The organism is Streptomyces sp. NPDC053673 (genome assembly GCF_055585225.1).
The window spans coordinates 55,583-112,815 of the sequence record NZ_JBVJKN010000013.1 but is presented as its reverse complement, the minus strand read 5'-3'; the positions used below and the strand labels follow the sequence as shown (position 1 = coordinate 112,815).

General features: G+C 71.3%; 47 protein-coding genes and 3 pseudogenes (1 of these 50 cut by a window edge). 24 read left to right on the top strand and 26 right to left on the bottom strand.

Going from position 1 to position 57,233, the window contains the following annotated elements:
* The 3 genes and pseudogenes from ACZ6ZQ_RS20100 to ACZ6ZQ_RS20090 form a co-directional block, all read right to left on the bottom strand.
* Positions 1–1,250, bottom strand: a pseudogene (locus ACZ6ZQ_RS20100) (SpoIIE family protein phosphatase) (its annotated part extends 1,237 nt beyond the left edge of the window); the annotation flags it as partial.
* Positions 1,251–1,445: 195 nt separating this feature from the next.
* On the bottom strand, positions 1,446–3,524 hold the full coding sequence (locus tag ACZ6ZQ_RS20095; RefSeq protein ID WP_469769855.1) for a SpoIIE family protein phosphatase: 2,079 nt from the start codon (positions 3,522–3,524) through the stop codon (positions 1,446–1,448).
* A 108-nt stretch (positions 3,525–3,632) separates the two neighbouring features.
* Positions 3,633–3,842: an MbtH family protein gene (locus ACZ6ZQ_RS20090; RefSeq protein ID WP_469769854.1), complete on the bottom strand. Its 210-nt coding sequence runs from the start codon at positions 3,840–3,842 to the stop codon at positions 3,633–3,635.
* Positions 3,843–4,126: 284 nt separating this feature from the next.
* On the opposite strand from ACZ6ZQ_RS20090, the gene ACZ6ZQ_RS20085 reads away from it, so the two are divergent.
* The gene (locus tag ACZ6ZQ_RS20085) at positions 4,127–5,467 is read left to right on the top strand and encodes a hypothetical protein (RefSeq protein WP_469769853.1); all 1,341 of its coding nucleotides are present in this window, start codon (positions 4,127–4,129) and stop codon (positions 5,465–5,467) included.
* A 51-nt stretch (positions 5,468–5,518) separates the two neighbouring features.
* Positions 5,519–7,240, top strand: coding sequence for a DNA polymerase/3'-5' exonuclease PolX (gene polX / locus ACZ6ZQ_RS20080; RefSeq protein WP_469769852.1), 1,722 nt, complete (start codon positions 5,519–5,521; stop codon positions 7,238–7,240).
* Positions 7,241–7,264: 24 nt separating this feature from the next.
* On the opposite strand, the gene ACZ6ZQ_RS20075 is transcribed toward polX, so the two are convergent.
* The 8 genes and pseudogenes from ACZ6ZQ_RS20075 to ACZ6ZQ_RS20040 all read right to left on the bottom strand — a co-directional run.
* Positions 7,265–8,086, bottom strand: coding sequence for an endo alpha-1,4 polygalactosaminidase (locus tag ACZ6ZQ_RS20075; RefSeq protein ID WP_469769851.1), 822 nt, complete (start codon positions 8,084–8,086; stop codon positions 7,265–7,267).
* The gene (locus tag ACZ6ZQ_RS20070) at positions 8,083–8,745 is read right to left on the bottom strand and encodes a spherulation-specific family 4 protein (protein WP_469769850.1); all 663 of its coding nucleotides are present in this window, start codon (positions 8,743–8,745) and stop codon (positions 8,083–8,085) included. Before ACZ6ZQ_RS20070 ends, ACZ6ZQ_RS20075 begins: the two co-directional genes overlap by 4 nt.
* Positions 8,742–9,656 carry an NAD-dependent epimerase/dehydratase family protein gene (locus tag ACZ6ZQ_RS20065; RefSeq protein WP_469769849.1) on the bottom strand — a complete coding sequence of 305 codons (915 nt, stop codon included), beginning with the start codon at positions 9,654–9,656 and terminating at the stop codon, positions 8,742–8,744. Before ACZ6ZQ_RS20065 ends, ACZ6ZQ_RS20070 begins: the two co-directional genes overlap by 4 nt.
* A gap of 7 nt (positions 9,657–9,663) precedes the next feature.
* The gene (locus ACZ6ZQ_RS20060; protein WP_469769848.1) at positions 9,664–10,377 is read right to left on the bottom strand and encodes a nucleotidyltransferase family protein; all 714 of its coding nucleotides are present in this window, start codon (positions 10,375–10,377) and stop codon (positions 9,664–9,666) included.
* Between the two features lie 88 nt (positions 10,378–10,465).
* Complete coding sequence (locus tag ACZ6ZQ_RS20055; RefSeq protein ID WP_469769847.1) at positions 10,466–11,467, bottom strand: SDR family NAD(P)-dependent oxidoreductase; 1,002 nt, start codon at positions 11,465–11,467, stop codon at positions 10,466–10,468.
* 50 nt (positions 11,468–11,517) lie between these two features.
* Complete coding sequence (locus ACZ6ZQ_RS20050) at positions 11,518–12,900, bottom strand: hypothetical protein (protein WP_469769846.1); 1,383 nt, start codon at positions 12,898–12,900, stop codon at positions 11,518–11,520.
* Entirely contained in the window at positions 12,897–14,411 is a 1,515-nt protein-coding gene (gene pelF, locus ACZ6ZQ_RS20045) for a GT4 family glycosyltransferase PelF (RefSeq protein ID WP_469769845.1), read from the bottom strand. Before pelF ends, ACZ6ZQ_RS20050 begins: the two co-directional genes overlap by 4 nt.
* Positions 14,412–14,777: 366 nt before the next feature.
* Positions 14,778–15,407: pseudogene (locus tag ACZ6ZQ_RS20040) on the bottom strand (hypothetical protein); the annotation flags it as partial.
* Positions 15,408–15,783: 376 nt separating this feature from the next.
* Here ACZ6ZQ_RS20040 and ACZ6ZQ_RS20035 point away from each other — a divergent pair.
* The 3 genes from ACZ6ZQ_RS20035 (at position 15,784) to ACZ6ZQ_RS20025 (ending at position 19,179) form a co-directional block, all read left to right on the top strand.
* Complete coding sequence (locus tag ACZ6ZQ_RS20035) at positions 15,784–16,566, top strand: amino acid ABC transporter ATP-binding protein (protein ID WP_469769844.1); 783 nt, start codon at positions 15,784–15,786, stop codon at positions 16,564–16,566.
* Positions 16,567–16,680: 114 nt separating this feature from the next.
* Positions 16,681–17,523: a glutamate ABC transporter substrate-binding protein gene (locus ACZ6ZQ_RS20030; RefSeq protein WP_469769843.1), complete on the top strand. Its 843-nt coding sequence runs from the start codon at positions 16,681–16,683 to the stop codon at positions 17,521–17,523.
* Positions 17,524–17,664: 141 nt separating this feature from the next.
* Positions 17,665–19,179: a DUF6056 family protein gene (locus ACZ6ZQ_RS20025; protein WP_469769842.1), complete on the top strand. Its 1,515-nt coding sequence runs from the start codon at positions 17,665–17,667 to the stop codon at positions 19,177–19,179.
* On the opposite strand, the gene ACZ6ZQ_RS20020 is transcribed toward ACZ6ZQ_RS20025, so the two are convergent.
* The 7 genes from ACZ6ZQ_RS20020 to ACZ6ZQ_RS19990 all read right to left on the bottom strand — a co-directional run bounded on the left by ACZ6ZQ_RS20020 (position 19,154) and on the right by ACZ6ZQ_RS19990 (position 27,527).
* Positions 19,154–19,564: a GtrA family protein gene (locus ACZ6ZQ_RS20020; protein WP_469769841.1), complete on the bottom strand. Its 411-nt coding sequence runs from the start codon at positions 19,562–19,564 to the stop codon at positions 19,154–19,156. The two genes, ACZ6ZQ_RS20025 and ACZ6ZQ_RS20020, sit on opposite strands and share 26 nt — an antisense overlap.
* Positions 19,561–20,550, bottom strand: a complete 990-nt coding sequence (locus ACZ6ZQ_RS20015; protein ID WP_469769840.1) for a glycosyltransferase family 2 protein — start codon at positions 20,548–20,550, stop codon at positions 19,561–19,563. The genes ACZ6ZQ_RS20020 and ACZ6ZQ_RS20015 overlap by 4 nt, the downstream gene beginning before the upstream one ends.
* 139 nt (positions 20,551–20,689) lie before the next feature.
* On the bottom strand, positions 20,690–21,604 hold the full coding sequence (locus ACZ6ZQ_RS20010) for a carbohydrate ABC transporter permease (protein ID WP_469769839.1): 915 nt from the start codon (positions 21,602–21,604) through the stop codon (positions 20,690–20,692).
* On the bottom strand, positions 21,601–22,968 hold the full coding sequence (locus ACZ6ZQ_RS20005) for an ABC transporter permease subunit (protein WP_469769838.1): 1,368 nt from the start codon (positions 22,966–22,968) through the stop codon (positions 21,601–21,603). The genes ACZ6ZQ_RS20010 and ACZ6ZQ_RS20005 overlap by 4 nt, the downstream gene beginning before the upstream one ends.
* 4 nt (positions 22,969–22,972) lie before the next feature.
* A complete protein-coding gene (locus ACZ6ZQ_RS20000) occupies positions 22,973–24,280 on the bottom strand; it encodes an ABC transporter substrate-binding protein (protein WP_469769931.1) in 1,308 nt (435 codons plus the stop codon).
* Positions 24,281–24,351: 71 nt separating this feature from the next.
* Positions 24,352–26,022: a glycoside hydrolase family 13 protein gene (locus ACZ6ZQ_RS19995; RefSeq protein ID WP_469769837.1), complete on the bottom strand. Its 1,671-nt coding sequence runs from the start codon at positions 26,020–26,022 to the stop codon at positions 24,352–24,354.
* A gap of 221 nt (positions 26,023–26,243) precedes the next feature.
* Positions 26,244–27,527, bottom strand: a complete 1,284-nt coding sequence (locus ACZ6ZQ_RS19990) for an ABC transporter substrate-binding protein (protein WP_469769836.1) — start codon at positions 27,525–27,527, stop codon at positions 26,244–26,246.
* A 181-nt stretch (positions 27,528–27,708) separates the two neighbouring features.
* On the opposite strand from ACZ6ZQ_RS19990, the gene ACZ6ZQ_RS19985 reads away from it, so the two are divergent.
* The 3 genes from ACZ6ZQ_RS19985 to ACZ6ZQ_RS19975 are packed head-to-tail and all read left to right on the top strand — an operon-like array spanning position 27,709 to position 31,289.
* Complete coding sequence (locus ACZ6ZQ_RS19985) at positions 27,709–28,224, top strand: PadR family transcriptional regulator (RefSeq protein ID WP_469769835.1); 516 nt, start codon at positions 27,709–27,711, stop codon at positions 28,222–28,224.
* Positions 28,221–28,991, top strand: a complete 771-nt coding sequence (locus ACZ6ZQ_RS19980) for an ABC transporter ATP-binding protein (RefSeq protein ID WP_469769834.1) — start codon at positions 28,221–28,223, stop codon at positions 28,989–28,991. The genes ACZ6ZQ_RS19985 and ACZ6ZQ_RS19980 overlap by 4 nt, the downstream gene beginning before the upstream one ends.
* A 3-nt stretch (positions 28,992–28,994) precedes the next feature.
* Complete coding sequence (locus ACZ6ZQ_RS19975) at positions 28,995–31,289, top strand: ABC transporter permease (protein ID WP_469769833.1); 2,295 nt, start codon at positions 28,995–28,997, stop codon at positions 31,287–31,289.
* A 21-nt stretch (positions 31,290–31,310) separates the two neighbouring features.
* Here the strand turns inward: ACZ6ZQ_RS19975 and clpX are convergent, their stop codons facing one another.
* From clpX to ACZ6ZQ_RS19935, 8 genes and pseudogenes are all read right to left on the bottom strand, one after another.
* Positions 31,311–32,591 (bottom strand): ATP-dependent Clp protease ATP-binding subunit ClpX, encoded by a 1,281-nt coding sequence (clpX, locus tag ACZ6ZQ_RS19970; protein ID WP_469769832.1) that lies wholly within the window; start codon positions 32,589–32,591, stop codon positions 31,311–31,313.
* 298 nt (positions 32,592–32,889) lie between these two features.
* A complete protein-coding gene (locus tag ACZ6ZQ_RS19965) occupies positions 32,890–35,601 on the bottom strand; it encodes a SpoIIE family protein phosphatase (RefSeq protein WP_469769831.1) in 2,712 nt (903 codons plus the stop codon).
* Between the two features lie 168 nt (positions 35,602–35,769).
* Positions 35,770–36,414, bottom strand: coding sequence for a hypothetical protein (locus ACZ6ZQ_RS19960; RefSeq protein WP_469769830.1), 645 nt, complete (start codon positions 36,412–36,414; stop codon positions 35,770–35,772).
* Complete coding sequence (locus ACZ6ZQ_RS19955) at positions 36,411–38,039, bottom strand: serine/threonine-protein kinase (protein WP_469769930.1); 1,629 nt, start codon at positions 38,037–38,039, stop codon at positions 36,411–36,413. The genes ACZ6ZQ_RS19960 and ACZ6ZQ_RS19955 overlap by 4 nt, the downstream gene beginning before the upstream one ends.
* A 186-nt stretch (positions 38,040–38,225) precedes the next feature.
* Positions 38,226–38,384: pseudogene (locus tag ACZ6ZQ_RS19950) on the bottom strand (hypothetical protein); the annotation flags it as partial.
* Complete coding sequence (locus ACZ6ZQ_RS19945) at positions 38,381–39,076, bottom strand: HisA/HisF-related TIM barrel protein (protein ID WP_469769829.1); 696 nt, start codon at positions 39,074–39,076, stop codon at positions 38,381–38,383. The pseudogene ACZ6ZQ_RS19950 and the gene ACZ6ZQ_RS19945, both read right to left, overlap by 4 nt.
* Positions 39,077–39,109: 33 nt before the next feature.
* On the bottom strand, positions 39,110–40,132 hold the full coding sequence (pdxA, locus tag ACZ6ZQ_RS19940) for a 4-hydroxythreonine-4-phosphate dehydrogenase PdxA (protein WP_469769828.1): 1,023 nt from the start codon (positions 40,130–40,132) through the stop codon (positions 39,110–39,112).
* A gap of 10 nt (positions 40,133–40,142) precedes the next feature.
* Positions 40,143–41,393, bottom strand: a complete 1,251-nt coding sequence (locus ACZ6ZQ_RS19935) for a four-carbon acid sugar kinase family protein (RefSeq protein WP_469769827.1) — start codon at positions 41,391–41,393, stop codon at positions 40,143–40,145.
* A 199-nt stretch (positions 41,394–41,592) separates the two neighbouring features.
* Between ACZ6ZQ_RS19935 and ACZ6ZQ_RS19930 the strand changes: the two genes are divergently transcribed.
* The 16 genes from ACZ6ZQ_RS19930 to hypD all read left to right on the top strand — a co-directional run bounded on the left by ACZ6ZQ_RS19930 (position 41,593) and on the right by hypD (position 57,177).
* Positions 41,593–42,495: a LysR substrate-binding domain-containing protein gene (locus ACZ6ZQ_RS19930; protein WP_469769826.1), complete on the top strand. Its 903-nt coding sequence runs from the start codon at positions 41,593–41,595 to the stop codon at positions 42,493–42,495.
* Between the two features lie 404 nt (positions 42,496–42,899).
* The gene (locus tag ACZ6ZQ_RS19925; RefSeq protein ID WP_453659384.1) at positions 42,900–43,190 is read left to right on the top strand and encodes a hypothetical protein; all 291 of its coding nucleotides are present in this window, start codon (positions 42,900–42,902) and stop codon (positions 43,188–43,190) included.
* Between the two features lie 145 nt (positions 43,191–43,335).
* Positions 43,336–45,081 (top strand): hydrogenase maturation protein, encoded by a 1,746-nt coding sequence (locus ACZ6ZQ_RS19920; RefSeq protein ID WP_469769825.1) that lies wholly within the window; start codon positions 43,336–43,338, stop codon positions 45,079–45,081.
* A gap of 59 nt (positions 45,082–45,140) precedes the next feature.
* On the top strand, positions 45,141–46,229 hold the full coding sequence (locus tag ACZ6ZQ_RS19915) for an NADH-quinone oxidoreductase subunit B family protein (protein ID WP_469769824.1): 1,089 nt from the start codon (positions 45,141–45,143) through the stop codon (positions 46,227–46,229).
* Positions 46,230–46,311: 82 nt separating this feature from the next.
* The gene (locus tag ACZ6ZQ_RS19910; protein ID WP_469769823.1) at positions 46,312–48,090 is read left to right on the top strand and encodes a nickel-dependent hydrogenase large subunit; all 1,779 of its coding nucleotides are present in this window, start codon (positions 46,312–46,314) and stop codon (positions 48,088–48,090) included.
* The gene (locus ACZ6ZQ_RS19905; RefSeq protein WP_469769822.1) at positions 48,087–48,653 is read left to right on the top strand and encodes a hypothetical protein; all 567 of its coding nucleotides are present in this window, start codon (positions 48,087–48,089) and stop codon (positions 48,651–48,653) included. Before ACZ6ZQ_RS19910 ends, ACZ6ZQ_RS19905 begins: the two co-directional genes overlap by 4 nt.
* Positions 48,650–49,303 carry a DUF5947 family protein gene (locus tag ACZ6ZQ_RS19900; protein ID WP_469769821.1) on the top strand — a complete coding sequence of 218 codons (654 nt, stop codon included), beginning with the start codon at positions 48,650–48,652 and terminating at the stop codon, positions 49,301–49,303. Before ACZ6ZQ_RS19905 ends, ACZ6ZQ_RS19900 begins: the two co-directional genes overlap by 4 nt.
* A gap of 41 nt (positions 49,304–49,344) precedes the next feature.
* On the top strand, positions 49,345–50,022 hold the full coding sequence (locus ACZ6ZQ_RS19895) for a DUF6084 family protein (RefSeq protein WP_469769929.1): 678 nt from the start codon (positions 49,345–49,347) through the stop codon (positions 50,020–50,022).
* On the top strand, positions 50,019–51,419 hold the full coding sequence (locus ACZ6ZQ_RS19890; RefSeq protein WP_469769820.1) for a nucleoside-diphosphate kinase: 1,401 nt from the start codon (positions 50,019–50,021) through the stop codon (positions 51,417–51,419). Before ACZ6ZQ_RS19895 ends, ACZ6ZQ_RS19890 begins: the two co-directional genes overlap by 4 nt.
* The gene (locus ACZ6ZQ_RS19885; RefSeq protein WP_469769819.1) at positions 51,416–51,925 is read left to right on the top strand and encodes a hydrogenase maturation protease; all 510 of its coding nucleotides are present in this window, start codon (positions 51,416–51,418) and stop codon (positions 51,923–51,925) included. The genes ACZ6ZQ_RS19890 and ACZ6ZQ_RS19885 overlap by 4 nt, the downstream gene beginning before the upstream one ends.
* Positions 51,926–51,933: 8 nt before the next feature.
* The gene (locus ACZ6ZQ_RS19880; RefSeq protein ID WP_469769818.1) at positions 51,934–52,056 is read left to right on the top strand and encodes a DUF6893 family small protein; all 123 of its coding nucleotides are present in this window, start codon (positions 51,934–51,936) and stop codon (positions 52,054–52,056) included.
* Positions 52,057–52,210: 154 nt separating this feature from the next.
* Positions 52,211–52,603: a hydrogenase maturation nickel metallochaperone HypA/HybF gene (locus ACZ6ZQ_RS19875; RefSeq protein WP_469769817.1), complete on the top strand. Its 393-nt coding sequence runs from the start codon at positions 52,211–52,213 to the stop codon at positions 52,601–52,603.
* A gap of 3 nt (positions 52,604–52,606) precedes the next feature.
* Positions 52,607–53,302 (top strand): hydrogenase nickel incorporation protein HypB, encoded by a 696-nt coding sequence (hypB, locus tag ACZ6ZQ_RS19870; protein ID WP_469769816.1) that lies wholly within the window; start codon positions 52,607–52,609, stop codon positions 53,300–53,302.
* Positions 53,299–55,770, top strand: a complete 2,472-nt coding sequence (gene hypF, locus ACZ6ZQ_RS19865; RefSeq protein ID WP_469769815.1) for a carbamoyltransferase HypF — start codon at positions 53,299–53,301, stop codon at positions 55,768–55,770. Before hypB ends, hypF begins: the two co-directional genes overlap by 4 nt.
* Positions 55,733–56,056, top strand: a complete 324-nt coding sequence (locus ACZ6ZQ_RS19860) for a HypC/HybG/HupF family hydrogenase formation chaperone (RefSeq protein ID WP_469769814.1) — start codon at positions 55,733–55,735, stop codon at positions 56,054–56,056. The genes hypF and ACZ6ZQ_RS19860 overlap by 38 nt, the downstream gene beginning before the upstream one ends.
* Positions 56,053–57,177, top strand: a complete 1,125-nt coding sequence (gene hypD / locus ACZ6ZQ_RS19855) for a hydrogenase formation protein HypD (RefSeq protein WP_469769813.1) — start codon at positions 56,053–56,055, stop codon at positions 57,175–57,177. The genes ACZ6ZQ_RS19860 and hypD overlap by 4 nt, the downstream gene beginning before the upstream one ends.
* Positions 57,178–57,233: the final 56 nt, after the last annotated feature.

Sequence of the window (57,233 nt, the reverse complement as noted above, 5' to 3'; positions counted from 1 at the left end):
ACCATCCGGCCGTCCGCCGGGAGCGGCAGGACCGCGAGGCCGCCGGGGCCGATGCCCAGGAGCCCGGGCTCCAGGTCCGCGCCCGGTGGCCACAGGCTCACATGGCCCTCGCGCAGCGCGCTCTGCAAGGTGGGCAGGTCGTGGGTCGACGCGTCCGGCCATTCGGACCGCCATGCGGCCCGCCACACGTCGGGCCAGGCATTGGGCTCCGGAGGGTCCAGGACGGTGACCACGAGCCGGTCGGCCTCCATCTCGGCGACCAGGACCCGGCTGGCGTCCAGCGGGTCGCGCAGGGCGGCGACCACCGTCTGGCTGACGTCCCGGATGGTCGCGGCACCGGCCAGCCTGGCCGACAGCCGCTGCACGACGGAGACCTCGTCGGCGCTCGGACGCAGATAGGAGGCGTCGGCGACCACACCCAGCACGCGCTCCGGCGTGCCGTCGGTGGCCACCAGCACGCGGCACCGCAGCCCCAGCCAGCGCAGCTCGCCGCCGGGCCGGCGGATACGGAAGGCCAGCTGCTGCGTGGCGGAGGACAGCTGGCCCGGCTCCACGATCGCCATCAGCGCGGGGATGTCCTCCGGGACGGCGCATGACAGGAGGGTCTCCACCCGTCCGTCGAAGTCCTCGGGAGCGATGCCCAGCAGCTCCAGCACGTGCGCGTGCGCCTCCATGTGCCCGGTGCTCAGCTCCAGGATGAACGCACCGCCGAGGAGCGGCACCAGGGTGTGGGCCAGCGGCGGCCGTGGCGCCGTCTGCCGCCCGGAGACGCGGGCGGCGACCGATTCGAGTCCGGCGGCCACCTGGTCGGCGTAGAGCTCCAGCAGATCGCGGCGGTCGGCACTGAAGCCGTCCGGGACCTCACCGGCGACGACCAGACAGCCCAGCTCCTTGGCGCCCCGCCCCAGCGGCAGTGCGCCCAGCGAGACCTTGGCCTGCGACATCCCGCCGCCGTTCCGGAGAACCCGGCCGGGAAAATGGTGGGGATCGCTTTCGACGTAGGCCGCGAGTTCCTTCGGACTCAGCCACAGGGGACGGCCCGAGCGGAAGGCTTCGGCCGCGGGGAAGTGACCGGAAACGGCAAGTACCGCCGGCAGTCCGTACACCATGCTGCGGTTCCCGGTCAGCTCGGCCAGATGGAGTTCTTCGCCCCCTTCGGCCAGCACATAGACAGCCGCCAGCTCAGCCCCGCAGAACGCAAAGCTTTGCCTGCTCACCGCCTCTACCGCCTCCCTGAGGGTGCAGCCGTCGCCGACGCTCTCACTCCATGCTGTCGCGCCCCGGACCGTGGGGGCGAGTCAGGAACGGAAGGTGACGAGCCCTGCGGGGGAAGTGGCCCGTCGGCGAAGACCCTACTGGCAGGGTTGTGGATTCGGCCATGGCCGTGCGTACGGCGCTCGTGACCGGTCGTGGTGCGCGGCGAGGTGCGCTCGGTACGGAGGCGCTCACGACAGCGCCCTGCCGTCCGGGAGCGCCTGCTCCGACCAGATGGTCTTGCCTTCCCCTGCGGTCCTGGTGCCCCAGCGGTCGCTGAGCTGCATGACGATGAACAGTCCGCGGCCCCCTTCGTCGGTCGGCGCCGCGTGGCGCATGTGGGGCGAGGTGCTGCTGGTGTCGGAGACCTCGCAGATGAGGTTGCGGTCGAGGATGAGCCGCAGTTCGATCGGTCCTTGGCCGTAGCGGATGGCGTTGGTCACCAGCTCGCTGACGATGAGCTCGGTGGTGAAGACGGCGTCGGCGAGATCCCACGCCGAGAGCTGGTGCTCGACCAGCCGGCGAGCCGTGGCGACGACCGATTCGCGCGCGGGGAGCGTCCACACGGTGACGCGGTCGGCGCGCAGTGCACGGGTACGGGCGAGGAGCAGTACGGCATCGTCCTCCGGCTTCGCCGGAACCAGCTCGTAGACGGCCGCGTCACACAGCTGCTCCAGCGCTGCGTCGGGCTGGGTGAGGATCCCGTGGAGCCTCGACCTGGCGGCGTCGGCGTCCCGGCCGCGGGCCATGACCAGACCGTTGGTGTACAGGGCGAGCAGGCTGGATTCCGCCAGGGTGGTAGTGGCGGAGGCGTATCCCGCGCCGCCGGCGCCGAGCGGGGGGCCGGTCGGCACGTCGAAGGGCGTCGTGGAGCCGTCGGGCCCCAGCACCAGGGGCGGCTGATGGCCCGCCCGCGCGGCGGTGCAGGAGCGGGACACGGGGTCGTACACCGCGCAGAGGCAGGTGGCGAGGAAATCCTGGGCCGCGTCGCCGCCGGGTCCCAGGGACGTGTGGGTGCGGGCGAGGAAGGTGGCGGTCTCGTCGAGCCGCGCGAGCATTTCGTCGGGTTCGAGGTCCTGCAGGGCGAGGGTGCGGAGCGCGGTGCGCAACTGTCCCATGGCCGCGGCGGCCTCGATGCCGTGTCCGGCGACATCGCCGACGGCCAGGGCGACCCGGGCGCCCGACAGCGGAATGACGTCGTACCAGTCGCCGCCCGCGCCCTCGGGCAGATAGGCGTACGCGGTGTCGACGGCCGACAGTATGGGCGGCCGGTCGGGCATGAGACTGCGTTGCAGCGTGGTCGCGATATCGCGTTCGCGGACGTAGTTGCGCGCGTTGTCGATGTGCACGGCGGCTTTCGCGACCACTTCCGTCGCCAGCGCGTAGTCGTCGTCGTCGAAGGGATCACGGCGTACGAAACGGTAGAGCGAGGCCAGGCCCAGCAGGGTCTCCCGCAGCTTCAGCGGCACCACGATGAGGGAATGGACCCCCGCGGACACGAGCGGCTCCCAGCGGTCCGGGTCCGCGCCGATCCAGGCGTCGCCCGCATCGACACGGGCGACGAGCCGTGGCTGCATGTCGTTGAGGGCCTGGGTGAACGGTGTGGGGAAGGGGAAAGTGCTCAGCTCGCCCTTCGACAGTGGGCCTTCACCGCCGCGCACGGACCGGAACGCCGCCCGGCGCAGCGGTGTGTCCGCGGCGAGCGGGCCGCGCCTGGGGGCCAGCCCGCGCAGTGCCTCGTCGACGAGGTCCACCGCCGCCGCGTCGGCGAGGCGCGGTACGAGAACGTCCACGAGCTCCTCCGCCGTACGGAACGCGTCGAGGGACGTGCCGACGGAGCCCTGTGCCTCATGCAGAACGTCCAGCCGCTCCAGGGCGGCCTCGCGCTCGGTCACATCGTCGACGATGGCCGCGAGGCCCAGCGTCTGCCCGTCCGCGTCGTGCAGCCTGAACAGGGAGAGCGAGATCACGAGCTCCCGGTCCGGGTCCGCGAGTGGTCTGCCCCTCACCATGCGGTCACGTACCACCTGGCCGGTCCGGAGGACCTGCTCGGCCAGGGAGGTGATCTCCTCTGTGCCGGCTCGCAGCGCGAACTCGGCGATGGCGTGCCCGAGTATGTCCTCCGGTGGTACGTCGCGGACGCCGGGTGCCGAGTGGTTGCACCGGATGACGCGCAGGTCGGTGTCGAGGACCCACAGGCCCTGTGGTGCCTGGCTGAAGAGGGCGTTGAGGAGCGCCACCTCCGCCTGGGCCCTGTCCGCTGCGTCCACCGGTGCACCTCCGGGAGCCGTTCACTCCACGGTTCCACCATCACCGACGGGGGCGGACCGGCAAGTCGGTTCGCCCCCACGTCATGACCGCGCCACGTCAAGTCGGAATCAGGTCCCCATGGACTCCTGGAGACTCCTCGGCCGCATGTCGGTCCAGTGCGTCTCGATGTGGTCCAGGCAGGACTGGCGGGTGCCGGGGCCGTGGACCACCGTCCACCCGGCCGGGACCTCGACGAAGTCCGGCCACAGGCTGTGCTGGTCCTCGTCGTTGACCAGTACCGAGTACACACCTTCGGCATTCTCGAACGGGTTGCTCATTCGCGGATTCTCCTCCGTACGGATGTGCGGACGTGGGACGTGTGGATGTGGGACGTGTGGATCAGTATGAACGGGCCCGCGAAGCGGTGGGCGGCCCTTCGGCGTTCAGCGCCGCGTGACTGAGCTCGACACCGTCGGACGCCGCGGGTGCGCCCGGAACGACGCGTAAGGGCGTATCACTCACCTGAGCGGCCCAGCTCCGTTCGCGCGCACTCCTTCCCCGGGGTCTGCTGTTGTCCGGTCCGTCGGCCGGCGGAGGCCCGTGGACAGTGGAGGTGAGCGGCATGCCGGACAACGCGAGCGCGAGCTCCGAAGGGAGTGAGCTGGAGCGGCTGCATGCCCGTATCGCGGCACTGGAGGCCGGGCAGAAGGCGCGGCGGCCACCCCGGCACCGGTTGCGCTCGTTCCTTGCCGCGCTGCTGATCATCATCGGCTGCGTGCTGGCGCCGCTGAGTGTGGTCGCGCGGTGGACCGCGAGCCAGGTCGGCGACACCGACCGGTACGTCGCCACCGTCGCACCGCTCGCCTCCGACCCGGACGTCCAGTCCGCGGTCGCGGGCCGCGTCACCGACGTCGTGATGCAGCACATCGACCTGCCGAAGCTGCTGGAGGAGGTGGCCCCGGCCGACCGCCCCAGGCTGGAGCAACTGCTCGGCAGGCTCGGCGGGGCCCTGGAGAACGCCGTCCGCAGCTTCGTCCAGGACCGGGCGCAGGACATCGTGGCGTCCAACGCGTTCAAGACCATCTGGACCGACGCGAACCGCAGGATCCACGTCGCGCTCGACAAGGCGCTCACCGGAAGCGGCGGCGGCGCGATCGAACTCACCGACAACGCGGTCCAGATCGACCTGGCCCCCGTGATCGACCAGGTCAAGCAACGGCTCGTCGACGAAGGACTCACCGTCGCCGCGAAGATCCCCGAGATCCATACCAGCTTCACGGTCGTCCAGTCCGAGAGCATCGGCAAGGTCAAGACCGCCTTCCGGCTTCTCGAACTCGCGGCGACCTGGCTGCCCATCGTCGGCATCGTGTTCATCGCCGCGGGCGTCCTGCTCTCGGCACACCGCCGCAAGGTCCTCGTCGCCGCCGCCCTCGGTGTCGCGTTCGCGACACTGCTGCTCGGCATCGGGCTGACGGTCTTCCGGGTGATCTATCTCGACGCCCTGCCCCAGGGCGTCTCGCAGCCCGCCGCCGAATCCGTGTACGACATCATGGTCCGCTACCTGCGTACGGCGGTCCGCAACGTCGTGGTTCTCGGCGTGGTGATCGCCCTCGCCGCCTGGCTCACCGGACCCGGCCGGTACGCCGGCCTCGCACGGCAGCTGTGGACCTCCGGCATCACGGCGACACGCACCACCGCGGACCACGCGGGCCTGCGCACCGGGCCCGTCGGCCCCTGGGTCCGCCGCTACCGGACCTGGATCACCTGGGTGCTGGTCGCCGCCGCCGTGCTGGCCTACATCCTGTGGTCGTACCCGACCGCGTGGGTCGTCGTCGGACTCGCGCTCGCGCTGCTGTTCGCCCTCGCGGTGGTGGAGTTCCTGGCGCAGGACGGCGACGCCTCCGCCCCGGCACAGAGGAGCCCGGATCCCGCCGCCACGCGCGGCCCTCCGGACGCTTCGTGAGGGCCGCACACCCGCAGGGCGTACGGCCGCGGACCGTGTGAGGCTGGACCCATGGCCAGGGCCAACGAAGAGATCGAGGCGCTCCTCCAGGAGTACGCCGACCTCATCGCCATCACCGGAGGAGACGCCTTCAGGGCACGCTCCTACGAGAAGGCCGCCCGGGCCGTCGGCGGGTACCCCGCCGATGTGTCCAAGCTGGACGCCAAGGGGCTGCGGGAGATCCCCAACGTCGGCAAGTCGATCGCCGACAAGATCGTGGAGTATCTGACGTCCGGGCACATCTCCGCCGTGGAGGAGCGACGGCAGTCCATCCCGGCCGGTGTCCGCGAGCTGATGGCCATCCCCATGCTCGGGCCGAAGAAGGCCATGACGCTCTACGCGGAGCTGGAGGTCTCGTCGGTGGACCAGCTCCTCGACGCGATCCACGAGGAGCGTCTGCGCGATCTGAAGGGATTCGGCGAGAAGACGGAGGAGAACCTCCTCCACGGCATCGCCCTCATGCAGAAGGCCGGCAGCCGCATCCTCCTCAACGCCGCGATGGACTCGGCCGAGCAGATCGTCGCCGAACTGTCGCAGATCAAGGGCTGCGAAGGATGCACCTACGCCGGTTCGCTGCGCCGGATGCGGGAGACCATCGGGGACATCGACATCCTGGTCGCGGCCGATGCGTCGGCGCCCTTCATGGAAGCCCTCGGGGCGCTTCCGTACACCGCCGAGGTCATCGCGCACGGCGAGAAGAAGACGTCCGTCCGCACCACCAAGGGCCTCCAGGTCGATCTGCGGGTGCTGCCTCCCGACTCCTGGGGCGCGGGACTGCAGTACTTCACCGGCGCCAAGGCGCACAACATCCGCACCCGCGAGATCGCGGTCCGGCACAAACTCAAACTGTCCGAGTACGGGCTCTTCGACGCCAAGAGCGGCAAGAAGATCACCTCCGAGACAGAGGAGGAGATCTACGACCGTCTCGGCCTGCCGTGGATCCCGCCGACGCTCCGTGAGGACCGCGGCGAGATCGCGGCCGGGCTGCGCGACGAGCTCCCGGAGCTGGTGACCGAGGAGGACATCCGCGGTGATCTGCACACCCACACCGACCTCACCGACGGTCTCGCCCCGCTCGATGACATGATCGCCGCGGCCGCCGCGCGCGGATACTCCTATTACGCGGTCACCGACCACGCCCCCGATCTCGCCATGCAGCGCATGACCAAGGAGAAGATGCTGGCGCAGCGCGAACGGGTTCGTGAACTCGACGGCAAGCACCGGGGGATGCGGCTGCTGCACGGAACGGAGCTCAACATCGGTCCCGAAGGCGATGTGGACTGGCCCGACGAGTTCCTCGCGGACTTCGACATCTGCGTGGCCTCGATCCACTCCCACTTCAACCAGAGCCGACGGGCGCTCACCCGCCGCCTCGTCCGCGCCTGCGAGAACCCCTATGTCGCCGTCATCGGACACCCCACCACCCGCAAGATCGGCAAACGCCCCGGCATCGACGCCGACTTCGACGCCGTCTTCGAAGCCTGCGCCAGAACCGGTACCGCCCTGGAGATCAACGCACACCCGGAGCGGCTCGACCTCGGCGACGAGGACATACTGCGCGCCAAGCGGTACGGCGTGAAGTTCGCGGTGAACTCGGACGCGCACTCCACCACGCATCTGCCGTACATGCGCTACGGGGTCGCCACGGCCCAGCGCGGCTGGCTGACCAAGGACGACATCATCAACACCTGGACGCTGACGAAACTGAAGCGCTTCCTCCGTCCGAAGAGCTGACCTCGCCCGAACGCCCGACGCGGCTCAGCACGGCTGCCGCCACCGGTCCAGCTCCAGTCTCTTCCGTATCGACGACAGGCCCAGACGGCGGGCCTGGGCGCAGAAGTCCTGTGTGGCCAGGGTGTATTCGACATGGAACACGGCCTTGCCCGCCTTGATGAAGGGCGTGAGTTCCGCGCATTCGCCGTACTGGGCGCACTCCTCGTTGACCGCGAAGTCGAAGTCCCGTACCAGCTCGGGAATCTGCGGGAGATCGTTCTTGAGACCCACGGACAGGCCGCGGTCATGGGCGATACGGGCGATCATGCGGTTGTAGGCGAGTTGATGCCCTGCCGTGAGCGGGAAGCCGGTGTCGTTGAGGTGGGCGTCGAGCAGATCCGGTTCGACCGCGTCGAAGCCCTTCTCGTGGCACATGTCGAAGCGCTTCTCCATGAGCGGACGCAGCACGTCCAGCCGGCGGATGTCGAGCCAGCGCTCGCCGTGCCAGCCGTTCGGATTTCCCCGCACGGCGGCCGGGAAGCCGGCTTGATCAGGACGGAAGCTCTCCCAGGCCCCGGCGTTGATGTAGCAGATGACCTTGCGGCCGTCCCGGTGCAGCCGGGCGACATCGGCCGCGGAGTTCTCGAAACCGTCGATGTCGAACACGGGAACATCGGCGGCCGCCGGGTCGGCACGGCCGTTGAGCTGCCACTGCCACGGCGTGCCGGGCCGCGGCTGCCAGCGGGCACCGGCGGGGGAGGGCGACGGGTTCGAGGAGCAGCCCGCGATCAGCAGCACGGCGATCAGCAGGCACAGCAGCGGCCGGCAGGGACGGGGCACGGTGCCTTTCCGGGCAGTGCGGGTCACGGTGCCTCTCCGAACAGGGCGGGCGGCGGAGCCGCCCAGGGGTTTGGCAGGTCGTCCGCGACCGCACAGGACACCGCCGCCCCGCGTTCACGGGCAGCCCGCTCGGCGACCCGGGCCAGCGCGGGCGGCACGCCGTACACCAGATGGCAGAACCGCTCCGGCGGATGGCGGGTGGTCCAGCGCGGCAGCGTGAAGGACGACAGATAGGCCGTCCAGGGCCCTTCGAACGTCACGAGCAGATCGGCGATACGGGCATAGCCGGGCGCGGGATGGACCCCGTGGTTGAGGACGACCGTGCCCGCACCCCGCTGCCGCGCCGCCCGTACGAGGTGACGGCAGCCGGGCAGGGCGGACCGGTCGGCCGGTACCCGGTCGAAGAAGCAGCCGTCGGTGCCGTGCCACGCGCGATGGCGGTCCACGTCCCGGATCACCGCGGAGCCCGGGCGTACGCCGTAGTCCAGATCGACATAGCCGAGGACACGGGTGCCCGCCGCCCGAAGGGCTCGGGCGGCGGAGACGAAGGCCGGATCGGGCGCCGTGCCGGGGCCGTCAGCGGCGTTCAGCACCACGCCGTAGAGCCGGTCCCCGGCGGCACCGAGCAGCCGCCAGGCGTCCGGGTCCTGCGCCGGGTGCACATAGAGCGGCACGAGGAGGTTCACCGCGCGGGAGCCGTTTCCGGCCGGGCGGACACCGATGTCCACAGGGCGGCGAGCGAGTCCGCCAGCGAGCGGCGGGGCTCCCAGCCGAGGGCGGTCCGGGCCGCGGTGATGTCCGAGCACTGCCAGTCCACGCCCGCCGAGCGGACGGAGCCGACGCCCACCTCGTCGATCCGCCCCCGGAACCCCGCCACGTCCACCAGCCCGTGCACCAGATCCCGGATCGGCACGGCACGGCCGCCGCTGATGTTGAGGACGCGGGGCAGCGGCCCGGCCGCGGTCGTCGCCAGCACGACCGCCCGCGCCAGGTCCCGTACATCGACGAAGTCGCGATGCGCGGACAGATCGCCGAAGCGTACGACGGCGTCCGCGGCGGCCCCCGCGCGCAGCAGCCGCAGCGCGGTGCCGCCGGGGAGACTCTGGGGCGAGGCGCCAGGACCGACCGGATTGCCCACGCGCAGGACGACCGCGTCGAGACCGGACGCGGCCACGGCGACCGTCCCCGCCAGCTTGGTCGCGCCGTACGGGGCCGCCGGGCGGGTGGCGGCGTCCTCGGTGACCCGCACCCCCTGCCCGGTCGCCCCGTACTCCGCGGCCGAACCCAGATGCACCAGCCGGGCCGTGGGCGCGGCCTCCCGCAGCGCCGCGCACAGCACCGCGGGCCCGCGGGCGTTGACCTCCGCGAGCGTCACCGCGTCACCGCCCACCGCCCCGGCGCAGTTGACGACGGCGTCGGGGGCGAAGCCGGCGAGCGTCTCGGCGAGCCGTGCCGGCTCGGCTGTGGCGAGGTCGACACGCAGCTCCGCGGTCGGGGCGCGGCCGCCGCCGAACAGCCGCACGCCCCCCAGCGCGCGCAGCTGCTCGGCGATGTGCCCGCCCAGATACCCGGTGCAGCCCAGGACGAGGATGCGCATGTGGTGTTCAGGCTCCCTTGAGCAGCAGGGACTGATGGGTGGTGAACTCGGCGTTGGCCCGGTCGTAGTCGTCGGGGCGGCCGATGTCGAGCCAGTAGCCGTCGAACTCGTAGGCGTGCGGCGCGTCGCCGTTCTTCAGCAGATCGAGGACGAGCTCGTCGAAGCCGAGCGGCAGGCCCGCGGTGTAGCCGGCGAGGGTGTCGCGGGAGAGTCCGTACACGCCCATCGAGACGCGGTAGTCCATGCGGGGCTTCTCGGTGAAGTCCACCACCTTGCCGGCGTCCGTGGTCAGCACTCCGAAGTCGATGTGCACCTGGCGAGCGTAGGTGGCGATCGTCAGCGGGGCGCCGGACGCGCGGTGTCTGCGGAGTACGTCGGCGTAGTCGAGGTCGGTAAGGATGTCGCCGTTCATCACCAGGAACGACTCGGGCAGCTGGTCCCGCATGGTCAGCAGCGGGCCCATCGTGCCCAGCGGGTTCTCCTCGGTCGCGTAGTCGATGCTCAGCCCCCATCGCGAGCCGCTGCCCACATAGGCGCGGATGATCTGGCCGAGATGGCCGACGGCGATGGTGCAGCTGGTGAAGCCGGTGGCCGCGAGCTGGCGGAGCACGATCTCCAGGATCGCGTGCTGGTCACCGATCGGGACGAGCGGCTTGGGGAGCGCGGTCGTATAGGGGCGCAGCCGGATGCCCTTGCCTCCGGCGAGAATCACTGCGTGCATGGGAGCTTCCTGTGGTTACGGCGGTCGAGGTTCCGCAGGTCGGACGTTCCGTCAGGTCGGGAGTTCCGCGGGTCGGACGTCCCGCGGATCAGATGTTGTAGATGTCGGTCTTGTACCGGGCGAGGTTGGCGGGGTCCCGGAAGAACTCCACGGTGCGGACGAGTCCCTGCTCCAGGTTGTGCTCCGGCGCCCAGCCGGTCGCCTCGCGCAGCCGGGACGCGTCCGCGACCAGGCGCATCACTTCGGAGCCCGCGGGGCGGATGCGCTGCTCGTCCTCCCGTACGTCGAGGCCGGCGTCCATCACCTTGCCGATGAGGCGGACCAGTTCGCCCACCGAGATCTCGCCGCCCGTACCGGCGTTGAAGGTCCTGCCCACGACCGACGCGGCGGGGGCGGTGCCGACGGCCAGGAAGGCCCGCGCGGTGTCCTTGACGAAGGTGAAGTCCCGGGTAGGCCGCAGATCGCCGAGGGTGATGGTGCGTGCGCCGGACGCGACCTGACCGATGACGGTCGGAATCACGGCCCGCATCGACTGACGCGGGCCGAACGTGTTGAAGGGGCGCAGCGTCACCACCGGCGTGTCGAAGCTCGCGTGGTAGCTGTCCGCGAGCCGGTCACCGCCGGCCTTCGACGCCGCGTACGGGGACTGGGTGTTGACGGGGTGGTCCTCGGTGATGGGAACGGTCTGCGCGGTCCCGTACGTCTCGCTCGTGGAGGTGTGCACGAGCCGCGGGACATCGAGCGCCCGGACCGCCTCCAGCACATTGAGGGTGCCGGTGACATTGGTGTCCACATAGCTGTGCGGGGCCTGGTACGAGTACGGGATCGCGATCAGCGCGGCCAGGTGGTACACCGCGTCGGCGCCCTCGACGAGGCCGCGGACGGAACCGGGGTCACGGACGTCGCCGAGAACGATCTCGACCTGGTCGAGGACCTCGGACGGCAGGGTCTCCAGCCAGCCGTAGGAGGAGAAGGAGTTGTACTGCGCCATGGCCCGGACCCGGTGTCCGGAGGCGACGAGTGCTTCGGTCAGATGAGAGCCGATGAAACCCTCGGCTCCGGTGACTGCGGCGAGCGGTACGGAAGTCAACTGTTGTCCCTTTCAGGCACGTTGGACGATGGGAGGGCATGGTTGGTGGATCAGGCGTGTGCGGTCGGCCGGCCGAGCAGCCACAGGACACCGACGACGAGTACGCCCGCTGCGCCGGCCGGAACGAGCAGCAGCGCTGTCGGGCCCGGCGGCCGGCCGAGGAGCGCCGCGGCGCCCAGGCCCGAGGCCGCCACGAGCGTGACCGCGGCCGGTGGCCAGGCGATCCCGAACGCCTGGAGCAGCAGGGCGGTCCACAGCATCGCCGCGACGGCGAGCAGCGGCCCCGGCTCGGCCCCGGTCAGCAGGGCCGCCAGGACGAGCGGCAGCAGATAGCCGCCGAGACAGACGGCCAGGGTGCGCGCGGAGCGGAGCCGGAACGCGGCCTCGTCGGCCGTCGCCCGCAGCGCCGCCACCGACAGCCCCCGGTAGCGGTACAGAAGCCACTCGGCCGGGCCCATGCTGAGGGTCAGCGCGATCACGGCCAGGGGATGACGCTGCCCCAGGAACATCACCAGGGCACCGGCGGACAGCCCGAACACCCCGTACGGGAGCGAGGCGGCCGGCCGCGGTCGCGCAGCCCCGGGCGCGGCGTCCGCGCCGAGCATCCCGCGGACGCCATGGCCCGCGGCGGCGACGGACAACACGACGGTCAGCAGCGGCAGTCCGACCCGGAACAGCGGACCCGGGTCCCACCAGTGCAGCGGAGCCGCACCCGCGATCAGCGGCGTGAGCGTGCCCAGCAGGATCCGTTCCCGGCCGCACACCAGCAGGACCCCGGCCGCCGCGAGATACAGCGACTGCCCCACGGCGAACAGGGCCGCCGGACCCGGACCCGCCACGGCGAAGCCGGCCACGGAGGCGACAACGGCCCCCGCGGGAGCACCGATGAGCAGCGTCCGGCCCGCCTCCCGCCGCCCCGCCGCCAGCCGCAGATACGCGCGATGGCTCAGGCCCTGGCCCCACGCCCAGGACAGCAGCCCCGCGGCGACCAGGGCGTACACGCCCTGCGGGGAGTGCCACAGCCGGCCGGTCAGCAGATACGCCAGCCCCGGCAGCGCGAACAGCGCCCCGCGCAGCGCGCACCGGACATGGTCGGGAGCCCAGGGGTCCGCCCCGGCCGGCGGCTCGGGGAAGCTGCGCGGCAACCTTCGGTACAGGTCGGCGGCGAGCGAGAACAGATCCGGGTGGCCGTAGTGCTCCTGGATCTGTTCGCCGGTCAGCCCCTCCGACTCCAGCACGGCGGCGACCTCGTACGCGTGCACCGCGGGCCCTATCCGGTCGGCCAGCTCGGCGGCGAGTGTGTCCAGGGGATCGTCGGCGGCCCGCTCGCGCCCCGGCATCCGCAGCGTGAGCGTGGTGTCGGGGGAGACCAGCCGCAGGGCAAGGGCGTCGCCCCGGCCGCCGTCGGGTTCGAGGGGCAGGGGGCCGCTCATCCGGCCACGCTCCCCAGGGCCGTCTCGCCGTCGAGGGACACGCTCCATGGATCGGCGAGCGTGAACGTGCCGCGTACGGACAGTTCGAGGTAGATGGCCCGGAAGGTGTCGATGGTCTGACGGAGTGTGAACTGCTCGATCACCCGCAGCCGGGCCGCCTCGCCCATGGCCGTCCGGCGCGGCGGATCGGCCAGCAGCTCCAGCGCCGCCGCGGCCATGGCGGCGGGATCGCGCGGCGGGACGACGAGACCGGCCTCGCCCACCGCCTCCCGTACCCCGCCCACATCGGTGGAGACGGTCGCCCGCCCGCACGACATCGCCTCGATCAGGGTGAAGGGGAAGCCCTCGCTGATGCTGGACAGCATCACGACGTTGCCCGCCGCGTACGCGGCCCTGATGTCGTCGACCCGGCCCTCGAAGGTGACCGCGTCGCCGTGGCCGAGCGAGTCGGCGAGCGCCTCGCACCGCTCGCGATAGGCCTCGCCGCCGCGCGGTGTACCGCCGAACAGCCGGAGATTCGCCTCCGGGAGTTCCCTGCGGACCTGTGCGAACGCCCGTATCAGGGTCTCCAGGTCCTTGATCGGGTCGACCCGGCCCGCCCAGCTGAGGGTCGGGCCTTCCGGTTCGGGGCCGGCGGGCGGGAAGGCGGCCGGATCCACCCCGTTGTAGACGGTCCGTATCAGCCGGGGATCGGCGCCGCCCTGCTCCTCCCAGAGCCGGTTGTAGCGGTTGCCCGGGGTGATCAGCGCCGCGCGCCGGTACGTCTCCTCCGCCAGCAGCCGGAAGAAGCCGAGCAGCACCGCCTTCACCGGCCAGCGGTACGGTGCGGTCCGGTACCCCAGATAGCGCTCCCGCAGATACACGCCGTGCTCGGTCAACAGCAGCGGAACGCCGTGGAGTTCGAGGGCGGCGAGGCCCGGGAGCGCGGCGACGCCTCCGCTGACCGCATGCGCCACCCCCTGTTCCGGGGGGCGGGCGGTGAGCGGCCGCAGCGCGTGCTCCAGCAGTCCGGTCGCGGTGACGGCGTCGTGCAGGCTGGGCCGGGCCTCCCGCACGGTCAGGCCCGGCCGGTTCCATACGCCGGTCAGCACCCGCAGGGCACGGTCGCCGCGCAGGGCCGGACCGAGGAGCCCGTCACGCGCGGCGCGCGCCAGCTCGTACAACGCCGGTCCGAAGCCGTCCTCGGCGGCCGGATCCAGCAGGGCCGTGAGGAATCGTTCGTACGCCGCCATCAGCCGCCGCTCGCGGCGGCCCCGTGGTGGTGAACCGGCGGGGGCGGGGCCCCACATGGGCACCGAGACGGGCTCGGACACATGCGGCGGCAGCTCCCACACCACGGGCTCGCGCCCGGTGCCGGTCACCGCGATCACGTCGAAGTCGATGTCGGGCATACCGCTCACGAGCTGGTCGCACCAGACACTCACGCCGCCGTGACTGTGCGGGTAGGTGCCTTCGGTGAGCAGGGTGACCCGCGCCGCGCCTGATCGCGGCGCGCGGTGCTGATGGTGCATGGATGGGCTCCACGGCAGAGAGAGTGGTGCGGAGGGCACGGCGGGTTCCGGGCGCGCTCGCGGCGGCGTCCGGAACCCGCTTCCTCGCGGTGAGCTCGGTTGCGGTCGGTTGCGGTCGGGTGCGTCTGTCGCGGTCGGGTGCGCGGGTCAGCGCTCGGCGGCGGGCGGCACCGGCCGGACGGCACCGGTGGGCACCGGGGCGTGCGGCGCGGCCGGTTGCGGTGCCGGCGCCTCACCGCTCGCCTCGGTCCCGGCCACCCCGGTCCCGGCCGCCGGGGCCGAGGGCAGCGAGAGCGTCACGCTCTCCTCGCCCGCAGCGGGCGACACCCGGCCGGTGACGGTTCCCGCGTACGGCCGGTCGAAGGATGCGTCGACGTACGTCGTGAAGTTGGCCCCGGCTCTCGGCCGGGAGAGGAAGCCCCAGCTCTCGTCGATGGACGGATCGTTGTCCTCGAAGGCGAAGGACCCGCCGAGGTAGCCGAGCGGTCCGGCCTTGCCCGCCGCGGTCACGCCGGCGGCGACACCGTCGACCGGTCCCGCGTATCCGCCGTTCACCGGATACTTGAGCCCCGTCTGCGGTGTGGCGTACGTGTACGCGTCGACCTGCGGAATCGCGTACGTCCTCTCGTACGCGACGAGAGCGGCCATCTCCGGCGAACCGGCCGGGAACGGGTTGTCGTGGGGCAGGACCACGGCCTGGTACCTGGCGCGCGGCCGGCCGTCGACCGTGTCGGCCAGGAAGGCCGCGTCGATCACCGGGCGGCCGGGGTCGGCGAGCGTGACCACGGTGTACGGCGTGCCCGCGCCGTCGAGTTCGGCGACGATGGCGTCCGTTGCGGGACCGCCGTCGGACACGACGAGCACCCGCAGATCGATCCGGGGCGCCTGCTCGTCCGCCTGGACCGGCGCTGCCGGCAGCCCCCCGAGCGAGAGGACGAGCGCTCCGGCGGTGAGCGCGGCCATACGCAAGGTCCGCTGCGTGCGGATCCGCTTCATGCGGTGAAGTTCCTCCCCGTAACCCCCCAGCGCAACGATGCCGCTCTCCCCCGGGAGCGCGCCGCCGTTGTGCCCTGTCCCGTCACATATTGGAGGCTCCGTGTGGATTATGTGTGCCTACGGTGAAAGTTGACGGAAAAGTGCAGGTGTCGCGTCGGGGTCGGGGGTGAGTGGTGCGCTTCGGTACGAGGGGAGACCAAGCGAGCACGGAGGGTAAACGCTTGCAGGCCGTCAGTGGTCTGGACAATGCACCGGACACCGTCGGCGAGCGTTTTCGGCCAGGAGATGCCGCGCAACGGCCGACGGGCCGGGGCGAGCGGGTGCCCGCCCGGCCTCCGGCGTGCGACCCGCTCGATGCGGACGGACGATGAAGCCGATGAGCGGAGCGGCAGTGAGCAAGGAACATCTCGGGCCGGGCACCGGCGGTGCCCTGGTCGTGCTCAGTGACGTCAACAAGCACTTCGGCGCGCTGCATGTGCTCCAGGACATCAACCTGACCATCCACCGCGGCGAGGTGGTCGTCGTCATCGGGCCGTCCGGGGGCGGGAAGTCGACACTGTGCCGCGCCATCAACCGGCTGGAGACGATCGACTCGGGCGAGATCGCCATCGACGGCAGGCCGCTGCCCGCCGAGGGCAAGGAGCTGGCCCGGCTGCGCGCCGACGTCGGCATGGTCTTCCAGTCCTTCAACCTCTTCGCGCACAGGACCGTGCTCCAGAATGTGACGCTGGGCCAGATCAAGGTCCGCAAGAAGGACAAGAAGGCCGCCGAGGAGAAGGCGCGCTCGCTCCTCGACCGGGTGGGCGTCGGCTCGCAGGCCGACAAGTACCCGGCGCAGCTCTCCGGCGGCCAGCAGCAGCGCGTGGCCATCGCCAGAGCGCTGGCCATGGACCCGAAGATCATGCTGTTCGACGAGCCCACGTCCGCGCTCGACCCCGAAATGATCAACGAGGTGCTGGAGGTCATGCGGCAGCTCGCCCGCGACGGAATGACCATGGTCGTCGTCACCCATGAGATGGGGTTCGCCCGTTCGGCCGCCAACCGTGTGGTGTTCATGGCCGACGGCAGGATCGTGGAGGAGACGACCCCCGACGAGTTCTTCAGCAACCCCCGCACCGAACGCGCCAAGGACTTTCTCTCCAAGATCCTTCACCACTGAGCCCGCCCCGGCACCTCCGGCACCCGCCGGAGACCCCGGCACTTCCGGCACCCGCCGGAGCCCGGAGCACCCCGGCACACGCGCACCACCCGGCAATCCCCAGGGATGATCACCATGAAGATTCGCAAGGTCTCCGCCGCGACCGCCGCGGCGCTCGCGCTCTCCCTCGCCACCGCGGCCTGCGGATCCGGCGGCGGTGGTGGCGCCGGCAGCACGGAGAGCGGGAACCACAAGATCACCGTCGGTATCAAGTTCGACCAGCCGGGCATCGGCCTGAAGACCCCGGACGGCAAATACACCGGCTTCGACGTCGATGTGGCGACCTACGTGGCCAAGCAGCTCGGCTACAAGCCGAGCGACATCGTGTGGAAGGAAGCCAAGAGCGCCGACCGCGAGACGCTGCTCCAGCGCGGCGACGTGGACTTCATCGCAGCCTCCTACTCGATCAACGACGAGCGTCGCAAGAAGGTCGACTTCGCCGGTCCGTACCTCCTGGCGCACCAGGACGTCCTGGTCCGCGCGAACGACAACTCCATCACCAAGCCCGCGGACCTGAACAACAAGAAGCTCTGCTCGGTCACCGGATCCACCTCGGCACAGAACGTCAAGACGAAGCTCGCGCCGCAGGCCCAGCTGCAGGAGTACGGCGGCTACTCCGAGTGCCTGACAGGGCTGGAGAACAACGTCATCGACGCCATGACCACCGATGACTCGATCCTCGCCGGATACGCCGCGCAGGACCAGTTCAAGGGCAAGTTCAAGCTGGGCGGCTTCAAGCTGAGCAATGAGAACTACGGCATCGGCGTCCAGAAGGGCAGCGAGCTGAAGGCGAAGATCAACGCAGCCCTGGAGAAGATGGTCGCGGACGGCACCTGGAAGGCGTACGTCGAGAAGAACTTCGGTCCGGCCGGCTACCAGAGCGAGCCCGCCCCGAAGATCGGGGTCGTCGTCAGCTGAGGCCCGGTGCGCGGAGCACGGAGGCGGCACGGCCACACAACAGGAGGCCCGGCCGCCGCCACTGCTCTCCTCGTGGCCCGTGCTACTCCACCTGATCGCCGCCGGTTGCCGGTGCCGTGAACGGCGCATCTAGTGGCGAGCATGGCTGTCGGCGCATCAAGCGTGAGCGTCCCGCGGGAACCGGAGGAACCGCCCGGCCGTCCGGGCCGGGCGAAGGGCCCCCACGGCCGCTCACTCACGACCGCATGGGTCGTGGGTCTCGCCTCGCTGCCCCTCGGGCTGCTCGCCGTCGCCGTCTGGCTGGGCCGCCACGTCCGGCCCGGCGCGGACGAGTGGTGCTTCCTGCCCCATGTGCGTGATCACGGCGTCGCGGGGCTGATCGGGAAGTTCTACGCCACCGACAACGGCCGGATCGGCAACGGCCTGCTCGTCGCGCTCTACGCGCAGTTCCCGGTCGCCGGTCATCAATGGTTCGCGCTGATCAGCGGGTTGCTCGTGCTGGTCCTGCTGTGGGCCCTCGTCGTCCGGCTGCTGCGCGGAGCCCGCCGGGCGGTACCCCGCGGAGTCCCGCTGCTCGTGGCGGCCATGGTCACGGCGGTGTTCCTGTTCGCCACGCCCAACACGTACAAGACGTTCTACTGGCCCGCCGCGTCCGTCTCGCACACCCTGGCCCCCGTGCTCGCCTGCGCCGCGGCCCTCCCACCGCTCGCCGCCCGCGGCCGCCGGGGCCGTATCGCCGCCCTCGCCGTCGTCCTGGCGGCGGGGATCTTCCTGGGCACGCTGTCCGAGGAGACATCGCTCGTCGCACTGGTGGTGCTCTCCGGAATCCTGCTGCTCAGCCGCCGGCTCTTCACCGAGCAGGTCCGGGCCCATGTCCGCGCTTCGGCCCTGCTCGGCATGGCCGGGGTGGCCATCGGGACGGCCGTGCTGCTGATGTCGCCCGGATCGCGCAACCGGCGCGAGCGGTACGGCGCCGGGACCGCCGGGATGCTCGCCCCCGAATCCCTGGCCGCCTCGGCGCGCGGCTTCGTGCGGATCCTGGAAACGGTCCTCACGACCTGGCAGTACGGGGGCGCCGTCGCCGCGGGCGTGCTGCTGGGCCTGCTCGCGCGGACCCGCACAGGGACCGGCCCTGCGGCCCTGCGGCCGTGCAGGCCACTGCTGACGACCACCTTCGGCGTGCTGGCCTTCCTGCTCTCCGGCTACCTCTGCACCGTCGTCACCCACCCCGTCTTCGGCGCTCGGGTGGTGTCCGCACAACGGACCTGGAACGACTACCTCCTGCTGTACGTCCTGGTCCTCGTGGCCGTCGGCGCCTTCCTGGGGCGGGCGCTGCGTACCCGGCTGCCCCGGCGGTGGACGGGCGTGGTGACGGCCGCGGCGGCGGCGCTGTACGCCACGGCCGTCGTGGGACTGGCCGGACCGCTCCACCATCTGGGTGAGGACATGCGCGTACGGGCCGGGCAGTGGGACCGGCAGGACCACTGGCTGCGCGCCGGGGCGGCGAACGGCGCGAAGGTGCTCCCGTACACACCTCTGTCGGTCAGCGGGATGCTGGAACCCTTCGGCAACCACGGGCGCAACCTCTGGCCGGCCCGGTGCGTCGCCGACTACTACCGGCTGGACCGGGTCACTTACTCGACACGGCTTCCGTGACCGGCTCCTTCGCGCCGGAGGTGATCGCCCACCGCGCGAGCAGGAACGACAGCGGTGTGACCAGCGCGCCGGCGGCGAGGGCGGCGAGGTGCTCGTCCATGCCGAGCCTGCTCACCGCGAGGTGGAGCAGCAGCCCGCTGCCCGCGAGATTGGCCACGCCCGAGACCGGATACCTGAGGAACGCACGCCACGTCGGTCGCGTGCGGAGTGTGACGTACGAGTTGAGCAGGAACGATCCCGTGACGCTCACGGCGTACGCCAGGGCGTGGGCGGCCAGATAGGGCAGCCAGACGTTCACTGCCGCGTACACCGCGAAGTACACGCCCGTGTTGGCGAGGCCGATCACGGCGAAGACGGTGAACTGGCGGACGCCGACGACGTTCATGTGTGCGGCCGGGCCCGTCCGGCGGCCTCCGCCGGGAGGCCGCCGGAGCGCAGCGGTGCGGACTCGTCCGTCTCCCGCACGACATAGGGCGGCCGCCGCTTCGACTCGTGGTAGATCCGGCCCACGTACTCCCCGATGACGCCGAGCGTGGCCAGCTGGATTCCGCTCAGCGCGACGACGGCGGTGATCAGGGTCGCGTATCCCGGCGTGTCGACACCGTTCAGCACGGCGTTCGCCACGATCCACAGTGCGTAGCCGAGAGCGGACAGAAACAGCCAGAGTCCGGTGTGGATCGCCAGGCGCAGTGGGCGGCTGTTGAAGGAGAGCAGTCCGTCGATGCCGTAGTCGATCAGCCGTCTGCCGCCCCACTTGGACCGCCCGGCGGCCCGCCGGACGTTCCGGTACGTGAAACTGACGGTGTCGAAGCCGATCCACGAGAAGAGCCCCTTGGAGAAGCGGTTGGTCTCCGGCAGCGACAGGACGGAGTTCACCGCGCGGCGTGACAGCAGCCGGAAATCGCCGGCACCGTCGACGATCTCGACGTCCATGAAGTGACGTACGAGTCGGTAGTAGGCCCGGCTGAGCGCGGTACGCACGGCGCCTTCGCCCGTTCGGTCGCGCCGGGCGACGACCTGGTCGTAGCCGTGCCGGTGCAGCTTCAGCATGCGGTGCACCAGCTCCGGGGGATGCTGCAGGTCGGCGTCCATGAGGACGACCACGGCCCCCCGGGACATCCGCATCCCGGCCAGCAGGGCGGCCTCCTTGCCGAAGTTCCGGCTGAAGGAGGTGTAGCGCACCCGCGGGGCGTCCGCCGCCAGCTCCCTCAGCCGCTCGACGGTCCCGTCGCCGCTGCCGTCGTCGACGTAACAGATCTCGAACCGCTCCCCGGTCAGCTCCAGCGCGCTGGTCAGGGCGGCGTGGAAGGCGCCGATCACCTCGCTCTCGTCGAAGCACGGTACGACGACCGAAATCTGGATCGCTGGCATCTCTCCAGTGGAACGCGCGGAGCGGCCGGGGGCCGCTGCACTTACTCCGCACGAGTGGACCGCCCGAGCCGGAGCAGTGAACGGGGCCGGGCCCCGGTGGGCTGCCACAGCCGTGGCAGCCCACCGGGGCCGCGCGGTCTCACTTGACCGAGCCCGCCATCACTCCCTGGACGAAGTGCCGCTGGAAGGCGAAGAACACCACGACCGGCACGATCAGGGAAAGGAACGCGCCCGGTGCCAGGACGTCGATGTTGCTGCCGAACTGGCGTACCTGGGACTGCAGCTCCACGGTGAGCGGCTGGGAGGAACTGTCGGCGAAGAGCAGCGCCACCAGCATGTCGTTCCACACCCAGAGGAACTGGAAGATCGCCAGGCTCGCGATGGCCGGGCGGCCCACCGGCAGCACCAGCCGGGTGAAGATCCGCCACTCGCTGCCGCCGTCCATCCGCGCCGCCTCCAGCATCTCCCGCGGAATGTCGGCGAAGTAGTTCCGCAGCAGGAAGATGGCGAACGGCAGCCCGTACGCGACGTGGAAGAGCACCACACCCGGGATCGTGCCGAACAGCCCCAGCTGACCGAAGAGTTTCGCGACCGGCAGCAGACCGACCTGGACCGGCACCACCAGCAGCGCCACCACGAGCAGGAACAGCCAGTCCCGGCCGGGGAACTCCAGCCAGGCGAAGGCATATCCGGCGAGCGCCGCGATGGCGATGACCAGAGCGGTCGCGGGCACCGAGATCAGCACGGTGTTCCAGAACGCCTGAGTGATCCCGGCGTTGCCCAGCAGCGCCGAGTAGTTGTCGAAGGACAGCTGCCCGGGACCGGTCAGGGTGGTCCACCAGCCGCTGCTCGCATTGTCCTGCGCCGAGCGCATCGAGGAGAGCAGCAGACCGGCGAGCGGGGTGATCCAGACGAGGCCGATGACGACCAGGAACGCCTGGACCAGACCGTTGCCGAGCCAGCGGCCGAGCCGGCCCCTGGACCGCGGGCGCAGGGGCGCGGCGACGGCTCCCGGCTCCTTCGCCACGGTCCGGGCGGGGGTGGTGACGGTCATGACTGACTCCTGCGGAAGCGGCGGACGTTGAAGACCATGGCCGGGATCACCAGCAGCAGGAGCAGGACGCCGAGCGCGCTGCCGAGCCCCTGGTTGTTGCCGCCGCCGAAGGAGACCAGCCACATCTGGGTGGCCAGCACCGTGGCGTCCTCCTGCACCGGACCCGGCGCGATGATGTAGACGAGGTCGAAGACCTTCATCACGTTGATCACCAGGGTCACGAAGACCACGGTCAGGATCGGCGCGAGCAGGGGCACGGTGATCCTGCGGAAGACCTGCCACTCGTTCGCGCCGTCCATCCGGGCCGCTTCGAGCGCATCGCGCGGAAGGGAGGACAGCCCGGCGCCGATGAGCACCATGGCGAAGCCGGTCCAGATCCACAGATACGCGCCGATGATGGCCGGCGTGACCAGGGCCGGGCCGAGCCAGGAGACACCCTCGTAGGGCTGGGCGAAGTTCTCCGCGGGCAGCCGGACGGTGTACGCGCCCGGGTCGAGAGCCGGGAAGCGGAAGGAACCGTCGGCCGCGGTGGTGACGGTGGCGACCGTCCTGCCGTCCCGCACCGCCTCGACCGTCATCTCCGGCAGTCCGCTCTCGGCCGTGTCGACCTGGCCCTGCTCGCCGCCTCCGCCCGGCGTGAAGTCCAGGTAGACGACGCCGAGCAGTTCGCGCCCGGCCGCCTTCCGGGAGGCCGCCTCGTACGCGGGTTCCGCGCCGGCGGGCAGCTCCTTCGGCTTCACACCGACGAGTCCGAGGCTGACCGTGGAGCCGGGCGACACCGCTTCGGCCGTCGTGTACGACCCGTCCGGGCCCTTGGCCAGACCCTGGCCGTCCCGGGCGCGGGCGGTCGGATACGAGGACGTGCCCGTGAACGAGTCGTGCACACCGACGACCGCGGCGTTCAGTACGCCCTTGTCGGGGTCCTCCTCGTACGCGAGGCGGAAGATGATGCCGGCCGCGAGGAAGGAGACCGCCATCGGCATGAACAGCAGCAGCTTGAACGCGGTGGCCCAGCGGACCTTCTCCACCAGCACGGCGAGGATCAGCCCGAGCCCGGTGAGCAGCGTCGGGGCGACGACGACCCAGATGGCGCTGTTGCGGATGGCCTTGAGGGTCGCCGGGTCGCGGAACATCTGGGTGTAGTTCTCGCCGCCGACGAAGCGTGTACCGCTTGCGTCGAAGAAGCTGCGGCCCACCGAGAACAGCACGGGGTAGACGACGAGTGCGCCGAGCAACAGCAGTGCCGGCAGCACGAAGACCAGAGCGATGACCCGCCGGCGCCGCTGGGCGCGGCGCCGGGGGTTCGCGGATCCGGCGAGCGGCGGGCTCGTCGGTCCGGGGGTGGGGGTGGCGACAGCGGTCATGACCTCAGCCCTTGTAGGCCTTGGCCGCCGCGTCCTCGAGCTTGGCTGCGGTGGCCTTGGGGTCCGACGGGTCGCGCAGGAAGTCCTGGAGCAGTTTCCACTCGCCCGCGCCCTTGGTGCCGCCGAAGGCGGCCGGGGCCTGGTCGGACATGTCGAAGCGGACGGAATCGGCGGCCTCGATCAGCGACTTGGCGGTCTGACGAGTGGTGTCGTCGCCGTACGACGCGAGGTCGAGCTTCTTGTTCGGGGACAGGAAGCCGCCCGTCTTCGCCCAGACGGCAGCCGCCTCGGGGGTCGCCAGATACTCCACGAGAGCCATGGCGGCCTTCTGGTTCTTGCCGTCCTTCAGAACGACGGCGGCGTCACCGCCACTGACGACGGGCGCCTTGCCGCCGTCGACGGCCGGGAAGGGGAAGAAGGCGGCGTCCTCGCCGATCTTCTTGCCGAACTGGTCCTTGGCGACACCGGCCACGAAGTCGCCCTCGTAGACCATCGCCGCCTCGGGGTCGGGGCCGAAGACCTTCTCGACCGAGCCGGGGAAGTCGGTGCCGAGCGCGCCCTTCTGGCCGCCCGCGATCAGCTGCTTGTCGGCGAAGAGCTTGCCGAGGGTGGTGAGCGCCTGCACCACGCTGGGGTCGGTCCACTTGAGCGTGTGCGTGGCGAGCAGGTCGTACTTCTCGGGGCCGGCCTGGGAGAGGTAGATGTTCTCGAACCAGTCGGTCAGCGTCCAGCCGTCCTCACCGGCGACCGCGAAGGCGGGCAGCCCGGAGTCCGAGACGGTGCGGCCCGCCTTGAGCATGTCCGCGTACGACTTCGGCGGCTTGACCCCCGCCTGGTCGAGGGCGTCCGGGCTGTACCAGACGGTCGACTTGTGGGCGGCCTTGAAGTAGAGGCCGTAGAACTTGCCGCCCACGGTCCCGTACGACTTCCACGCGCTGGCGAAGTTGCTCTCGACGGCCTTCGCGGTGGTGTCGGAGAGCGGCTTGAGCCAGCCCTTGTCGGCGAACTGCTGGAGCACACCCACCTGCGGGACCATCACCACGTCCGGGGCGTTGCCGCCCTCGATCTTGCTGCCGACGACGGTGGAGACGTTGTCACCGGTGGACACGAACTGGGTCTTGGCACCGGTCTTGGCGGTGAAGGCGTCCAGCACCTTCTGGAAGTTCTTCTGCTCGGCACCGGACCAGACGCCGGCGACGTTGACCGTCTGGCCGGCCAGCGACTTGTCACCGCCGCCCGCGGGGGTGACGGGGCCGCCGCCGCAGGCGGTCGCGCCGAGGGCGAGGGCCAGGGCCGTGCAGCTCGCAAGCATGAAGCGTCGTTGCGTCATCGTTGATCTTCCTTCTGGAACCGGGGAATTGACGGGCTTTCGGACGGTGGGGATCACGGGTTGGTGGAGTCGCTGATCCACCAGGCGGCGGTGGATCCGGGCAGTACGCCGTTGGGACAGGGCCCGCTGGACAGCAGTGGGGCACCCGAGACGGGGGCGGGCACCGGCGCGGTGTCGAAGTTGACGGCACAGACGAGCCCGTCGCCGCGGACGAAGGCAAGGACACCGGGTGGCGTGTCCAGCCAGCGCAGGGTGCCTTCGCCCAGCTGTGGCAGCCCACGGCGCAGCTGCAGCCCGTCGCGGTAGAGGTGCCAGAACGAGCGGGTGTCGGCCAGCGCGCGGTCGGTGGCGTGCTCGGCGAACCAGCCCGGCTGCGGCAGCCAGGGCTTGGCTCCCTCGGCGCCGGAGGTGAAGCCGAACGGCGAGGCGTGACCCGACCACGGCAGTGGCACCCGGCAGCCGTCGCGGATGCGTGCCCGGCTGCCGGTGCGCCGGAAGATCGGGTCGGTGAGAACCTCGTCCGGCAGGTCCACGACCTCCGGCAGGCCCAGCTCCTCGCCCTGGTAGATGTACGCGGCACCGGGCAGCGCCAGCATCAGCAGCGCAGCGGCCCGGGCGCGGGCCGCGCCGAGGCCACTGCCCTCGGTGCCGGACTCGCCGTACCGGGTGACGGTACGGACCTGGTCATGGTTGTTGAGGACCCAGGTGACGGTGGAGCCGGTGCCCGCGATGTCCTGTATCGCCTCGGATATGACCTTGCGGAACGCGCTCGCATCCCAGGAGGCGCCGAGCAGGTCGAAGAAGAACGCCTGGTGCAGCTCGTCCGGGCGTACGTACTGGGCGTGTTCGCGCGCGGTCGGTACGGAGACCTCGCCGACCAGCAGCCGTTCCCGGCCGTCCCGGGCGGTGTACTCCTCGCACACGGACCGCCAGTGGCGCCACACCTCGTGCACCTCGGGCTGGTTCCAGGCGAGCGGGTTGACCGAGTCGCGGGTGCGCGCGTCGGCCTCGGGGTCCGGCGAGTCGGGCAGCTCCGGGTGCTTGAACAGTCCGGCGGCCACGTCGATACGGAAACCGTCGACGCCGCGGTCCAGCCAGAAGCGCAGGGCGTGGTCGAAGTGGGTGCCGACCTCGGGGTTGCGCCAGTTCAGGTCGGGCTGCTCGGGCGTGAACATGTGGAGGTACCACTGGCCGGGGCTGCCGTCCGGCTCGGTGACCCGGCTCCAGGCCGGACCGCCGAACATCGCGTGCCAGTTGTTCGGCGGCACGTCGCCGCCCGGGCCGCGACCCTCGGCGAAGTGGAAGCGGGCGCGTGCCGCGCTGCCGGGGCCCTCGGCGAGCGCCTCGCGGAACCAGTCGTGCTCGCTGGAGCAGTGGTTGGGGACGATGTCCAGGAGCACCTTGATGCCGAGCCGGTGCGCGTCGGCGATGAGGAGACCGAACTCGGCGAGGTCGCCGAAGACCGGATCCACGTCGCAGTAGTCGGCGACGTCGTAGCCGTGGTCGTGCTGCGGCGAGGGGTAGAAGGGGCTCAGCCATATGCCGTCGACGCCGAGCTTCTTGAGGTACGGCAGTCCGGCACGGACGCCGGCCAGATCGCCGATTCCGTCCCCGGTGCTGTCCAGGAAGCTGCGGACGTACACCTGGTAGATCACCGCGTCGCGCCACCAGCGGTGCGTGAGGCGGTGCGAGAGGCCGTCGCCGGCCGGGGCTGTGAGCGTCACCCGTTGACCTGTTTCTGCGTGAAGGGGTGCCCGCGACCAGAAGGTCAGCGGTTATGCATGCATGTTAAGTAGGAGTTTCGAGAAGGTGTCAACGGTCGTGCAGAAACAACAGGAGAGTTGAGCTTAATGTCCCGATTTGCCCGCACTGCTTGAGTCCAGCGCGATGTGATGTCGTTACCTAACAGGTAGGTAGAGCGAGAAAGTGTGAGGGGAGAAGGAGATCAGCCGCGGCGTGTGACGGCCGCAAGCTCCGTGGCCAGCCTGCGCACCGCTGCCGCGGGGTCCTGGTGCTGCGCCATCGCGTCGTGGACGACGGCCTGCACCACGAGGCTCACCTGTTCGTACCGCGCGCTCTTGGGCCGCGGCGCGGCCGCCAGCACGCTCGCCCGCAGCGCCGGCAGGTACGGGAAGGCCCGCACCAGCTCCGGGTCCCGGTACAGGGCTGCCCGGACGGGCGGCAGCGCGCCCTCCGTGAGAACCTTCCGCTGCACCGGGGCGCTGGTGAGATACGCGATCAGGTCGCCGGCGGACTCAGGGTGCCGCGCATGCGCACTCACCGCGAGATTCGACCCGCCCAGGACGCTCGTGCCCGCCCCGTCGGGGCCGGGCAGGGGCACGGCGCCGAACTTCTCGGCGACCTTGGAGTCCTTGCCCGAGGCGCCCGCGTACGCGTACGGCCAGTTGCGCAGGAAGAGCAGCCGGCCGTCCTGGAAGGCCTGCCGGGACTCCTCCTCCTTGTAGGTCAGCGCTTCCTTCGGTATCCAGCCCTCACGTACCCCGCGGGCGAGGAATCCGAGGCCGGTGCGGGCTGCGGCCGAGTCCACGGTGACCCGGCCGTCGTCGCCCAGGATCGTGCCCCCGGCCGAGTAGACCGCCTCGGTGGCGTTGACCGTGAGGCCTTCGTACGGGAGGAACTGGCCCGCATAGCCCCCGACGCCGTACCGGGGCGCGATCGTGCGTGCCTGGCGCTCCAGCTCCGCCCACGTCCGCGGCGGAGGCTCGCCCTCCCGGTCGAGGATGTCCTTGCGGTAGTACAGCATCCCGGCATTCGTGACATAAGGGACGGCGTACAACTTCCCGTCGTATGTCGCCGTGTCCGCCACCGGCGGCAGGAAGCTCTTCAGCGCGAAACGGTCCGGGTCCAGCGGGGATATCCATCCCGCGGCGGCGAACTCCGAGGTCCAGGCGACATCGATGTTCAGGATGTCGAAGCGCCCGTCGCCCGATCGCAGTCCCGTGGTCATCTGCGCACGGGTCTCGTCGGCGGAGTCCGGCAGCTCGACGAGGGTGACCTTCTCGGTGGGATGACCGCGGTTCCAGCCTTCGAGCAGCGGACCGAGATAGCCCGTGAGATCCCCGGCCGTGGCCAGGGTCATGGGGCCGCGTCCGCCGCCCTGCGCCGAGCCCGCCGGAGAGCCGCCCGCCTGCGTGCCCGACGACACGTAACCGGTCAGGACGACCACCGCGACCAGGAGGCCCCTACCCGCGGCACGTATCCACCGCATAGGTTCCTCCCTGTACACCGGCGCCGGGCATCTTTGTCCTGCGTCAGGGCATGTATACCCGTTAGGCATGGGCGATACTAGGGCCCGTATCAGATTACGAGAGCGATCCGGGCCACATCACGGACCGCGGCGACGGCCGCTCTCGGCGCACAGGCGGACAACAGGGAGGAGGGGAGCACGCGTGCGTCTGACCCTCCTGGCTCTCCTCTCCCGGGGCCCCGCCCATGGCTACGAGCTCAAGCAGGACCTTGAGCAACTGTTGGGCGCCGCGTACCCTCAGCCGAACATCGGCCAGATATATGTGACACTCGGCCGACTGGAGAAGTCGGGACTGATCGAGGGCGAGGAAGTCGTCCAGACGAGCCGGCCCAACAAGAAGATCTACCGCCTCACCGACGCCGGGACGGAGGCGCTGCGCGCCTGGTTCGAGGAGACGGCGGACGAGCCGCGAGTCCGGGACGAGTTCTTCATGAAGCTCGCCCTGGCCCCGCGGACCGGACTCGCCGACCAGATCGCCCTCATCAACAAACAGCGACGCGAGTACCTCAACACCATGCGCAATCTGTCGAAGCTGTCCACGACCGAGAACCGGGACAACCGCATCGCCAACCTGCTGATCGAGGGAGCCATGCTGCATCTGCAGGCCGACCTCGACTGGCTGGAGCGCTGCCAGGAGGAGCTGGAGGGGCTGGAATGAGCCACCCCACCGAACAGGGAGCGCCCGGCCCGGTCCCCCTGCTGCGGGCCGAGGGCCTCGTCAAGACCCACCACGGCGAAGGCGCCCCGGCCCATGCCGTACGCGGAGTCGACCTGTCCGTGCGGCACGGCGAGTTCGTCGCCGTCAGCGGGCCCTCGGGCGCCGGGAAGTCGACGCTGCTGCATCTCCTCGGCGGGCTGCAGCGGCCGGACAGCGGCAGCATCTGGCTCGACGGCGAGCGCACCGACTCCTACAGCGAGGCCCGCTGGGCGATGGAGCGGCGGCGCCGGATCGGCATCGTCTTCCAGTTCTTCAACCTCGTGTCGAACCTGACGGTCGCCGACAACGTCGAACTCCCCGCCCTGCTGGCCGGCACCGGCCCCAGGCAGGCCCGCGCCGAACGCGAGAAGCTGCTCGCCGAACTGGGCCTGGAGGGCAAGGCGCGCAGCATGCCCGGCGAGCTGTCCGGCGGTGAGCAGCAGCGCGTCGCCCTGGCACGGGCGCTCGTCAACCATCCGCGGCTCCTGCTCGCCGACGAGCCCGCGGGCAGCCTCGACAGCAAGGGCACCCGCGAGGTGATGCGGCTGCTGTCCCGCTTCCACCAGCGCGGCCAGACCATCCTGCTGGTCACGCACGACGCACGCCTCGCCAGCGCCGCCGACCGTGTGATCAGCTTCTTCGACGGCCGGATAGCGGACGACGCCGAGCTCGGCGGCACACCTGCCCGGGGCACCGGACTGTCCGGCGTCCTCGAGCTGAAGGACTGACCCGTGCGGGCCACTCTGCGCTGGGCACACGCCGATCTGCGCACCCACCGCGGCGAGGCGCTGTTCATCGTCTCCGCCACCGCGGGAATCGTCGCCGCGCTGCTGCTGGCGGCCGCGCTCTTCGGTTACGCCACCAACCCCTGGCAGCGCGTCTTCGCCCAGTCCCACGGGGCGCACGTCTGGATCCACACCGGGCCGTCCGCCGACGCGGGCCGGCTCGCCGCCCTGGACGGCGTCGCCTCCGTGTCCGGCCCCTACCGCACCGCCTCCGCGACCGTGGCCTCGCGCGGCGCCCGGGCCACCGTGGAACTGCGCGGCGCGGACGCGGAACCGCCCGCCACCGGCCGCCCGCTGCTCACCTCCGGCCGGTGGCTCACGCCCGGCACCCCGGACGGCGTCGTCCTGGAGAGCAGCCTCGCCGGCGCTCTGGTCGCAGGGCCCGGCGACACCCTCACGCTGCCCGGTACCGGGCGCACGCTGACCGTCCTCGGCGTCGCCGACACCGCCGAGCCCCGCTACCGCCCCGGCGAGCGCTCCGGCACCGTCTGGGCCCTCCCCGCGGCCGTACGGCAGACGGACGGCCTGCCAGGACACGTCATCGGGCTGCTGCTCGCCGACCCCGGTGACACCGACTACGCCGTCCAGCGCGCCGTCACCGAACTCGGCGCCGGTGCCGTCACCGACGTCTCCAGCTGGCAACAGGCGCGCGCCGAGGCCCAGGGCGACACCAGACTGCTCGGCCAGGTCCTCGGGCTCTTCGGACTCGGCGCCCTGATCGCCGCCGCGCTCGCCGTCTTCGGCGCGATCAGCACCCGGGTGCGCGGCCACCTGAGGGACATCTCCGTCCTGAAGGCCATCGGCTTCACTCCCGGCCAGGTGGTGCGGGTCTTCCTCGTCCAGCACCTGGCGTTCGCCGCCCTCGGAGCCGTCGTGGCCACCGTGCTCACCGAGACTCTGGGCAGCCGCGTCCCCGGCAGGCTCGGCGAGGCGATCGGCGTCTGGCAGGGACTGCCGGGGCACACCGCCGCCCTGCTCGCGGTTCCCGTCGCCGCGGTGCTGTTCATCGGCGTCACCACCTGTCTCGCCGCATGGCGGGCCGGACGGGTGCCGCCGGTGCCCATGCTCCCCGCCGGGGCCGCCCCGGGCGGCCGGCTGTCGGCACCCGCCAGAAGGGCCCTCGGCCTGGGGCTGCCGCCCGCCCTGGTCCTCGGTTGGCACCGGGCCTTCACACGCGGTCCCAACGCCCCGGCCACCGTTCTCCGGCTGGCCCTGCCCCTGCTGCTGATCACCGTGGCAGTCAGCGCATGGACGACCATCGCCCGCTTCGACACCAAGCCGGAGGAGCTCGGGCTCGCCGCCGCCCTCACGGCCCGGGCGGACGTCACTCTCGGCGACCGGGAGGCCGCGGCCCTGCTCGACGCCGATCCCCGCGTCGCGGCCGCCCATCCGGGCGTGGAGGTCGCCGCCCTGGTCCCCGGCCAGACCGGGACCATCGCGCTGCGCGGACTGGGCACCCGCGAGCGGCCCTACCCGTTCACGGTGGCCGAGGGGCGGGCGGCACACGGCCCCGACGAGGCGGTGGCCGGACAGGGACTGCTCGACCTGCTCGGCGTCCGGGTCGGCGACTGGGTACGGATGACCGTCGGCGGACACCCGCAGATCCTGCACATAGTCGGCCGCAGCATCGAGCCGGAGAACGGCGGCCGCACCGTCTCCACCTCGCTCGACACCCTCCGGGAGAACGACCCGGAGCTGCGTGCGACCCTCTACCAGCTCCAGCTGCGCCCTGGCGCGGACCCGGCCGAGGTGCGCACCGCGCTGACGGACGCCTCACAGGGACGGCTCGACGTCCACGAGGTGACCAGCCCGGCCGACCGGCTCTCCCCGATGCGCGGGGTCGTGGCCGGTCTCATCGCCGTACTCGCCCTGATCGGGCTCACCGAGCTGTCGACGGCGATCGGCGGGAGCGTACGAGAGGGGGAGCGGGACCTGCTGGCACTGAAGGCGATCGGGCTGTCGCCGCGCCAGATCACCGCGGTCACCGTGACGGCCGTCGGCTGCACCGCGCTGGCCGCCGCCGTGGTGGGCGCGGCCCTGGGGGTGCCTCTCGCCCGCTGGCTGATCGACGCCGAGGGCCGCTCCAGCGGCATCGGCGCCGGCATCGCCCAGACGCCGTCCCCGCTCCTTCTGCTGCTGCTCGCGGCCGCCGCCGTACTGGGCGCGATCGCCCTCGCCGCGCTGCCCGCCGCCCGCGCCGCCCGCCGCAGACTCGTGGACACCCTCAGCGCTGTCGCCTGACGCGGTGTGGCCGGCGCCGCGTCAGGCGGGCTGCTCGCCCAGCTCTTCCGGCGGGGGCTGTCGAGTGACGATGAGGGGGCTGACGTCCTCCCGGACCGTGCGCTCGTTGATCACGACCTTGGCCACGTCCTCGCGGCTGGGGATGTCGTACATGATGGGCTGCAGCACGTTCTCCATGATTCCCCTCAGGCCGCGCGCGCCGGTGCCGCGCAGTATGGACATCTCGACGATGGCCTCGAGCGCGGACCGGCTGAACTCGAGCTCGACGCCGTCCATGTCGAAGAGTCGCTGGTACTGCTTCACGAGTGCGTTGCGCGGCTCGGTGAGGGTCTTCATCAGGGCGGCCTTGTCGAGGCTCGACACGCGCGCGATGACCGGGAGCCTGCCGATGAACTCCGGGATCAGTCCGAACTTGATCAGGTCGGCCGGCATCACCTTGGCGAAGACGTCCCCCTCCGCGGTCCCGTCGGTCCCGTCGGGGCGGTGGATCTCGGCGGCGAAGCCCATACCGCGCCGGCCGACCCGCTCGTCGATGACGGCCTCCAGGCCCGCGAACGCGCCGGCCACGATGAACAGCACGTTCGCCGTGTCGATCTGGATGAACTCCTGGTGGGGGTGCTTGCGGCCGCCTTGCGGGGGGACCGAGGCGGTCGTGCCCTCCAGGATCTTCAGCAGGGCCTGCTGCACCCCCTCGCCCGACACATCGCGGGTGATCGACAGGTTCTCGCTCTTACGCGCGATCTTGTCGATCTCGTCGATGTAGATGATGCCGGTCTCGGCGCGCTTCACGTCGTGGTCGGCGGCCTGGAGCAGCTTCAGCAGGATGTTCTCGACGTCCTCGCCCACGTATCCGGCCTCGGTGAGCGCGGTGGCGTCCGCGATGGCGAACGGCACGTTCAGCAGCCGCGCCAGGGTCTGGGCGAGGTAGGTCTTTCCGCAGCCGGTGGGTCCGAGCAGCAGGATGTTGGACTTGGCGACCTCGACGGGATCGTCGCCGTCCCCCATGCCGCGCACGCGCTTGTAGTGGTTGTAGACGGCCACCGCGAGCGATCGCTTGGCCGTCTCCTGGCCGACCACGTACTGGTCGAGGAACTGGTGGATCTCCGTCGGCTTGGGCAGCTCGTCGAGGCGGGCCTCCGTGACCTCGGCCGGCTCCTCCTCGATCAGCTCGTTGCAGAGTTCGACGCATTCATCGCAGATGTGCACGCCGGCGGGCCCGGCGATGAGCTTCCTCACCTGCTTCTGGCTCTTCCCGCAGAAAGAACACTTCAGCAGGTAGCCGTCCTCACCGATGCGTGCCATGAACGGGCCCAGCCCCCCTCCGGACGGTCTCGTCATCCAGATGGTACGTATTCCGGGCTGGGGGACGGCGGTGCAAGGGATGCCCCAGGTCACCCGGAGACTCCCGGGGACGCCCGGGGAGGCCCGGGGACGCTCGCGCGAGGCCTTTCCGCGCCCCGCGTGGCGCCGAAGGGCTCGGCGCCTGCCACGCCGCAGCGTCGGCGGACGGGGCCCCGACCCTGTCGACCGGTCGCCACGCCCAAGCGTACGGATCGCGCCGGATCGAGCGTCAGAGGACCTCACACGACCTCACACGACCTCAGAGGACCTCGCTGTCGAGGTCGAAGAGATCGAGCAGCGCCTCGCCGTCCGCGTCCGGCGGGACGCCCTCACCGGGCAGGGGCTGCTCCGCCCAGATGATCTTGCCTTCGGCGGTGTACCGGGTGCCCCACCGCTCGGCGATCTGGGCCACGAGGAACAGGCCACGGCCTCCCTCGTCCGTGGTGGCCGCGTACCGCAGATGCGGCGAGGTGCTGCTGCCGTCGGCGACCTCGCAGGTCAGGCCCTGGTCGTGGAGCAGCCGCACCCGGATCGGCTGGGTGCCGTAGCGAATGGCGTTGGTGAGCAGCTCGCTGAGGATGAGTTCGGTGCCGAACGCGAGATCGGACAGCCCCCAGTCCGACAGTGTCCTGCCCGCCGCGGCGCGCATCCCGGCGACGGCGCTGGGATCGGACGGCACACTCCACTCGGCGACCCGGTCGGGCCCCAGGGTGCGGGTGCGGGCGATGAGGAGAGCCACGTCGTCCTTCGGACGAGCGGGGAGCAGGGCGTCCAGCACCTCCCGGCAGCTCTCGTCCGGCGAACGGTCGGCATGGGCGAGAGCCTGGCGCAGCAGCTCGATACCGACGTCGATGTCCCGGGTGCGGTCCTCGATGAGCCCGTCGGTGTAGAAGACCAGCCGGCTGCCCTCCGCGATCTGCAGCTCAGCGGTCTCGAACGGCATGCCGCCGAGGCCCAGTGGCGGCCCGGCCGGGAGCTCGGGGAACTCCACGGTGCCGTCGGGGCTGACGACGGCGGGCAGCGGATGCCCGGCCCGGGCCATGGCACACGACCCGGAGACGGGGTCGTAGATCGCGTAGATACAGGTCGCCCCTGCCATCGCCGTACCGCCGTCGCTGCCCGTCTCGTCCTGGTCGATGCGTCCCACCAGTTCGTCGAGGTGACCGAGGAGTTCGTCAGGAGGCAGGTCGAGCGTGGAGAAGTTGTGCACCGCGGTGCGCAGCCGTCCCATGGTCGCGGCCGCGTGCAGGCCGTGACCGACGACGTCACCGACCACCAGTGCCACCCGGCTGCCCGGCAGCGGAATCACGTCGAACCAGTCGCCACCCACCCCGGACTGCGCGGGCAGATAGCGGTGCGCCACCTCGACGGCGCTCTGCTCGGGCAGGGCGCGCGGCAGCAGGCTGCGCTGCAGTGTCACGGCCAGGGCGTGCTCGCGGGTGTAGCGGCGGGCGTTGTCGACGGACACCGCGGCGCGGGCGACCAGCTCCTCGGCCAGGGACAGATCCTCGTCCTCGAACGGGCCGGGTTTCTCCGAGCGCCAGAAGTTGGCCACGCCCAGGACGACACCCCGGGCCTGGAGCGGCACCGTGATGAGGGAGTGAATGCCGTATTCGACGATCGCCTTCGTCCGCTCCGGGTCCTGGGCCCGCCAGCCCATTGCCTGGGACAGGTCCGTCACGACCTCCGCGCGTCCGCTGCCGAGCCCGCGGGCCTGCGGGGTCGAGGGGAGGAAGGCGATCAGCCGGCCGCGTTCGTAGAGGGGGTGGTCGTCCCGGATGCCGCTGACCGCGGTGCGGCGCATGTTCCCGCCCGCGCCGTTCGGCTCGTCCCCGTTGAGGACCGGGTCGGCGAGGTCGACGGTCACGAAGTCGGCGAAGGAGGGGACCGCGATGTCGGCCAGCTCCTCGGCCGTACGTGTGACATCGAGCGTCGTGCCGATGCCCACCCCGGCGTCGTACAGCAGCTTGAGGCGCTTCCGTGCGACCTCGGCCCGGCCCGTCAGGGCCTGGAGCTCCGTGGAGTCGCGGATGGTCGCGACCGTACCCATCGGACCGCCGGGGCCGTCGGTGGGCCGCTGGTTCACCACCAGCATCCGGTCTCGCGCGGCATGGACCTCGTCCGTGGCCGCGCGGCCGGAGGCCAGCAGCTCCGCGGTGGAGGGATCGAGGCCGTCCAGCTCCTGTACGGGCCGTCCCTCGGCGTCGGGGCCCAGCTCCAGCAGCCGTCTGGCCTCGTCATTGGCCAGCAGGAGTGTGCCGTCGCCGCCGACGATGACGACGCCTTCCCGTACGGCGTGCAGCACGGCGTCATGGTGTTCGTACATCCGGGTCATCTCGGCCGGACCGAGCCCGTGCGTCTGCCGCTTCAGGCGTCTGGTCGCCAGCGCGGTGCCGGTCGTGGCCAGGGCGAGGCCGGCCGCGCCGCTGCCGAGAATGACCGGCAGTTGCTGGTTGAGCGCCTGGGACGCGTTCTTGACGGTGAGACCGGCGGAGACCAGGGCCACGACCGAGCCGTTGGGATCGGTCACCGGGACCACTGCCTGCACCTCATGCCCGAGCGGTCCGTGGACGCTCTCGAGGAGAACTTCGCCCCTCAGCGACGGTTCGATGGTGCCGACGAAGCGCTTGCCGATCCGATCCGGCTTCGGATGCGTGTAGCGGATTCCCTTGGTGTCCATCACCACGATGAAGTCGACGCCCGCTGCTTTGCGGGTCTCCTCGGTGATCGGCTGGAGCACCTTGGCGGGATCGGGCGACTTGAGGACGTCCAGCAGTCCCGGAGACTGGGCGAACGTTTCCGCGACCGCGACCGAACGGTTCCGGGCCTCGCGGTCACTGTCGTGCCGGGTCTGGAGCACCAGCGCCAGGATCGCACCGAGCACAAGCAGGACCACGACCGCCACCTGGAGGACGAAGACCTGCCCGGCGACGCTCCTGGGGCGCTTGTCGATCAGTGGCCGAACCGACACGCCCCGCAATCGGTCGAAGCGCCTGATCACGCGTCCTTTCTAGCACCGCTGAGCCCAATCGGGCCATACGCGACGACATACGGTTACAGCGAGGTGCACATGAGATGCAGCGAGGTGGTGATCCGCTTGAGCGGTGTCTCCGGTGCCCCAGCGGGCGAGGCGGGCCGGTCAGGGGCAGCTGTAGGTGAAACCGGCTGCCGCCGTGTGGCGGCTGGGCGAGGTGATCCGCAGCTCGGCCCGGGCGTCGTAGGCGCCGTCGCCGTGGAACGTCCACAGCAGACGGAGGCGCGCCTGCCGCTGCCCGCGGGCCAGCCGCTCGCTCAGCTCCTCCGACGTGGTGCCGTCGTTGCGCACCCAGTGGTACGTCAGGCTGCCGGGCCGCCCGTCGGTGTCGACCAGGGCCGTGACGACGGCTGTGCCGTCGCAGCCCGGGCCGGCAGGGTCGGTCCCCACCGTCACGCCCCGGACGGCGAGCCCGGGCCCGTACCGCTGCCAGGCGAGGAAGCCGAGGACGGCGAGCAGCACCACGCCGGCCAGGGTGTAGCGGCGCAGCCCCGCGAGCCGGGACGTGCGGCGCCCCTGCGGCCGGGGCGTGCCGCCGGGAAGGGTGCCGTGCCAGACCGTGGTCGTGTTGTCCCGGTCGTACCGCTCACGGACGGCTGCCGTGACCCCCGGGCCGAACCGGAGCACCGTGCCCTCGACCGCGTCCGGGACCGGTTCCGGACGCTCGACCCAGTGGCTGGCCAGCGCCGTCGCGCTGTATTCGTCCTCGGGGTCCGGCCGGCCGGTGAAGGGGATGCGCGGATCGTTCATCCGACGGTGCACCTCCTGGTCAGGATCTCCTGCTGGGAACCACCGTTCGCGGCGGCCGGCGTGCTGCTCGCCAGGACCCTCCAGTAGCAGGCCCTGCTGTTCTGGAACATGTGCTCGACGGTGAGGGTGTACTGGGTGGCGCCGCTGCGTTCGAAGGTGTCGGCGGGGCCGTCCGGTGTGCCGGGGCCGCCCTTGGCCTGGGCGGTGGCCCAGTCCAGCGTGATGGTCACGGGGCCGGTCCCGTCGGTGACGATGTCCACGGTCGTGGTGGCGGTCGTCGAGCCGGTCTGGCGCAGCGAGCTGACGGACACGGAGGTGACGGTCACCGCGGGCGGCTCCGGCGTCACGGGCGGATCGGAAACGGCCGGCGGTTCGGAAACTGCCGGCGGTTCGGACGCCGTGACCGGTGGCGCGGACGGGCCAGGATCCCCGGAGGAGGGTGCGGGGTCCGGCCCGGTGGCGCTCGGGGTCGGTGCCGGCGAGACGGAGGCGGTCGGCGAAGGGCTCACCGTCGGCGGGGCCGACAGCGCCGGGGACGCCTCGTCCGGCGGCACGGCACTGGTGGTGGCGACCGCCTGTGCCGTCGTACGCACCGGAGCCTCACCGGTGGCCCGGGCGGCGATGACCAGCACGAGTCCCAGTACGAGGGCGAGCGACGCGGCGAACAGCCCCTGCTTGCCCGGCCGCAGACCGCCGAGCCGGTGGCCGCGACCCAGCGAGGTCGTCGCCCGTGCCGAGGCCCCCGCGGGCGGTGGTCCCGCCGAGGGGAACATCAGCGGCAACAGCGCCGCCAGCGCGGCGAGTTTCCGCTGGCCGCGCTCCTCCCACTGCGGGCCGTAGGCCGCGCAGGCGGTCTCCTCCAGCTCCGCCACGAACGCCTCGGCGTTCTCCGGCCGATGCTCGGGTTGCTTCGCCAGTCCGCGCCGGATCAGCGGACGCAGCTGCTCGGGCACCTCCGCCTCCGGCACGGGCGCGCTGGTGTGCTGCAGTGCCAGCTCGGCGAAGTTCTGCCCGGTGTAGGGCTTGCGGCCGGTCACGCACTCGAAGAACGTCGCCGTCGCGGCGTACACGTCGGCAGCGGGGGAGGCCGGCTGCCCACTCCACTGTTCCGGCGCCATGTACGCGGGAGTGCCCGCCACCCCGGGGGTCGTACCGCGGCTCGCGGCGATGCCGAAATCCACGAGCTTGGACGAACCGTCCGCCGCCACCAGCACGTTCTCCGGCTTGTAGTCCCGGTGCACCACACCCGCCCGGTGCGCCGCCGCGAGTCCCAGCAGTGACCCCTTCAGGACCACGAGAGCGGGCTCAGGGCCCGTGCTCCCCTCCCTGGCGAGGAGGGCGCGCAGGGCGATGCCGTCGACCAGCTCCATGACGATGGCCGCACCGTCCGGCGCCTCGACGTACTCGTACAGCCGCACGACATGAGGCGTGTCCAGCTCGCCGAGGAGCTGCGCCTCCGAACGGAACACCCGCACGAAACCCTCGTCGCGGCGCATCCGCTCACTGAGGTACTTGACGGCGACCGGCGTGCCCGTCGCGTCGTGGACGGCGAGCACGACACGCCCGCTGCCGCCCGAACCGAGTTCCCTGGTCTCCGTGTATCCGGGGACCGCCCATCCGTTCATCCCGCCCCCTGGGTCCTCTCCGGTCTGATCGACCGGACAGGACCTGGTCCTGTCCGGCCTCCATCGTGCGCGCCGATTGTCCCCACAACAGACACAATTCCGCCACGACCGGTTCCCGTCTGCGGGAGCGGGGCACACGCAGCCGGCGGCGGACTTCGCGCGCGTACCCGTGATCAGCCGGTGCAGCCGGTCCGCGGCGGCACGGCCGAACGACGGATCGTTGATGTGCGTGTCGAAGTCCACGACCTCCACCGCGCTGCCTCGCAGCCCGTCCCGCAAGGTGCGGAACAGCGCCGTGTCGGCAATCGGGTCGTGGTAGTCGACAAAGCAACAAGGGCGCGTCATGTTCGTTCAGGCGCACGCGGCGGACGACGACCCGCGGCGTCCAGGATGACGGCCAACTGGCGCTGAAGCGTGCCCAGATGCGGGTCGAAGGCCGCCGCCATGGCCGCCGATCCCACGGTGAAGGCATCCACGCCGGCCGCCGCGAGCGCCGCGATCCGCTCGCGGCTGTCGATGCCGCCGGCGACGACGAGCCGTCCGGACGTCGCCGCGCGGGCACTGCGTACCAGCTCCATCGGATCGGCGTCGGTGGCCCGGTAGGCGAGCAGATCGACTCCGTCGCACCCGGCCGCCTCGAAGCGCCGGCACTGCTCGGCGACCTGCTCCGGTGTGCCGCCGAGCCGGGTCGGGTGGCCGGACGGAGTGCCGGGGAAGGGGAGATAGCGGATTCCCGTGCCGCGCAGCAGCTCCAGGGTCTCCTCGGCCCAGATGCCGCCCATGAGCTGGTCGACGCCGAGATCGACGGCCATCCGAGCCGAGTCCAGGGCCCGTTCCCGGCTGGTGCTGACCACTTCGAGACAGCTTGTCGCGCCGGTTGCCCTGATGCGGCGGTGCAGAGCGGCCAGGGTGCCGGCATTCACCCCGACGTCCTTGAAGCCGATGTGCCGCAGCCCGACGCCCGCGAGGCTGTCGACGAGTTCCAGGCAGTCGCGTACGGTCCGGTCGCCGCGCGTGAGCATGAAGATGAAGTCCACGGTGCCTTCCTGGTGTTCTGCTGGGGAGTGTCTTCAAAGTGGCGTCGTCAGCCGACCGTCGGGCAGACGGGGCTCTGAAGACTTAGGGCCTGTCAGGGCGCGGGCGTGCCGCAGCGCGGTGAGCAGACTGGTGTGATCGGCGACGCCCTGACCGGCGATGTCGAAGGCCGTGCCGTGGTCCACGCTCGTACGGACGAACGGCAGGCCGATGGTGATGTTGACCCCGTGCTCCAGGCCGAGGTACTTCACCGGGATCAGCCCCTGGTCGTGGTACTGGGCCACGACCACGTCGAACTCCCCTCGGCGCGCCCGCAGGAAGACCGTGTCGGCCGGCCACGGCCCGCTCGCGTCGATCCCTTCGGCGCGCGCGGACTGCACCGCCGGCGCGATGATGTCGTGCTCCTCGCGGCCCATCAGCCCGTTCTCGCCGGCGTGCGGGTTGAGTCCGGCGACGGCGATGCGCGGCCGGGGAATCCCCGTCCCGCGCAGCGCGTCATGGGCCAGCCGCAGCGCGGTCAGTTCCGCCTCGACGGTGAGGGAGTCCACCGCCTCGCGCAGAGCCTGGTGAATGGTGACGAGGACGACCCGCAACTCGTCGTTGGCCATCATCATCGCGTACCGCTCGGTGCCGCTGAGCGCGGCGAGGATCTCGGTGTGACCCGGGTAGGGGAGTCCCGCAAGGCGCAGGGCCTCCTTGCTGAGCGGCGCGGTGACGAGGGCGGCGACCCGGTTCTCGAGCGCGAGACCGACGCCCTTGGCCACGTACTGGTACGCGGCCCTCCCGGCCCGGCTGTCGACCCGCCCCGGGCGGAGTTCCTCCGGCAGGGAGGTCCCGGACAGCACCTGCACGGTGCCCGCCGCGTCGTCCATGTCGTCCACGGAGGCCAGGGCACGGATCGGGATGTCGAGACCGATGGCCGCCGCCGTGCGGCGGAGGACTCCCTCGTCACCGATGACGAGTACCGGAGGACCGCAGCGGTCGTCGGCCACCAGCCCGAGGGTGATCTCCGGTCCGATACCGGCCGGGTCACCCATGGTCACCGCTATGGGGCGCACGTCGAACTCCTTACGAGGTACGTGAGATGAGGTCGGTGAGACGGCAGAGCGTGTCGCGGTCGCCGAAGCCGCCGGCCTTGAGCACGACGGGGATCCGCCGGGGGTGGTCGAGCAGGCCGAGCGCGATGCCCGGTTCCGGCTCGTCGACGAGGTGGAGGTCGCGGGCTCCCAGCGCGAGCAGGACGGTACGAGCGGTCTCCCCACCGGTGAGCACCAGCGCGTCGAAGGCGCCGCGCGACGCGAGCGCGACGACGGCCCGGGCCAGCGCCTCCGGCACCGAGTGCTCCGTACGTACGTCCGGTCCGTGCAGCAGCGCCCTGGACCGCGCGGCCAGCTCCCGCTCCGCAAGATCCACGGCCGCGGGGTCCAGTACGGGCACCAGCGCGCCGCTCTCCCGGGTGGCGAACCGCGCGGACTGCTCGCGGCCCGCCGGGTGGAGACTGCCGACAACGACGAGGACCCGCGGCCGGGATGAGCGGACGTCACCATCGGGAGCGGGACGTCCGGGGCCGGGGCCCAGCCTTCTGGCCAGGGCCGCGGCAAGGCCCGGTGAACCGACCCAGAGCACCTGTCCCGGATCGGGCACCGCGGCCACCAGAGCGTCCAGGTCCTCGTCACAGGCGGCGTCGGCCAGCATGAGCGGGGCCGTCCCGAGGAGCCCCGACACCGTCCGCTCCCGCGCCACCGGCCGCTCCCGCGCCACAGGCTGCCCCCACGCCACCGTCCGCTCCTGCAGTGCGACGCGATCCGCCCGTACGGCGCCGGGAATCAGCCGCGTCAGATCGGCACAGCGCACCGGATGGGCCGGGTCCTCGGCGAACGCGGTCTCGTGCACCGGCCGCCCCGCCAGGAGCTGTACGCCGCCGACGGTCGTGCGGCCCTCCGCCGGAAACGCGGGCGCGATGACGGCCGTACGCCGTCCGCTCGCCGCCAGGGCCGTGAGTGCGGCACCGATCTCCGCGGCGAGATGCCCGCGCAGCGTCGAGTCGACGGTCTTGAGCACGACGTCCGCGCCCGCCAGGGCGGTCGCGGCCCGGGCGGTCAGGGCAGCCGCGGCCTCGGCCGGGCCCGTGCGGGTGTCGAGGTCGATCGCGGTCACACCGGGCGCCGGGCCGTCGGCAGGACCCGCGAGACTGATACGCGCCGGGAAGCCGGCCGCTCTGAAGGGTGCGGCCCCGTCGCCCGCACTCGTCAGGTCGTCGGCGAGGATCGCGACCGTCCGTGGCCGTGCCGTCCCTGCCTCATCCGGCCGACCGGCCACCCTGGGGCTCCCGGTGTCGGAGAACGAAGCGAATGTGTGAGCAGAGCTGACCTTCTTCATCGTGACGAACCCTTCGGTCCCGGCTGCTGTCGCTCCGTACTTCCGCTGGGTGAGCCCCTTGCCTGCCACTACTTTCACCGGTCGACAGGGAACCTGTAAAGCGACGATCGCTCACATCGTCTGTGACAGACTCTCACGCATGACCTGGACAGATCTGCCGCCGCTCGGGACGCTCGTCGCCTTCGAGGCGACGGTCCGGCACGCGAGCGTGAGCAAGGCCGCCGCCGAGCTGCATCTGACCCATGGCGCGGTGAGCCGCCAGATCCAGCAACTCGAACACGCCCTGGGAGTGGCCCTGTTCGAGCGGCGCAACCGCGCGGTCGTCCCGACGCCGGCCGCGCGCAAGCTCGCCCAGGACGTGACCGACGCACTCGGCCTCCTCAGCACGGCGGCCCGCCGCACCCGCGCGGCCGCCGAACCCGGTCCGCTCGTGCTGTCCTGCGAGCCCACACTGCTGATGCGCTGGCTGATCCCCCGACTGCCCATGATCGCCGAACCCGCGCCCGCCCTCGATCTGCGCCTCGTCGCCTCCGGTGGCCCGGTCCCCTTCGACCGCGAGGGAATCGACGCCGCGATCCGGCGCAACGACTTCCCGCTGCCGGACGGCGTGCCCGCGCACCGGCTGTTCGACGAGTACGTCGGACCCGTGTGCGCCCCCGAGCTCGCGCGGGACCTCGCCACGCCGGCGGACCTGACGGGCCTGACCCGGCTGCACACCCGCACCCGGCCGTCGGCCTGGCAGGACTGGGCGTCGGCCGCAGGGGAGACCTTGTCCGTCGCAACCGAGCAGACCTTCGAGCACTTCTATCTCAGCCTGCAGGCCGCGGCCAGCGGCATCGGCGTGGCCATCGGCCCGCTCGCCCTCGTCCACGACGACCTCCGGGCGGGGCGGCTGGTCGCGCCCTTCGGGTTCCGGCCCGACGGCAGCGCGTATGTCCTGCTGGCCGCTCTCCCGCCGGACGACGCGCGCCTGGCCGTATTGCTGGGACGGCTCGGCGAGGAGGCGGAGAAGACGGCCGCGTCGGTGCCGTGCGCCCCCTGAATCCGGGGCGGGCCGGCGGGTGGGATCCCCGGCGGCCCTGCTGCCGGCCACCCCAGGTCGTGTCTTCGGTGCCGTCCCGACATCGCTCCGTCGGAGGGTGACACCCCGGGCGGCCTGCTCGTCCAGCCGGCCGTGCCCGTGCGGGCAACCCTGCGGCGGTCTCAAGCCGGACCTAGTGCCCCTCCCGGCAAGCTTTGCCCTGCAGCGCCGCCCGGCACGCACCCTCGCTGCGTTGGCCGAAAGCCCTGGTAGCTCCGCTACAAGGACTTCCGGCCGCCTTGCGATGCTTCCCCTCGGCCCTGCGGGCCTGGGGAGACCCCATGCACCGGACGACGCTCCTCGACGGGCAAACATCGCCGGTCGCGGCACTAGTCTGGACTACGACGGCGCTGTGGAGGTGTGCCATGTCGCGTAACCATCACTTCCACCTCGACCGGGGGAAGCACTCGATCACGGTCAACGTGGGCCCCGGCAGGACCGGCGGCATCGAGCTCCTGGTCGACGGCAAGGTGATCGCGTACCGGCGCGAGCACGGTACGGGGACGACAGTGCTGACAGGCGAGCTGCCGGACGAGCCCGCCCGCCAGTTCCTGGTCCGGGTGCACCAGCCGCACCTCGTGCGCGTCAAACCCGGCTGCACCCTGGAGCTGGACGGCGTGGAGCTGCCCATGCCGGAGCGTTACGCGGCGTTCTGAGCGCCGCCGATCGGTCGCTCCGACGGTCGCTTTCGAGTGACCTCCGCGGCTCCGTACCGACGGCGGCGGCCGGATGTGTCCGACGATCGCAGGCGGCCGGATCCTCGCCCGGCCGTGAGCCCGCCGGATCCGGTGGAAGGCCGCCATGCACATCCTGCTCGTCGCCAGTGCGTACAACAGCCTCACTCAGCGAGTCCACGCGGAACTGCGCGACCGCGGACACTCCGTCGCCGTGGAGCTGACACCGCGCAGCGACTCCGTTCGGGCCGCGGTCCACCGGCACGAGCCGGAGCTTGTCGTGGCCCCCATGCTGAAGACCGCCGTGCCCCGGGACGTGTGGGCCGAACACACCTGTCTCATCGTGCATCCCGGGCCGGTGGGTGACCGGGGGCCGTCCTCCCTGGACTGGGCCATTCACGAGGACGCAGGCTCGTGGGGTGTCACCGTCCTGCAGGCGGACGAGGAGATGGACGCCGGTGACGTGTGGGCCACCGTGAACTGCCCGCTGCCACCGCTCGCCAAGAGCGATCTGTACCGGAACGAAGTCTCCGACGCCGCCGTCACCGCTCTTCTGCTGGCCGTCGACCGGTTCGCGTCCGGTACGTACACCCCGCAGCCGCAGAACAGCCTGCCGGGCCCGGTCCGCACCCGGCCCTGGTTCCGCCAGGAGCTTCGGCGTATCTCCTGGGAGGAGGACCTCACCGGGACCGTCGTGCGCAAGCTGCGCGCCGCGGACTCGCAGCCCGGAGTGCTGGACAGCCTGCTGGGCGGTGAATGGTTCCTCCATGGCGGCCACCCGGAGGACCAGCTGCGCGGCCGCCCCGGTGATCTGCTGGCCACTCGTGCCGGTGCCATCTGCCGCGCGACGGTGGACGGCGCGGTGTGGATCCCCGAACTGCGCCCGCGCCGCGGGCCCGAGGGGCCGGCCACCTTCAAACTGCCTGCCACCCTGGCCCTTGCCGGCCGCCTCCCGGCGCTGCCGGAGCTTCCCGCGCCGCTGCACCACGACGGGCACCGCGATGGCCACCACCACGGGCACCGCGATGGCCACCGCAGGACATGGACCGACATCCACTACCGCGAGGAGGGACAGGTCGGCCTGCTGTCGTTCTCCTTCCCCGGCGGTGCGATGAGCACCGCGCACTGCCGGCGCCTCCTGGACGCCTACCGGGTGGCCTGTTCCCGGCCCACCTCGGTGCTGGTGCTGGGAGGCGGCCGGGACTTCTTCTCCAACGGCATCCACCTCAATGTCATCGAGGCGGCCGCCGACCCCGCAGCGGAGTCCTGGGCCAACATCAACGCGATGGACGACCTGGTGGAGGCCGTGCTGACCAGCACCGACCGGCTCGTGGTCGCAGCTGTCGGCGGCAATGCGGCGGCCGGCGGGGTGATGCTCGCGCTGGCCGCCGACGAGGTCTGGTGCAGGGCGGGCGCGGTGCTCAACCCGCACTACCGGCGTATGGGGCTGTACGGCTCGGAGTACTGGACGTACACGCTGCCCCGGCGCGTGGGCGGCCCCGTGGTGGACCGGCTCATGCGGGAGGCCCAGCCGGTCACCGCGACCGCCGCGCTGGGGCTCGGTCTGGTGGACCGCGTCGTCGACTGCGGTCCACAGGAGTTCACCGACGAAGTCACCCGGCTGGCCGCACGGCTGGCACCGTTTCCCGCCACTCAGTCGCGGATCGCGGCGAAGAAGGCCGAGTGCGAGCGCCGGGAAAAGGTCGAGCCGCTTGCGGTGCACCGGGAGAAGGAACTGGCCCGCATGCTCCGCACCTTCTCCGACCCCACAGCGCCCTACCACGCGCTGCGCCGGGCGTTCGTCCGCAAGGAACCGACGCACGGCGCCCCGTTCGGCCCGGCCACGGTGGCAGCGGGACCGGCCGCCTGTTAGCAAGGAGACAAAGGCCCGCTTACGGGTCTTTGTCGTATACCCCCCCAGGAGACATCCCCATGGATGCAGCAACGCCGACCGCGGTCGACGCCGCCGGCTCGTCCGGCGCGGCCGCCACGGACGAGTCACCGATCCACATTCTCTGGATCAACGCGGGCCTGAGCTGTGACGGCGACTCGGTCGCCCTGACGGCCGCCATGCAGCCCAGCATCGAGGAGATCGCGCTCGCCGGCCTGCCGGGACTGCCGAAGATCCAGGTCCACTGGCCGCTGATCGACTTCGAGTGCGGCCCGGTCGGCGGCGCCGACACCTTCATCGAGTGGTTCTTCAAGGGGGAGCGCGGCGAGATCGACCCGTTCGTACTGGTCATCGAGGGCTCCGTGCCCAATGAGTCGATCAAGCAGGAGGGTTACTGGTGCGGCTTCGGCGACGATCCGGAGACCGGCCAGCCCATCACGACCAGCGAGTGGATCGACCGGCTGGCTCCCAACGCGCTGGCCGTCGTCGCGATCGGCACCTGCGCCACCTACGGCGGTATCCACGCGATGGCCGGCAACCCGACCGGGGCCATGGGCGTGCCCGACTATCTGGGCTGGGACTGGACGTCCAAGGCCGGAATCCCCATCGTGTGCGTGCCCGGCTGCCCGATCCAGCCCGACAACTTCGCGGAAACGCTGACGTACCTCCTCTACCAGGCGGCCGGGTCCGCCCCGATGATCCCGCTCGACGACAAGCTCCGCCCGACCTGGCTGTTCGGCGCCACCGTGCACGAGGGCTGCGACCGGGCCGGCTACTACGAGCAGGGCCAGTTCGCCGACACCTACAACTCGCCCAAGTGCCTGGTCAAACTCGGCTGCTGGGGCCCCGTCGTCAAGTGCAACGTGCCCAAGCGCGGCTGGATGAACGGCATCGGCGGCTGCCCCAACGTGGGCGGCATCTGCATCGCGTGCACCATGCCCGGCTTCCCCGACAAGTTCATGCCGTTCATGGACGAGCCGCCCGGCGCCACGGTGTCCGTCACGTCCAGCGGCGTGTACGGCGCCGTGATCCGCAGGCTCCGGAACATCACGGCCAGGACCGTGGACAAGGAGCCCAAGTGGCGGCACACGGGCGAGAAGATCACCACCGGCTACCGCCCGCCGTGGTGACCCAACTCCAGGACACCGATCCCGGGACACCGACCCCCACCCCCTCCTGCTCGAAGACGTGAAGAAGGGCACCGCACACACAATGGCGACACAGGCGAAAACGACCGGCGACGGCCTGGTGGAGATGTCCTGGGATCCGATCACGCGGATCGTGGGCAGTCTCGGCATTCACACAAAGATCGACTTCAAGCAGAAGCGGGTCGCGGAGTGCTACAGCACCTCGTCGGTCTTCCGCGGCTACAGCGTCTTCATGCGCGGCAAGGACCCGCGCGACGCCCACTTCATCACCAGCCGCATCTGCGGCATCTGCGGCGACAACCACGCCACCTGTTCCGTCTACACCCAGAACATGGCGTACGGCGTGAAGCCGCCGCACCTCGGCGAATGGATCATCAACCTCGGCGAGTCCGCCGAGTACATGTTCGACCACAACATCTTCCAGGAGAACCTGGTCGGGGTCGACTACTGCGAGAAGATGGTCCGCGAGACCAACCCCGGTGTGCTGGAACTCGCCGAGCGCACCGAAGCGCCGCACGCCGCGGAGCACGGCTACCGCACCATCGCCGACATCATGCGCTCCCTCAACCCGCTCGAGGGCGAGTTCTACCGCGAAGCCCTCCAGGTGAGCCGCTACACCCGGGAGATGTTCTGTCTGATGGAGGGCCGCCATGTGCACCCCTCCACGCTCTACCCGGGCGGCGTGGGCACGGTCGCCTCCGTCCAGCTGTTCACGGACTACCTCACCCGCCTCATGCGCTACGTCGAGTTCATGAAGCGCGTGGTCCCCCTGCACGACGACCTCTTCGACTTCTTCTACGAGGCGCTGCCCGGGTACGAGGAGGTCGGCCGCCGACGCGTGCTGCTCGGCTGCTGGGGAGCGCTCAACGACCCCGAGTACTGCGACTTCACGTACGCCAACATGACCGACTGGGGACGGAAGATGTTCGTCACCCCCGGTGTCATCGTCGACGGCAAGCTGGTCACCAACGACCTCACCCAGATCAACCTCGGCATCCGGATCCTGCTGGGCAGCTCGTACTACGAGGACTGGGAGGGCCAGGAGCAGTTCGTCACCCAGGACCCGCTCGGCAATCCGGTCGATCCCCGCCACCCGTGGAACCAGCACACCATCCCGGCCCCGCAGAAACGGGACTTCGACGACAAGTACAGCTGGGTGATGTCCCCACGCTGGTTCGACGGCAAGGACCACCTGCCCCTGGACACCGGCGGCGGCCCCATCGCCCGCCTCTGGTCCACGGCCTTGTCAGGACTCGTCGACATCGGCTACGTCAAGGCGACCGGGCACAGCGTCGTCATCAACCTGCCGCGCACGCTCACCAAGCCGGAGACCACGTTCGAGTGGAAGATCCCGCAGTGGAGCAACGCGCTGGAACGCAACCGCGCCCGCACCTACTTCCAGGCCTACGCCGCGGCCGTCGCCCTGCACTGCGCCGAGAAGGGCCTGGAGGAGGTCCGCGCCGGACGCACCCAGACCTGGGAGAAGTTCGACGTGCCGGACGAGTCCATCGGAGTCGGCTTCACCGAGGCAGTGCGCGGCGTCCTCTCCCACCACATGGTCATCAGGGACGGCAAGATCGCCAACTATCACCCCTATCCGCCGACCCCCTGGAACGCCAGCACCCGCGACTCCTACGGCACTCCCGGCCCCTATGAGGACGCCGTGCAGAACACGCCCATCTTCGAGGAGAACCCCCCGGAGAACTTCAAGGGCATCGACATCATGCGGACCGTCCGCAGCTTCGACCCCTGTCTGCCCTGCGGCGTCCACATGTACGTGGGCGACGGCAGGACGGTGAAGTCGATGCATGTGCCCACCGGACTGAGCGGCCTCGCCGGATGAGCGCGGTGAACGCGGAGCAGGCCGGCCGGCGGGTCGAGGAGGTCCTCGACCGGCTGGCCGCCACCGGCGACGAGCAGGCGTGCGCGGCGGCCGAGGAACTCGTGCGGGTCCTCATGGACTTCTACGGCGCCGGTCTGGCCAGAGCCATAGAGCTGCTCGGCCACCCCGCCACCGAGCCGTCCGGTGGCGATCCGCGCGCCGGCCTGTACGAAGACGAACTGGTAGCGAGCCTGCTCGTGCTGCACGAGCTGCACCCCGAAGACGTCCCCACCCGGATCGCGCGCGCCCTGCGCAGCGTCCGGCACTCCATCGAGTCGGCCGGGTTCGACGAGGTGACGGGCGTCCTGCGGCTGCGGGTCACCGGCTCGACAGGCTGCGGGTGCCCGAGCACCCAGGAAGTCGCCCGGCAGGCCGCCGTGGAGGCACTCGCCTGCTTCGCACCCGAGGTGACCGCGGTGGAACTGGATCAGACGGCCGCCCCGCGTGAGCCCGCCCTGCTCCAGATCGGCTCGGGCCCGCCCGACGCCTCCGCCGCCGGCCGTTCCACGGTCACGGTGCGATGAGCGCGATCCGCACCGTGCCGGGCGCCCCCGGCCCCCGGGGCCTGCGCCGCTTCACCACGCCCCAGCCGCCCCGCGAGGAGCGGTGCGAGCTGTGCGGGGTGCCCGTGGCCGAGGAGCGCCACCGGCATCTCGTCGACACCGAGCGACGGGCGCTGGCCTGCGCCTGCGACCCGTGCGCCCGGCTGCTGGACCGTCCGGGCACTTCGCAGGGCCGCTTCCGGGCGGTCCCGGGCCGCTTCCTCACCGACCCCGGCCACCGGATCGACGACAACGCGTGGGAACTGCTGAGGATCCCCGTCGGCGTGGCCTTCTTCTTCCGCAACTCCGCACTCGACCGGCTCGTCGCGCTCTACCCGAGCCCGGCCGGGGCGACCGAGAGCGAACTTGAGCCGTCGTCCTGGCAGGCCGTCCTCGCCGGAACCCGGCTCGCCGCACTGCTCGAACCCGACGTGGAGGCCCTGCTGTTGCGCCGGACCGACGGTCGCACCGAGTGTCACCTGGTGCCGATCGACAACGCGTACGAGCTGGTGGGCCGGATGCGGCTGCGCTGGCAGGGCTTCGACGGCGGCGCCGAGGCCCGCGCCGATCTCGACGCCTTCTTCGCTCACGTACGACAGCGGGCCAAGGTGCCACAGGGGAGCCGGCCATGACGTCCATGTCTGCCATGAATCCCATGACTGCCACGACTGCTATGACTGACTTCACCTTCAGCTGCACCGGCGTTCGCGCCGACCCGTACGCCGCAGGGCCCACCCTCGTCTTCCGGCTACGGATCACCGCATCCGGAGGAACCAGGGTCCACGCCCTCGCGCTGCGCTGCCAGCTGCGCATCGAACCCGCCCGCCGTGGATACGAGCCCGACGAGGCCGAAGGCCTGACGGATCTCTTCGGAGAGCGCTCACGCTGGGGCAGCACGCTCCACCCGGTGCAGTTCGCGCAGGTCTCCCTCATGGTTCCCGGCTTCACCGGGGAAACCGAGACCGACCTCGTGGTGCCCTGCACGTACGACATGGACATCGCCGCGACCCGCTACCTCCACGCGCTGTCCGGCGGCGACGTACCCCTGCTCATGCTCTTCTCGGGCAGCGCCTTCACCGGACCCGGCGGATTCCACGTCGAGCCCGTCCCCTGGGACCGGGAGACGACCGTTCGGATGCCCGTGGAGGTCTGGCGGGAGATGGTCGAGCAGCACTTCCCCGGCTGCGGCTGGATCCGGCTGCCCCGGGCCACCATGGACGCCCTGCTCGCCTTCCGGTCGCGGAGGGCGCTGCCGTCCTGGGAGGCGACGGTGGAGGAGCTCCTTGACGTGGCTGACATGGCCGGCGCGGACGGCGCGGACGGCGCGGCGGGCGGGAGGTCGGCACCATGACGACCGCGGCCTTTCCCCCGGCGACGCACGTGCGGCTCGCCATCGCCCGGCAGGTCGCCGACGCCGTGCTCTTCGAGGGCTATGTGCTGTACCCGTACCGGGCGTCGGCGGCCAAGAACCGGCTGCGCTGGCAGTTCGGGGTGCTCGTGCCGCCCGCGTGGAGCGCATCCTGCGAAGAGCACGAATTCCAGCACACCGAATGCCTGATGGAACCGAAACGCGACGCGGCCCTCGCGGTCGAGGTGCGCTTCCTGCACACCCAGCGCCGCATCGTCCAGCAGACGGACGACGACGGCGGTTTCGTGACCGTGCCCGAGCTGCACCTCGACGACCGCGTCCTGGTGCCCTGGGACGAGGGCGTGGAAGAACGCGTCGAACTGGCCATCCCTGTAGCCGAGCTGGCGGGGGACGGAGTGGCCTTCCCCTTCACCCGGCCCGCGCGTGAGGAGACCGAAACCGTACGGGACGGCGAGGGGCGGACCGTGGGGCGGCTCGTCCGCCGTCGCGAGGAGATCAGCGGTGTCGTACGCCTGACCGCAGCCGAACTCGACGGTCCCTACCGGGCGATGCGGCTGACCGCCGTCGTGGAGAACACCAGCGCCTGGGCGCCCGGGCCCGGCGCCGAACGGGACGCCGCCCTGCCGCACTCCCTGGTTGCGACCCATCTGCTGCTGTGCCTGGACACCGGAGCGTTCCTCTCGATGACCGACCCGCCCGAGTGGGCCAGGGCGGCGGTCGCGTCCTGCCGGAATCTGCACACCTGGCCGGTCCTCGCGGGCGAACGGGGCCGTGCGGACCTCGTGCTCTCCTCGCCCATCATCCTGGAGGACCACCCGGCCATCGCGCCGGAGAGCCCGGGTGCCCTGTACGACGCCACCGAGATCGACGAGATCCTCGCGCTGCGCACCGCGGCCCTCACCGACGAGGAGAAGCGCGAGGCCAGGGGCACCGACGAGCGGGCCGCGGCCGTGATCGACCTGGCCGACTCCATGCCCCCCGAGGTCCTGGAGCGCCTGCACGGCGCGGTGCGCAGCCTGCGGGAGGTCACCGGTCCCGCCGATCCCGCCGAGCACGGAGTCGTACGGCCAAAGACCCCCTGGTGGGATCCCGGCAGCGACGCGAGCGTCGACCCGGCCCGCGATCACGTCATGATCGACGGGCGGCCGGTGAGCGCGGGCAGCCGGGTCCTGCTGCGGCCGGGCCTGCGTCACAGCGACGCCCAGGACCTGTTCCTGCACGGCCGCAGCGCGCAGGTCGAGGCCGTCCTGCACGACGTGGACGGCGGTGTGCACATCGCGGTGACCGTCGAGGGCGATCCCGGTGCCGACATCCGCCGCGAGCAGGGCCGGTTCCTGTACTTCCAGCCCGACGAGGTCGAAGCCCTGGAGGACGTGTGAATGGCCCCGCACAGGACAGTGCCCGGACGCTGGTCGCGGGTGTCGGCAACGTCTTCCTCGGTGACGACGGCTTCGGCGTCGAGACCGTGCGCCGGCTCACCGAGCAGCCGCTGCCCGGCCATGTCGAAGTGGCGGACATCGGAATCCGGGGCGTCCACCTCGCGTACCAGATCCTCGACGGATACGACACGCTCGTCCTCGTCGACGCGACAGCGCGCGGCGGCGCACCCGGAACGCTGTATCTGATCGAGCCCGGAACGCCGGACGGCCGCGGAGCGCAGAGCGTGCCCCTCGACGGCCACCGGATGTCGCCCGACGCCGTCCTGGCCCTGCTGGACACCCTGTGCGCGGGCACCGGCAGCACGCCGCCGCGCCGCACCCTCGTCGTGGGCTGCGAACCCGCCTGCGTCGACGAAGGCATCGGACTCAGCCCGCAGGTGGCCGCCGCGGTTCCGGAGGCCGTACGGATGGTCACGCAACTGGTGCAGCACGAAGCCGTGAAATGAGGACAACCATGAAGAAGAAGCAGAAGGCCAAGACCATCATCGGCGGCGCCGCCGCCGCCACCGCACTCGCGGTTCTCGTGAAGGGGCTCTTCCCCGACATCAAGCGGTATGTGCGCATCCGCACGATGTGACGAGGGCTTCGGGGGCCCGCGTGTGCGCGGTCACCCCGGGGGCTGAACCGAACGGCGTACGCAGCCGTGTGCTCCCGGCGTGCCGGTCGGCCGGAGCCGGGTCCCCGCCTTGTAATGGGCGCGAACGGCCGACCGCTGCGCAGGACGGAGACCGATGCACGAGATGTCCATCGCGCTGGCCGTCGTCGACCAGGTGGAGGAAGCCGCGCGCGCCCATGGCGCCACCGCGGTGCGGACCGTGCGACTCCAGGTCGGCGAGCTGGCCGGAGTGGTCCCCGGCGCACTCGCCTTCTCCTTCGAACTGGCCTGCGCCGGAACCGTGCTGGAAGGCGCCGAACTCGTCGCGGAATCCGTCCCCGGCCGGGCCCGCTGTGAACCGTGCGCGGACGACTGGGCGGTGGGCATGCCCCCGCGGCTGTGCTGCCCGGCGTGCGGCCGGGCGACCGCCGAACTGGTGTCGGGCCGTGAGCTGCGCATCACCGGCGTGGAGTGGGACGACGACCCGGCGGACGGCCGCATCCGCGCATCGATCACCGAGGAGAGCTGACCCATGTGCCGAGTTGTCGATCTGCAGCAGGCGGTGCTCGCCAAGAACGACGCGACAGCGCACACGCTGCGCACGGAGCTGGCCGCCCGCGGCACGACGGTCGTCAACCTCCTGTCCAGCCCCGGCAGCGGGAAGACCGCCCTGCTGGAAGGCGAACTGCTCCTCGCACGGGAACGGGGCGTGCCGGTCGCGGCCCTGACGGCCGATCTGGCCACCGAGAACGACGCCGTACGCCTGGCCCGTTCGGGCGTCCCGGTCAAGCAGGTGCTCACCGACGGGCTGTGCCATCTGGAAGCCGGGATGCTGGCCGGGCAGCTGGACGGCTGGCTCCCCATGGACACCCGGCTGCTGTTCGTGGAGAACGTCGGCAATCTCGTCTGTCCCGCCTCCTACGACCTCGGTGAATCGCTCAGAGTCGTCCTCGCCTCGGTGACCGAGGGCGAGGACAAGCCGCTGAAGTACCCCACGGCCTTCGGCCTCGCCCACCTCGTGGTGGTCACCAAGACCGATATCGCGGGCGCCGTCGCCTTCGACGAGGCGGCGTTCCGTGCCCATGTCGAACAGGTCAACCCCGGTGTGGACGTGGTCCTGACGTCCGTGCGCACGGGGGAGGGCGCCGGAGAGCTGCTCGACCGGGCCATGGCGGCCGCCGAGGGCGCCGCCGTCCACGCGCCGGTCATGGCGCGGGCCCGCTCGTGACCGCCACACATCAGGGCATCGCCACCGCGCAGACGGCACAGCGGCGCCGGGTCACCGTACGGGGCGTGGTGCAGGGCGTCGGATTCCGCCCGTTCCTCTACACCCTTGCCACCGGGCTGGATCTGACCGGGCATGTGACCAACACCGGGGACGGCGTCGTCGCCGAGGTGGAGGGCGCGCCGCTCGCCGTGGCCCGGTTCTGCGCCCGCATCGCCGAGGACGCCCCGCCGCTGGCCCGGATCGAATCCGTGCACGACCAGGAAGTACCCCCGACGGGCGGAAGCGGATTCAGCATCGTCGCCTCCGAGCCTGCGGACGGCCCCGTCCGCACCCTCGTCTCCCCGGACACGGCCACGTGCGCCGACTGTCTCGCCGAACTCTCCGCCCCGGGCGACCGGCGCCATCGGCACCCCTTCATCACGTGCACGCACTGCGGGCCGCGCTTCACCATCGTCACGGGCCTGCCGTACGACCGCGACCACACGACGATGGCCGGCTTCCCGATGTGCGCGGACTGCGCCCGGGAGTACGCCGATCCGGCCGACCGCCGATTCCACGCCCAGCCGGTCGCCTGCCCCGGCTGCGGGCCGCGGCTGCGGCTGACCGTGGCGCCCGCCGCCCCCGGGCTGCGGCCCCGGCACGTGATCGCCCGCGACCCGAACGACCGGAGCCTTGACGGACCGCGCGAGGCGGACCCGGTTGCCGAGGCGCGCGAGCTGTTGTCCGAGGGGGCGATCCTCGCCGTCAAGGGCCTCGGCGGCTACCACCTGGCCTGCGATGCGACCAACGCGGGGGCGGTGGCGATGCTGCGCCGCCGCAAGTGCCGTGGAGACAAACCGTTCGCGTTGATGGCCAGGGACATCGCCGATGTCGAGCACATCGTGCATGTCGGCGTCGCGGAGCGGGAGTTGCTCACCGGCGGTGTCCGGCCGATCGTCCTGATGCGCCGCCGGGCCGAACCCCTGCCGCGGCCCGGGGCCCCGCGGCCCGCGGCGGCGGTCGCCCCGGGCAGCCCCGACCTCGGCGTCATGCTCCCCTACACCCCGCTGCACCACCTGCTCCTCGGGCTCCCCGGCGACGAGCAGACGGCACCCCGCCTGCTCGTCATGACCAGCGGCAATCTCGCCGGGGACCCGATCGTCACCGACGACGAGGACGCACTGGAACGGCTGGCCCCCCTGGCCGACGCCTGGCTGATGCACGACCGCCCCATCCATGTGCCGTGCGACGACTCCGTGGTCCGGGTCTGCGACGGAGAACCGCTGATGCTGCGCCGCTCACGCGGCTATGCCCCGCTGCCGCTCACGCTGCCGGTCTCCGTGGAGCCGGCCCTCGCCGTCGGGGGCGACCTCAAGAACACCCTCTGCCTCGGTGAGGGCCGCAAGGCCTGGCTCTCCGCCCACATCGGCGACATGGACGACCTGGCCACGCAGGACGCCTTCGCGTGCGCCGAGGACCAGTTGGAGACGATCACCGGCGTGCGGCCCGGGCTGCTGGTGGCCGACCGCCACCCCGGGTACCGCTCCGGGCAGTGGGCCACTCGCCACGCCGGGCACCGGCCGCTCCTGCGCGTCCAGCACCACCACGCCCATGTCGCGGCCACGATGGCCGAGCACGGCCTGGACGGCGGCCGGCCGGTGATCGGGGTGGCCTTCGACGGCACCGGCTACGGCGACGACGGCGCGGTGTGGGGCGGGGAGATCCTGCTGGCGGACTACGCCGGATTCATCCGGTACGCGCACCTCGCGTACGTCCCGCTCCCCGGCGGCGACGCGGCGGTGGAGCGCCCGTACCGTATGGCACTCGCGCATCTGCGTGCGGCAGGCATCGAGCGGGCCGGGGACCTGCCCTGTGTGAAAGCCTGTCCGCCGGGCGAACTTCGCCTGCTGGAACGTCAGTTGGAACGGAACCTGAACTGCGTTCCCACCTCCAGCATGGGCCGGCTGTTCGACGCCGTCTCCTCCCTGGCGGGCGTGTGCCACCGGGCCGGATACGAGGCCCAGGCCGCCATCGAGCTCGAAGCCGCCGCGGTGACCGCCGTCGGCGGGAACGGCGACGGTTACGCCTTCACGCTGTGCCCGCCGGATCCCGGGACCGCGGCCGCGCTGACCGCCGATCCCGCACCCGTGCTGGCGGCGGTCGTCGACGACGTACGCGCGGGCACCCCCGCACCCGTCGTCGCGGCGCGCTTCCACGCCGCGGTCGCCCGTCTCGTCCATACGCTCTGCGCCGGCGCACGCGAGCGGCACGGCCTGGAGACCGTGGCCCTGACCGGGGGAGTGTTCGCCAACGTGCTGCTCTCCTCCGCCTGCGCGGGAGCGCTGCGGGCGGACGGGTTCACCGTGCTGCGCCACCGAAGAGTCCCCCCGAACGACGGAGGGCTGGCGCTCGGCCAGCTCGTCGTGGCAGCACAACAGCGAGGAGGAACGGATGTGCCTGGCGGTACCCGGCAAAGTACTGGGCATTGAGGACCGGGACGGCACCCGCATGGCCACCGTGGACTTCGGCGGGGTGGTCAAGGAGGTGTGCCTGGAGTATCTGCCGGACCTTCAGGTCGGCGAGTACGCCATCGTCCATGTGGGATTCGCCCTGCAACGGCTGGACGAGGAGTCGGCACGGCAGACGCTGAAGCTCTTCGAGAGCCTGGGAATGCTCCAGGAGGAGTTCGGCGACCCCTGGGAGCTGGCAGGTGCGGAGGCAGGCGCGGCGGAGCGGCCCGCCGACGGCGGAGCGCCGCGGGAGGCACAGCGGTGAAGTACATCGACGAATTCCAGGACCCCGCGCTGGCCGAGCGGCTGCTCGACGACATCCGCGCCACCGTGACCCGGCCCTGGGCGCTGATGGAGGTCTGCGGAGGTCAGACCCACACCATCATCCGGCACGGCATCGACCAACTCCTCCCGGACGAGATCGAGTTGATCCACGGCCCGGGCTGTCCGGTGTGTGTCACACCGCTGGAGGTCATCGACAAGGCACTGGAGATCGCCTCCCGCCCCGGGGTGATCTTCTGCTCCTTCGGCGACATGCTCCGGGTGCCCGGCACCGGACGAGACCTGTTCCAGGTGCGCGGCGAGGGCGGCGACGTACGCGTGGTCTACTCGCCCCTCGACGCACTGCGGATCGCCCAGCAGAACCCCGGCCGTGAGGTCGTCTTCTTCGGGATCGGATTCGAGACCACCGCACCCCCCAACGCCATGACGGTGTGCCAGGCACGCAAACTCGGCATCCCGAACTTCAGCCTGCTGGTGTCCCATGTGCGCGTGCCCCCGGCGATCGAGGCGATCATGCGGTCCCCGAGCTGCCGCGTGCAGGCCTTCCTCGCCGCCGGTCACGTCTGCAGCGTGATGGGCGTCGGTGAGTACCCGGAGCTCGCCGAGCGGTACCGGGTCCCGATCGTGGTCACCGGATTCGAGCCCCTGGACATCCTGGAAGGCGTGCGCAGGACGGTCCTGCAGCTGGAGCGCGGCGAGCACACCGTGGACAACGCCTACCCCCGTGCCGTCAGGCCCGAGGGGAACCCGGCCGCACGGGCCATGCTGGACGACGTCTTCGAGGTCACCGACCGCGCCTGGCGCGGCATCGGGGTGATCCCCGACAGCGGCTGGCGGCTGTCCTCGCGCTACCGGGAGTACGACGCCGAGCACCGCTTCTCGGTGACCGGCGTCGACACCCGTGAGCCGGACGCCTGCCGCAGCGGCGAGGTCCTGCAGGGCCTGCTGAAGCCCCATGAGTGCGAGGCGTTCGGCACCACCTGTACCCCGCGCACGCCGCTCGGAGCCACCATGGTCTCCAGCGAGGGCGCGTGCGCCGCCTACTACCTCTACCGGCGGCTGGACCTGACGGCCGCGTCCCTGGAAGGCAGCCCCGTTGTCTGAGACCACCCAAGCACCGGACCTCCTGGCGTGGACGTGCCCCGTTCCGCTGCGTGACC

Bases quoted from the DNA above. Each gene is read 5' to 3' on its own strand.
- ACZ6ZQ_RS19895 (WP_469769929.1), top strand. From the start codon at position 49,345: ATGACTGACTTCACCTTCAGCTGCACCGGCGTTCGCGCCGACCCGTAC.
- ACZ6ZQ_RS19920 (WP_469769825.1), top strand. From the start codon at position 43,336: ATGCACATCCTGCTCGTCGCCAGTGCGTACAACAGCCTCACTCAGCGA.
- ACZ6ZQ_RS20035 (WP_469769844.1), top strand. From the start codon at position 15,784: ATGAGCGGAGCGGCAGTGAGCAAGGAACATCTCGGGCCGGGCACCGGC.
- ACZ6ZQ_RS19925 (WP_453659384.1), top strand. From the start codon at position 42,900: ATGTCGCGTAACCATCACTTCCACCTCGACCGGGGGAAGCACTCGATC.
- pelF (WP_469769845.1), bottom strand. From the start codon at position 14,411: ATGCACCATCAGCACCGCGCGCCGCGATCAGGCGCGGCGCGGGTCACC.
- ACZ6ZQ_RS20085 (WP_469769853.1), top strand. From the start codon at position 4,127: ATGCCGGACAACGCGAGCGCGAGCTCCGAAGGGAGTGAGCTGGAGCGG.
- clpX (WP_469769832.1), bottom strand. From the start codon at position 32,591: ATGGCACGCATCGGTGAGGACGGCTACCTGCTGAAGTGTTCTTTCTGC.
- ACZ6ZQ_RS19905 (WP_469769822.1), top strand. From the start codon at position 48,087: ATGAGCGCGGTGAACGCGGAGCAGGCCGGCCGGCGGGTCGAGGAGGTC.
- ACZ6ZQ_RS19915 (WP_469769824.1), top strand. From the start codon at position 45,141: ATGGATGCAGCAACGCCGACCGCGGTCGACGCCGCCGGCTCGTCCGGC.
- ACZ6ZQ_RS19890 (WP_469769820.1), top strand. From the start codon at position 50,019: ATGACGACCGCGGCCTTTCCCCCGGCGACGCACGTGCGGCTCGCCATC.
- ACZ6ZQ_RS20020 (WP_469769841.1), bottom strand. From the start codon at position 19,564: ATGAACGTCGTCGGCGTCCGCCAGTTCACCGTCTTCGCCGTGATCGGC.
- ACZ6ZQ_RS20010 (WP_469769839.1), bottom strand. From the start codon at position 21,604: ATGACCGTCACCACCCCCGCCCGGACCGTGGCGAAGGAGCCGGGAGCC.
- ACZ6ZQ_RS20050 (WP_469769846.1), bottom strand. From the start codon at position 12,900: ATGAGCGGCCCCCTGCCCCTCGAACCCGACGGCGGCCGGGGCGACGCC.
- ACZ6ZQ_RS20090 (WP_469769854.1), bottom strand. From the start codon at position 3,842: ATGAGCAACCCGTTCGAGAATGCCGAAGGTGTGTACTCGGTACTGGTC.
- ACZ6ZQ_RS20015 (WP_469769840.1), bottom strand. From the start codon at position 20,550: ATGCCAGCGATCCAGATTTCGGTCGTCGTACCGTGCTTCGACGAGAGC.
- ACZ6ZQ_RS20030 (WP_469769843.1), top strand. From the start codon at position 16,681: ATGAAGATTCGCAAGGTCTCCGCCGCGACCGCCGCGGCGCTCGCGCTC.
- ACZ6ZQ_RS19880 (WP_469769818.1), top strand. From the start codon at position 51,934: ATGAAGAAGAAGCAGAAGGCCAAGACCATCATCGGCGGCGCCGCCGCC.
- ACZ6ZQ_RS19990 (WP_469769836.1), bottom strand. From the start codon at position 27,527: ATGCGGTGGATACGTGCCGCGGGTAGGGGCCTCCTGGTCGCGGTGGTC.
- ACZ6ZQ_RS19875 (WP_469769817.1), top strand. From the start codon at position 52,211: ATGCACGAGATGTCCATCGCGCTGGCCGTCGTCGACCAGGTGGAGGAA.
- ACZ6ZQ_RS20000 (WP_469769931.1), bottom strand. From the start codon at position 24,280: ATGCTTGCGAGCTGCACGGCCCTGGCCCTCGCCCTCGGCGCGACCGCC.
- ACZ6ZQ_RS20025 (WP_469769842.1), top strand. From the start codon at position 17,665: ATGGCTGTCGGCGCATCAAGCGTGAGCGTCCCGCGGGAACCGGAGGAA.
- ACZ6ZQ_RS19960 (WP_469769830.1), bottom strand. From the start codon at position 36,414: ATGAACGATCCGCGCATCCCCTTCACCGGCCGGCCGGACCCCGAGGAC.
- ACZ6ZQ_RS20060 (WP_469769848.1), bottom strand. From the start codon at position 10,377: ATGCACGCAGTGATTCTCGCCGGAGGCAAGGGCATCCGGCTGCGCCCC.
- hypB (WP_469769816.1), top strand. From the start codon at position 52,607: ATGTGCCGAGTTGTCGATCTGCAGCAGGCGGTGCTCGCCAAGAACGAC.
- ACZ6ZQ_RS20005 (WP_469769838.1), bottom strand. From the start codon at position 22,968: ATGACCGCTGTCGCCACCCCCACCCCCGGACCGACGAGCCCGCCGCTC.
- polX (WP_469769852.1), top strand. From the start codon at position 5,519: ATGGCCAGGGCCAACGAAGAGATCGAGGCGCTCCTCCAGGAGTACGCC.
- ACZ6ZQ_RS20065 (WP_469769849.1), bottom strand. From the start codon at position 9,656: ATGCGCATCCTCGTCCTGGGCTGCACCGGGTATCTGGGCGGGCACATC.
- ACZ6ZQ_RS19900 (WP_469769821.1), top strand. From the start codon at position 48,650: ATGAGCGCGATCCGCACCGTGCCGGGCGCCCCCGGCCCCCGGGGCCTG.
- ACZ6ZQ_RS19860 (WP_469769814.1), top strand. From the start codon at position 55,733: ATGTGCCTGGCGGTACCCGGCAAAGTACTGGGCATTGAGGACCGGGAC.
- ACZ6ZQ_RS19930 (WP_469769826.1), top strand. From the start codon at position 41,593: ATGACCTGGACAGATCTGCCGCCGCTCGGGACGCTCGTCGCCTTCGAG.
- ACZ6ZQ_RS19910 (WP_469769823.1), top strand. From the start codon at position 46,312: ATGGCGACACAGGCGAAAACGACCGGCGACGGCCTGGTGGAGATGTCC.
- ACZ6ZQ_RS19980 (WP_469769834.1), top strand. From the start codon at position 28,221: ATGAGCCACCCCACCGAACAGGGAGCGCCCGGCCCGGTCCCCCTGCTG.
- ACZ6ZQ_RS19955 (WP_469769930.1), bottom strand. From the start codon at position 38,039: ATGAACGGATGGGCGGTCCCCGGATACACGGAGACCAGGGAACTCGGT.